This window comes from Bacillus cereus group sp. MYBK79-1 (assembly GCF_051915365.1).
GTDB lineage: Bacteria > Bacillota > Bacilli > Bacillales > Bacillaceae_G > Bacillus_A.
The window spans coordinates 288358-332582 of the sequence record NZ_JBQAEO010000004.1 but is presented as its reverse complement, the minus strand read 5'-3'; the positions used below and the strand labels follow the sequence as shown (position 1 = coordinate 332582).

Genomic DNA, 44225 nt, shown 5'->3' with positions numbered 1-44225 from the left:
CGCGCCCGTGTTACCTTGAACACCTTGAGGTCCAGTCGCGCCCGTGTTACCTTGAACACCTTGAGGTCCAGTCGCGCCCGTGTTACCTTGAACACCTTGAGGTCCAGTCGCGCCCGTGTTACCTTGAACACCTTGAGGTCCAGTCGCCCCCGTGTTACCTTGAACGCCCTGAGGTCCAGTCGCGCCAGTCGCCCCCGTGTTACCTTGAACACCCTGAGGTCCGGTAGCGCCGGTAGCACCAGTAGCACCTGTGTTACCTTGAACACCCTGAGGTCCAGTCGCGCCGGTAGCACCAGTAGCACCTGTGTTACCTTGAACACCCTGAGGTCCAGTCGCGCCGGTAGCACCCGTGTTACCTTGAACACCTTGAGGTCCAGTAGGTCCAGTAGGGCCACCAGAAGGTCCAGTAGGTCCGGTAACTCCTATACCGGTAGCGCCCGTGTTACCCTGAGGTCCTTGAGCGCCGGTAGCACCAGTCGCGCCCGTGTTACCTTGAACGCCTTGAGGTCCAGTAGCACCCGTGTTACCTTGAGCACCCTGAGGTCCAGTAGCGCCCGTGTTACCTTGAACGCCCTGAGGTCCAGTAGCACCCGTGTTACCTTGAGGTCCTTGAGCACCGGTAGCGCCAGTCGCGCCCGTGTTACCTTGAGGTCCTTGAGCGCCGGTAGCACCAGTCGCGCCCGTGTTACCTTGAGGTCCTTGAGCACCTTGAGGTCCAGTAGCGCCCGTGTTACCTTGAGCACCTTGAGGTCCAGTAGCGCCCGTGTTACCTTGAGCACCTTGAGGTCCAGTAGCACCAGTAGCACCTGCTGGCCCAGTAGGTCCAGTAGGTCCTTGGATAAATGAAGCAGAATTAACTAGAGCGGTTTGTAATGCTGCTATTAATTTAAGAAGCTCTTGAAGTGTGCAAGGGTCGATTCGGAATAATTTTGTAATGTATAGTAAATAATTAATTAGATTTTGAAGCTCGATAAATACAGCGCTTGCTACAAAAGTTGGATTTTTTAATATAGTTATTAAGTTTTTAATAATGGCTAACCCTTGTGCTTTCAGGGAGGAAGTAGCGTCTAGTGAGCAAATAAATTTAATTAGTAGGTTCAATGTATCGATTAGATCTTCAATATTTTGGGGAGATGGATTTGCGAAAAGTTTTGGGATTATTTTTGTTAAATCAATAATGATTGCGCGGAATGTTCTAAGTTGTACCTTAGTAACTGGGATTGATGGAGTATTTGGGATTCGTCCAGCGCTACTTGGAAAGCATGGTTTGGAGAATTTGTTCTGACTGTCGTTATAATGAGACATTAAATCTCTCCTTTCTAATGAGGATATGAACGAAACTCATCATAGTAGATGCAAAAATTAGTTAAATGGTCATAGTAAAATCGTTTGTTTAAAGAAAAAATAGAAAAAACGCCTTATGATAAGGCGTTTTTTCTATTTTCTGCGTATTGATAATATCGTTTTAGTGAAATTTTTGATTTAAACCCAGCTAGTTTTATAATTTCTGACTCTGGAGTTTCTTTTTTTATTAAGTTTAAAATATAGGTGTTACGAAAGTGTTGTCCTGAGATTCCTTTGCGTAAATTAGCTCTAGATACTTCAAGGCGAATCATTTTTTGGATAGCGATTTCTGTTAATCTTTTTGGTGCATCATTTTCGTAAACCCATCTGTATGTTCCGCGATTAAAATCAAACGCAATAAATAATGGATCGTTACTATGGTATTTTGGGCGAACGGGTTCAGGGATGCTTTTGTAATAAGTATAAAGTTGTTTTTTGTCATCGTTAGTTAATATAATTGTTCTTTCTACGCCTGCGGTTGCTGGTATAGATAATGTGTTCGTTTCAAAGTGGACGTGATGCATAGTTAATGCTGTAAGTTCCTGTAAGGATAATCCATAGTCGATTAGTAAATTTATAATAGCGATATTACGATCCATCAATAAAGGGCGTACAGGACGTTGCTTTTCTGAAAGTCCTTCTAATGAAGTGACTATATGCTTTAATCTTTTTTCTTCATCAGATGAAATGAAATCTTCATTGCGAAGTGTACGGTCTGGTTGAATAGAAATTTCCATGTTCTTTAATGGATTAGGGATGTTTAGAAAGTGATGCATTCTATTTAATACAATAAATACACGGTGCATCGTTTTCTCTGAGTAATGTCGATTCTTTTTTAAGTCAGAAAAGTAATCTTCGTAGTCTTTTGTACAAAGTGTAGCCCATATATTACTGGAAGGGAGCTTTTTGTTTTTTTCTAACCAATGTCCGAAATCTTCAATATCATAAACATAACGTTTAATGGTTGAAGGTTTTCGGCCTTTATTCAATAAAAAAATAGAAAAGGCTTGTATTGTATCATGGAATTCCGTTGTCTCCATAGTCCCACCACCTTCATTATTTCTTATATTATAGCAAACTTTTCTGAAAATAGTCATTTGCAAGGGAGGCAAGAATAATAATATTTGGTGAGTGGATAAAATGAGGTGATTGTATGGAACAATCGATGCGAAAGAAAAATAATAATCAAATTAACATTGTTTTAAATCATCGAAAGAAAATTTCTTTACCGGCCGCAGAAAATAAAACAGTAATTTCAAGTGAAACTACTACGAAACATGAGATGTTGCAAAGAATTGAAGAAGAGATGGGAAAGCTCGTTGGAATGGATGATATAAAAAAGATAATAAAAGAAATATATGCTTGGATTTATGTGAATAAAAAAAGACAAGAAATAGGGTTGAAGTCTGAGAAGCAAGTACTCCATATGTTGTTTAAAGGGAATCCGGGTACAGGGAAGACAACTGTTGCTAGAATGATAGGGAAATTGTTATTTGAGATGAATATTCTATCAAAAGGGCACTTGGTTGAAGCTGAACGTGCGGATCTTGTAGGAGAGTACATCGGTCATACAGCTCAAAAGACAAGAGATTTAATAAAAAAAGCAATGGGGGGAATTTTGTTTATTGATGAGGCTTATTCATTAGCCCGAGGGGGAGAAAAAGATTTTGGAAAAGAAGCAATTGATACGCTTGTAAAACATATGGAAGATAAACAACACGGTTTTGTATTGATTTTAGCTGGCTATTCAAGAGAGATGAATCACTTTCTTTCATTAAATCCAGGTCTGCAATCCCGTTTTCCATTTATAATTGAGTTTGCGGATTACTCAGTAAATCAGCTGTTAGAAATAGGGAAGAGGATGTATGAAGAACGTGAATACCAGTTATCGAAAGAGGCTGAATGGAAATTTAGAGATCATTTACATGCTGTAAAGTACTCGTCGCAAATTACATCGTTTAGTAATGGCAGATATGTACGGAATGTTGTTGAAAAATCAATTCGTACACAGGCTATGCGGCTGTTGCAAGAGGATACGTATGATAAATATGATTTAATTGGGATATCAAGTAGTGATTTGATGCTTGAAGAGGAGACGCACAGTACGTAAACTGTGCGTCTGTTTTTTTTGTATAAGTGCTGTTACTCTTTTTTTGCTTTTTCTTGATAAGATTTATGGAATCGTTCCATTTTAGCGCTTTTTTCGTGTGCAGAATTAGGATCGTGTCCAATTTGACCTACTGAGCTTTTTTGAGCCCCTTTATTAACATGGTTTGTCATTTGTATTCACCTCGCTTTGAGGATTAGTATAAACATTATGTAAAGAAAAACTCGTTAGAAAAGAAAAACCTCTTTACGATTTGCAAAGAGGTTGGATTGCTATTTATGCATTGAACGTTCGTTTGTGTCGATGCGTCTATGCGGTAAATGCCATTTGTAATGAATAGAAATCATGCGGAAGCAAACAATTAAAATGAATAAGGTGTATAAAGCCCAATCGCTAACAATAATTTGAGCACCGATTAAGAAACCTGCTAGAATCGTCCAAAAAGCATATACATCAGCTCGAAGAACAAGAGGTTTTCTACGGGCTAAAAGATCGCGGATAATACCGCCGCCAATGCCAGTTAAAACGGCTGCTACGATTGTAGCACTAATTGGTAAATTTAATTTCTGAGCGTACAATGCCCCTTGTACGGCAAATGCTGATAAGCCGATAGCATCAGTGATGTTTTCCCACCTTTTCCAGTGTCTAATTAATTTATTTGGAAAAAGAAAAATGATCGTCATTGATAAAAGTGCGATTTGGAATAACATGTCTTGTTGCCAAAACGCGACAATCGGATAACCGATTAATAAATTACGAAGGGCACCTCCCCCAAATGCGGTTGCCATTCCTAAAATATACACCCCGAAAATATCATAATCCTCTTCCATTGCAACAATGGCTCCGCTTAGTGCGAAAGCAATTGTGCCTATGATGCTAAAAATCTCCCATGCCATGAATTTTCTCCCCCGCTAACTAGATGAAATGTGCTTCCTCTGCTATTATATTAGAAGGTTTAAATTTCGAAAAGGATGAGTGAACATATTTGATGGAAGAAAAAGAAAAAGTCATATTAGTGGGCTGTCAATTGCCGCAAGAAGATGATGAAAAGTTTATGCATTCCATGAAAGAGCTTGCATCGCTAGCGAAGACTGCACGTGCAGAATTGTTAGTGTCTACAACGCAAAAACGACCGAAGTTTCATCCGGCGACTTATATAGGTAAAGGTAAATTAGAAGAGCTTGCAATGTTAGCTGAAGAATTAGAACCGGATGTTATCGTATTTAATAACGAATTAACGCCGAGTCAAATTCGGAATTTATCCTCAGTATTAGATGCGAGGGTAATTGATCGAACGCAACTAATATTAGATATTTTTGCGCAACGTGCGAAGTCGAGGGAAGGTAAGCTTCAAGTAGAATTAGCTCAGTTGCAATATACAATGCCGCGTCTTATGGGGCAAGGATTGTCTTTATCACGTCTTGGTGGTGGTATTGGAACGAGAGGGCCGGGTGAGACGAAACTTGAGACGGATCGTCGTCATATTCGATCGCGGATTGATGAAATAAAGAAACAACTTGCAGTTGTTGTGGAACACCGAAAAAGATATCGCGAGAGAAGAAAAGGTAATAAAGTATTTCAAGTTGCATTAATAGGATATACGAATGCGGGGAAATCAACACTGTTTAATAGATTAACGGAAGCTGATACGTTTGAAGAAAACTTGTTGTTTGCAACGCTAGACCCAACGACAAGGAAGATGCCGTTACCTACTGGTTATACAGTATTACTAACTGATACGGTTGGTTTTATACAAGATTTACCGACGTCATTAATTGCTGCTTTTCGTTCGACATTAGAAGAAGCTGGTGAAGCGGATGTTATTTTACATGTAGTTGATTCGGCAGATCCTAATTATGTAGGGCATGAGAAAACAGTCAAACAATTATTGTCAGAACTTGAAATTAATCATATTCCTATTATTACGTTATATAATAAAAAAGATGAATTACATCAAAACTTTATTCCGTTTCCGAAAAGTGACTTCTTAATGACTAGTGCTTTTGAACAAAGTGATTTATTACATATAAAAGAAGCGATAGAAACGAAAATGAAGGAAGAAATGAATCGTTATCAAGTGGAAATTCCACCGAGTGAAGGTAAGTTGTTAACGCTATTAAAGACGGAAACGCTATTAACAAAGATGGAGTTTTTGGAAGGTAAATTTGTATATGATTGCGTAGGGTATATTTTTGCTCATTCATCGCTTAATGTGCTATTAAAGAGATTTTTAGTGGAAGAAGGAGAAAATAAAAATGTTTGATCGTTTGAAAAATGGAGAAAAAATTGCTCCAATCGTAAAAGAAGTAGAGAGTCAGATTACAGAAGTACATAAACGTGCGGATGAAGTAATTGAAAGTAATCAGTTTCGTGTATTAGAAAGTTTTCGGAAACATAAAATTAGCGATTCGCATTTTATTCCGACGACAGGTTACGGTTATGATGATATTGGCCGTGATACGTTAGAAAAAGTGTACGCGGATGTATTTGGAGCGGAAGCTGGTCTTGTTCGTCCGCAAATTATTTCAGGTACTCATGCTATTTCTACAGCGTTATTCGGTATTTTACGTCCAGGAGATGAGTTATTGTACATCACTGGCAAGCCGTATGATACGTTAGAAGAAATCGTTGGTGTACGCGGAAAAGGTGTAGGTTCATTTAAAGAATATAATATTGGTTATACTGCAGTTCCGCTTACTGAAGAGGGGCTTGTTGATTTTGGAGCTGTTGCGGCTGCAATTCATAGTAATACGAAGATGATTGGGATTCAGCGCTCAAAAGGTTATGCTACTCGTCCGTCGTTTACTATTTCTCAAATTAAAGAGATGATAGCATTCGTTAAAGAAATTAAACCGGATGTTGTTGTGTTTGTAGATAACTGTTACGGTGAGTTTATTGAAGAGCAAGAGCCATGTCATGTTGGTGCAGATTTAATGGCAGGTTCGCTTATTAAGAACCCTGGCGGTGGAATTGTTAAAACTGGTGGTTACATTGTTGGTAAAGAACAGTATGTTGAAGCGTGTGCATATCGTTTAACATCTCCGGGAATCGGTGCGGAAGCAGGGGCATCTTTATACAGTCTGCAAGAAATGTATCAAGGTTTCTTCTTAGCGCCGCATGTAGCGGGACAAGCGCTAAAAGGTGCGATTTTTACAGCTGCATTTTTAGAGAAGTTAGGAATGAATACATCACCAGCATGGAATGCACCAAGAACAGATTTAATTCAGTCTGTTCAATTTGATGATAAAGATCGTATGATTGCATTCTGCCAAGCAATTCAATATGCATCTCCGATTAATTCTCACTTCACTCCATATGCCAACTATATGCCGGGATATGAAGATGATGTAATTATGGCTGCGGGAACGTTTATTCAAGGTGCAAGTATTGAATTGTCAGCTGATGGTCCAATTCGTCCGCCTTATGTTGCTTACGTGCAAGGTGGGTTAACTTATTCACATGTGAAGATTGCGATTTGTTCTGCAATTGATGCGTTAATTGAAAAAGAATTATTAACAATTTCTTAAGGAGAAGCTGTCGATTTCGACAGCTTTTTTCGTGTGAAAGTAATGATTTATTTCATTAGAAAAAAGAATGAAAAAATTTATAAAAAATCATGTAAGAAAAGCTAACATCTATTGACACTAAACATAACATAGTATAAAATGAGAAGCAGTTAAGGCGAAGGAGGAACTGAAACAATGAAAGAAGATAGACGTTCTGCCCCGCTGTTTCCTATTGGTATTGTTATGGATTTAACACAATTATCTGCACGTCAAATTCGCTACTATGAAGAGCATAATCTTGTTTCTCCAACCCGTACAAAGGGGAATCGTAGATTATTTTCATTTAACGATGTAGATAAGTTGTTAGAGATTAAAGATTTATTAGATCAAGGCTTGAATATGGCTGGTATTAAACAAGTGTTACTAATGAAAGTAAATCAAACAGAAACAGTGAAAGTAAAAGAAGAAACGAAAGAAATTTCAAAAACTGAGCTTCGCAAAATACTTCGAGATGAACTACAACATACAGGTAGATTTAATCGAACTTCATTGCGACAAGGTGACATTTCAAGGTTTTTTCACTAAAGATAACTGATTCTGAAGGTGTTTAGAGGGACTAAGGAGGAATTTATAATGGCTAGGTACACAAGAGAAGATATTTTCCGTTTGGCGAAAGAAGAGAATGTAAAGTATATCCGCTTACAATTTACGGACCTTTTAGGAGTAATTAAAAACGTAGAAATTCCAGTGAGCCAATTAACAAAAGCTCTTGATAACAAAATGATGTTTGATGGATCTTCTATTGAAGGTTTCGTACGTATTGAAGAATCTGATATGTACTTATTTCCGGATTTAGATACTTGGGTAATTTTCCCTTGGACAGCTGAAAAAGGCAAAGTAGCTCGATTAATCTGTGATATTTACAATGCAGATGGCACTCCATTTGATGGCGATCCACGTAACAACTTGAAGCGTGTATTAAAAGAAATGGAAGCATTAGGATTCTCAGATTTCAATCTTGGACCAGAGCCAGAATTCTTCCTATTTAAAGTAGATGAAAAAGGAAATCCAACATTAGAATTAAACGATAACGGTGGATACTTCGACCTTGCGCCGATGGATCTAGGGGAAAACTGTCGTCGTGATATCGTTCTTGAACTTGAAGAAATGGGCTTTGAAATTGAAGCGTCTCACCATGAGGTTGCTCCAGGGCAACACGAAATTGACTTTAAATATGCAAATGCAATTCGCTCATGTGATGACATTCAAACATTCAAACTTGTTGTAAAAACAATTGCTCGTAAACACGGTTTACACGCAACATTTATGCCAAAACCATTATACGGTGTGAACGGTTCAGGTATGCACTGTAACTTATCACTATTCAAAAATGGTGAGAACGTATTCTTCGATCAAAACGGTGATTTACAATTAAGTGATGATGCTCGTCACTTCATCGCAGGTATTTTAAAACATGCACCAGCATTTACAGCGGTAGCAAATCCAACTGTAAACTCTTACAAGCGTTTAGTACCTGGATACGAAGCACCTTGTTACGTAGCATGGTCTGCACAAAACCGTAGCCCATTAGTACGTATCCCTGCATCTCGTGGTATTAGTACACGCGTAGAAGTACGTAGTGTTGACCCAGCTGCAAACCCATATTTAGTAATGGCTACATTATTAGCAGCAGGTCTTGATGGAATTAAAAACAAATTAACTCCACCAGCTGCAGTAGACCGTAACATCTATGTAATGACAAAAGAAGAGCGCGAAGAAGCAGGCATCGTTGACTTACCAGCAACATTAGCGCAAGCATTAATTACATTGCAATCGAATGAAGTAGTATGTGGTGCACTAGGTGACCATTTACTTGAGCATTTCATCGAAGCGAAAGAGATTGAGTGGGACATCTTCCGCACGCAAGTTCACCAATGGGAACGCGATCAATATATGTCTCTATACTAAGAGGCTTGAACCCTTGACACACAACGTGTTGAGGGTTTTTTATTTATCGGGTATTTTTATAGGAGGAATATAAAGAGACAAACAAATCCAAAAATGTACTTGCTAATACTTATGCGAAATAAATATCATTTGAAAAAGTGAGTTATTTAATAAATACGACCTATTTAAACGGAGTAAAAAGCCTTGTTGAAATACGTTTAAATACAAAGAAAAACCCCTTGATACTGCAGTAATAGGGGAGGTTCGTCATTTATCTACAGTGAATTATGAAGAATATTGTCGTAATTTTTGAGCTGAAATTAAGAAGTGATTAAACAAAAATAAATTGTATTGACTCGTTCTATATAAAGAACTAAAATGACAGTAATTAGGGAATTTTGTATATTCGAAAAATAAAAATAATAACCTTGTTTTTGTTTTTTATGGAATATTCAACTGAAATCTCATTGGTATTAGAATGAGGGGGAGAAGTAATGAATAAGGAAATAAATTTAAAAAATCTATTCACTGTAATATGGAAACGGGTGTGGATACTACTATTGTTTACGACTCTCACAACGGTAGGAGGAGCCATGTATAGTATGTATATGAAAACACCTTTGTATGCTTCTTCCGCAAGGATAATTGTTCAAGCTAATGCTGAAACGATGAATACATTGAAAGCAATGGTAAATGAGCCTGTAATATTAGAAAAAGTAGCTGCTGAATTGAATATAAACAGATCAGCAGGTGCATTAAGTGGACAAATAAGTACGGAAAGTGTACAAGGCTCTCAGATTATGAGGATAAATGTAGTGGATATGGATCCTGTACTTGCACATAAAATTGCAAATACTACAGCTGCTGTTTATAAGCAGGAAGTAGCGAATATACTGAATTTTAATAATGTGAGCATATTACCAGAGGATCCAGTTCAAAAATATTCTATGCCTATAAATATAAATCACTTTAAGACGATACTAATTGCATTCACGTTAGGTATGGTGCTCAGTATCGGTTTTATTTTTTTATTGGATTCACTGGATGACAGAATCAAATCAGAACGACGAATTGAACAATTGTTAGATATCCCTGTTTTGGGGGGGATTTCTAAAATGAATAAAAAGAATATGAGAGATAAATTTAGTGGGAAAAATACAGTGTCATTGGGGGAGGGAACGGAGTGGCATACAAAAATAGACGAAAAACAAATGAAGTTAAAGGAAAAAGTATAATTGCGTATACCGCTCCAAGATCGAAAATTTCGGAGCAGTATCGTTCGGTTCGAACAAACATTCAATTATCTTCGTCTATTCATAAAATCAGAACGATAGTGATTACTTCTCCGAGGTACGGTGAAGGGAAATCAACGATTACAGTAAATTTAGCAGTCTCAATAGCGCAAAAAGGTGAAAAAGTATTGGTAATAGATGCGAATTTACGAACACCAACGATTCATGAAATGTTAGGAGTAGAAAATACAATTGGTTTAACTGATATATTGAACGGAAAAACAAATTTGTTGGGTGCTGTAAAAAAAACAGAGATGGAAAGTCTGGACGTATTAACTAGCGGTCCAGTGCCATTCAATCCGTCAGAAGTACTTAGTTCAGAGGCAATGGATACGTTGATTCAAAAGGCGATGGAACGGTATGACATCATATTATTTGACTCTTCCCCTGTATTAGAAGTAACAGATACGAGCGTATTAGCTGATAAGTGTGAAGGCGTACTTTTGGTGATCCGGTATAATCGCACTGTGAACGAAGATGCACTTGAAACAAAAAGAGCACTAAGTTTTACGAAAAGTAGAATATTGGGTGCGATTTTGAATGGGAAAGTATAAAGGTTATTTTTAAATTAAACTTTTGTATGTGGAATTGTTCGTTATAAAGAAAAAACAATGGAATTGTGATGTGGTGATGTCTCCTGACCGTTATCAATGGAGGCACTCGATTATGCTGTGGGTTGTGAAAACAACCTTAGATGCCAGTCGTCAAAAGTGTAATGTGAGGGAGGGTTAGATGCCCATGTTTTATTAAAGGTTCTAACTATGTGTTTTTAATAAAGAGAATATAGTTAGAAACTTTAAGTTTGAAAGAGTTAAGTAAGGAATTGATTAAAGGAGGAAGTTATATGACGTATCGCCGGAGGATATCGTTATTGCTTTTAATGGATTCACTGATAGTATTAACTGCTATTTTTTTTAGTTATTTTTTTGTAAATGCTAGCATCAGTGTTATCACTTTATCATCAGTTATTAGCTCGATCACTTTATTAGTTAGCCATCATTTGTTTGCTTTTATTTATAAGTTGTATAAAAAGGCTTTGGAATATGCAAGTATAGGAGAAATGCTAATTATATGCAAGGTTGTTACATTTTCTATATTTACTACAGCGGCTGTGCAGCAACTAATCATGGGGAAAATGTATTTTCGATTGTTAGTTGTTACTTGGATGATTCATATTTTATTAATAGGTGGTTCTCGCTTTATTTGGAGAATGTACAGAGATATTTATTATGTAAAAAAAGGCGATAAGAAAAGAACGTTAATTGTTGGTGCTGGATCCGCTGGGACAATGGTTGCGAGACAGTTGTTGAAGAATAGTGCTACGGAATTAATGCCAGTCGCGTTTATTGATGATAATGTCAAAAAACATAATCTTGATATTTGGGGGATTCCCGTAATTGGTGGTATGGACCAAATTGATTACGTTATTAAAAAACTGAATATTGAAATGATAATTTTAGCGATTCCTTCGTTAAACAAAAAAGATAGAAATATTATTTTAAAAGATTGTTTAAAAACAAATGTGAAAACGCAAATTCTTCCAATGTTAGAAGACTTAGTAACAGGTAAAGTTTCAGTGAATGAATTCAGGGATGTTCAAGTAGAAGATTTATTAGGGCGTGATCCTGTAGAGCTAGATGTGGATATCATTTCAGATTATATAACTGATAAAGTTATTTTAGTTACTGGTGCAGGTGGATCGATAGGCTCAGAAATTTGTAGACAAGTTGCGAAATTTAAGCCGGAAAAATTAATTTTATTAGGGCATGGAGAAAACAGTATATATTCAATAGAAATGGAATTAAATGAAAAACATAATGATAGGAAAGGTGTTTTCATTCCAGAAATCGCAGATATTCAAGATGAAAAGAAGATGCATGTAATCATGAATAAACATCTTCCTCATGTTGTGTATCATGCTGCTGCACATAAACATGTACCATTGATGGAAAATAATCCTGAAGAGGCAGTTAAAAATAATTTGATTGGGACTATGAATATAGCAGAGGCGGCAAGAACACATGGAGTAGGAACGTTTGTTATGATTTCGTCGGATAAAGCAGTGAATCCAACGAGTGTTATGGGAGCGACAAAGAAATTAGCTGAGATGGTAATACAACATAAAGATAAAATAAGTCATACAAAGTTTGTTACTGTACGATTTGGGAATGTCTTAGGAAGTAGAGGTAGTGTTATCCCGTTATTTAAGAAGCAGATTCAAAAAGGGGGACCAGTTACAGTTACTCACCCAGATATGGTTCGTTATTTTATGACTATTCCAGAGGCATCAAGACTTGTAGTGCAAGCTGGTGCGTTAGCAAAAGGTGGAGAAATTTTTGTGCTCGATATGGGAGAACCAGTAAAAATAGTGGATCTTGCTAAAAACCTCATTCGATTATCAGGAAACTCCGTGGATGAAATAGGAATAGAATTTACGGGTATACGCCCAGGAGAAAAACTATTTGAAGAATTACTAAAAGAAGATGAAATGAATGAGAAACAAGTCCACCCGAGAATTTATGTAGGGCAAGAAATGAATGTTCGTATAGAAGAGATAGAAAAACTTATTTCGGAATATTCAGTACTAAATGAATTAGAATTAAGAAAGAAATTGTTACATTTAGTGAATCAGCGTAAAACTTTAAAACTATTAATACCAGTATCAGGTTAAAGGGAAAAATTTATAATAAGACGGGTGTGCGTGGGATGGTGTCTAAAAAAGTTCTGTTTTGTGCAACTGTGGATTATCATTTTAAAGCTTTTCATTTACCGTATTTGAAATGGTTTGCAGACCAAGGTTGGGAAGTACATGTTGCAGCGAATGGGAATATAGATCTTCCGTACGTAACTCAAAAATATAATATTCCTATTCAAAGATCACCTCTTAGCATACAAAACCTTCATGCATATAAAAAACTAAAATCAATTATTCATCAAAATAAATATAAAATCATTCATTGTCATACGCCGATGGGAGGCGTAATTGCTCGAATAGCTGCCCGGAAAGTACGAAGGGAAGGGACAAAGGTAATATATACGGCGCATGGATTTCACTTTTGTAAAGGATCGCCGTTTATAAATTGGCTTTTATACTATCCAATTGAAAAGAGTTTAGCTACTACTACAGATTGTCTTATAACAATTAATGAAGAAGATTACAATTTAGCAGTTAAACATCGTTTTCAAGCTAAAGATATTAAACTCGTTCATGGTGTAGGGGTAGATATAGAACGATATATTCCTGTTACTGAAAGAGAAAAGGAGAACCTAAGACATAAAAATGGTTATAAGTCTAAAGATTTTTTAATGTTTTATGCAGCTGAATTTAACAAGAACAAAAATCAAAGCTACTTAATTCGATTATTGGAAAAGTTGAAAAATGAAATCCCACATGCGAAGCTACTATTGGCTGGCGAGGGACCTTTAATGCAGGAGTGCAAAAAAATAGCGACTCAACTAGGTGTGAGTAGTATGGTGCATTTTCTTGGTTATAGAAATGATATAGCCCATTTGCTACCGATGTGTGATCTAGCTGTTGCATCGAGTTATAGGGAAGGATTACCAGTTAATATTATGGAAGCTATGGCCTGTGGGCTTCCGGTTATCGCTACAAGTAACAGAGGGCATAGGGAGTTAATTATTAATAATAAAAATGGTTGGACTATAGATCAAGATGACATAAAGGCGATGGCTGAAAGAATACAGTCTATTGCTAAAAATACTAAATTACAAGCACAGCTTGGGCAGTATGGACGTACTATTATTATGAGTGAATATTCAGTTAATGAAGTGTTGAAAGAGAAACAAGAAATTTATACAACATATATGGATGAAATGGAGGATTTAAATTGGGCACTCCATTAAGAGTATTACATGTAGTCGTAAATATGAATAGAGGCGGAGCCGAAACTTTAATTATGAATTTGTATCGTAATATAGACCGCTCAAAAGTACAATTTGATTTTTTAACTTGTAAAGAGGGGGTATTTAATGAAGAGATAGTAAAGTTAGGCGGGAAAGTTCATAGAATTCCATACGTTACAGATGTTGGTCATAGAGGTTACATAAAGGCACTAGATACTTTCTTTAGCACTCATCCGCAGTATAAAATCGTTCATTCACATATGGATAAAATGAGCGGTTTTGTACTTCGTTCAGCTAAAAAAGCAAGAGTGCCAGTTAGGATTGCGCATAGTCATAGTACAAGCAGTGAGGGTGGCGCTATAGCAAATATATATAAAAGGTATGCAGGAGCATTTATTATGTCGTGTGCTACACATTTTTTAGCATGTTCAGTAGCTGCAGCGCAATGGTTGTTTGCCAATAGAGAAAGTACAACAAAAATATTAAAAAATGGAATTGAATGTGATGAATTTACATTTAATCCAGACATTAGAGAGCAGGTAAGAAAAGAACTCAAACTTAACGGGGATGTTTTTGTGATTGGACATGTGGGAAGATTTGCATATCCAAAAAATCATACTTTTTTAATTGATATTTTTGCTCAATTAATAGAATATAGGCCGAACTCTATTCTTCTATTAGTTGGGGATGGACCGCTTCGATTAGAAATGGAGAAAAAAGTAGAGAAACTGAATCTAACAGATAAAGTAAAATTTTTAGGAATACGTAGTGATATTAATCGTTTATTACAAGCATTTGATGCATTTGTATTTCCATCTATTTATGAAGGTTTGCCAGTTACTCTTATTGAAGCACAAGGGGCGGGTTTGCCATGTATTATATCGGACACTATTACACAAGATGTGGATTTGGGGTTGAATTTAGTTGAACAGTGTTCTTTGTTAGATAAAAGAAATTGGTTAGGTCCATTACAAATTATTGCGGACAAGCAAGTATCGCGAAGTGTGGCGCAATATGTATTAGCTGAAAAAGGATACGATATAAAAAATATTACTGGGGTTACCCAAAAATTTTATGTAGAAGTATCGAGGTGAGCATATTGAAAAAGCTAACGATTTTTACCCCTACATATAATCGAGCATATTGTCTTCAGGGGTGTTATGAAAGTTTGAAGCGGCAAACGTGTAAAGATTTTATATGGTTAATTATAGATGATGGGTCTGATGATTATACAAAGGAGTTAGTGCATTCGTGGATTTCTGAAGATTGCATAAGTATAAGGTATTATTGGCAAGTAAATCAAGGGATGCATGGTGCTCATAACACAGCTTACGAGATGATTGATACTGAACTTAATGTGTGCATTGATTCAGATGACTCAATGCCTAGCGATGCCGTAGAGAAAATCATTTCGTTTTGGGATGAAAATGGAAGTGACCAAGTAAGTGGAATCATTGCTCTTGATTTATATAAAGATGGGACAGTAATTGGTTCAAAGCTACCATTAAATCTTAACCGTTCCACACTGTTTAATCTTTACAATAAACACGGTGTAACTGGAGATAAGAAATTGGTATATCGTACAGAACTAACTAGGAAGTATCCTTATCCGGTTTTTAAAAATGAAAAGTATGTAGGTTTGGCATATAAATACTATATGCTGGATCAGAAATATGAGATGTTACTCATGAACGAAGCACTTTGTTATGTTGAATATATGCCTGATGGTTCTTCGATGAATATGTTAAGTCAGTATCGTAAAAATCCAAAAGGTTTTGCTTTTTATCGTAAGGAACTGATGAAGCTACCATTTGCAAATAGGCTATTTAAATATAGACAAGCTGTACATTATGTCTCAAGTAGCTTTATAGCGAAAAATAAAAAATTTATAAAAGAGTCACCATGCAAAGTGCTTACCCTTTGCGCAGTGCCATTTGGGGTTATTCTATATAGTTACATTACATTGAAAACAAGAATAAAAGTAAATATATAGGGATTTACTTAGGATTGATAAGAGGGAAGAATAATGACTATACTTTGGATGAATTTCTTTATAGTGTTCATACTAGCGTTTTTTGCACGGTATTTTGCTATGCCAGTAACTTCAGAAATGGTGATGTTAAAACCGAATCGACTATTGATTTTAATGGCCACGACATCTCTTGTACTAGTATCTGGTTTTAGAAATAATATTGGTGACACGTATTTTTATATGCATGCTTTTACAGTTACTGATTTTAATTGGGATTATATTCAAAGTAGTAAGGATGTTGGATTTAGTATTTTGCAAATGATTTTAAAGGCATATACGAATGATCCGCAAGTTTTGATTTTGATAACAGCTCTAATAACAAATATATTAATAGTAGCAGTTCTATATAAATATTCAAGAATGATTGAACTAAGTTTATATGTGTATATCGCATCCGGCATGTATTTAGTGTCAATGAATGGAGTAAGACAGTATTTAACTGCAGCGATTATTTTTACTGCTACAAAATATATTTTAGATGGGAATTGGAAGAGATATTTTTTGATCGTACTATTTGCTTCTACTTTTCATCAAAGCGCCCTTGTATTAATTCCTATTTATTTTGTAGTCCGAAGAAAAGCATGGTCGACAATAACATTTATGCTACTCTTTATTGCGGTACTTATAGTAATAGGGTTTAATCAGTTTGCAGAAATTTTCTTTGCAACTATAGGGGATACACAATATGGTCACTATAAGGATTTTCAAGAAGGAGGAGCTAATATTCTTCGGGTTGCTGTGGATGCAATACCGCTCATTCTCGCTTATGTTGGAAGACATAAATTAAGAGAGATCTTTCCGGAAAGTGATTATATCGTAAATATGGCATTGTTAGGTCTAGTATTTATGATTATTTCAACTCAAAATTGGATTTTTGCAAGATTCTCCATATATTTTGGATTATATCACTTGATATTGATATCGTGGGTTATAAAGTTATTTATAGAAAAGGATCAAAAGTTAATTTACTATGCAGTAATATTATGTTATTTTGTTTACTTTGTATATGAACATATTATTACTTTAGGAATAGTTTATAAGAGTAGTTTCTGGGGATAAAATATATATTTGAAAATCGTTCTTAGATGGGAGTAATTTTCAATGTTTAAACAAGAACGACCAAAAAGAGTGCTACATATCGTTAGTGCGATGGACCGAGGTGGCGCTGAGGCCTTATTAATGAATGTATATAGGAATATAGATAGAGAAATGGTGCAATTTGATTTTGTTTCTCATAAAAGTGAAGAAAGTGATTATGATAAGGAAATCATTGCGTTAGGTGGGAAAATACACCGAATATCTAGCTTAGGACAGCTAGGCCCTCTCTCATACATTAAAGAGCTTGTTAAGGTAATGTATGATAATCAATATGTGGCGGCCCATGCACATACTGATTATCAGGGGGGGATTGTGGCTATTGCTGCTAAAATAGCTGGTATAAAAATAAGGATTTGTCATTCACATAGTAATAATTGGCCGATGGGATCGGGGATAAAAGGGAAAGTTTTATTGAGTTTTTTACGAACAGTTATTACTTATGCGGGAACAAATTATTGTGCGTGCAGTGTAGAATCTGCACGTTTTTTATTTCAAAAAAACATTGATAATTCAAAGGTAAAGATAATGAAAAATGCAATAGATATTAATCAATTTGTTAATGTAAATATACAGGGTGATAATACAGTAAGGAATGAATTCAATATACCAGTTGAACAGAAAGTTATTGGTCATATTGGGCGTTTTTCTGAATCTAAAAATCATATATTTATATTGAAAGTTTTCAATGAGGTATTAAAATATGATCCTAATTTTATGCTTGTTTTAGTAGGAGATGGCCCCTTAAAGAAATCTATTGAGCTAGAATCCGAAAGACTAGGTATCTATGAAAAAGTTAGATTTTTAGGAGTAAGAAAAGACATCCCAAGAATTATAAGGATGTTTGATGTTTTTCTTTTTCCGTCACTTTTTGAAGGGTTTGGAATTGTTGCATTAGAAGCACAGTGTGCAGGTGTTCCGTGTGTAGTGGCAAATACAATAACTAAAAATGTTGATATGGGATTAGGGATAATATCATTTGTTAGCTTAGATGAAAATCTTAAAATATGGTCTGAAGAAATTCAAAAGGTTTTGGAAAAAGAAAAATTAAATACAGAAATTATAGCTAATACAATCTCGAATCTTGGTTTTGATATAAAGAGTAATATTCCAGAGTGGTTATTATTATATGGATTAGAGTATAGGGAGTCATAGTTAAATGTAATTACTTTCATAAGAATAAAACTAGTAAAATAAATCGGATGAGGGAGTAAGAAATGAAAAAGAAAAAAATTCTCATTACATCATTTGATATGGCAATTGGAGGAGTAGAAAGAAGTTTAATTGGTTTATTGAATACAATCGACTATAGCAAATATGATGTAGATTTAATGTTATTTAAACATGAGGGAGAGTTTCTTTTTTTATTACCTAAACTGCCTAATTTGTTAAAGGAAGTAAAACAATATACTACTTTTAGAAAATCAATTAAACAAATATTGCAAGAAGGGCAAATTACAATTGGAATGGCAAGGACTTTAGGGAAAATTTTGGGAGATGTGCATGGGAGATATGTGAAAAGTGCAGAGGTGGGATATTTCGTTATTCAGTATGGATGGAGAATAACTTTACCATTTATACCGAAGCTGGAAGAGGAGTATGATGTAGCAATTAGTTTTTTATGGCCCCATTATTTTGTTGGAGATAAAGTTCGAGCGAAACGAAAGATTGGTTGGATTCATACAGATTATTCAAATATAAATCTTAATGCAAACATGGAGTATAAAATGTGGAGCAAAATGGATAACATCGTAGCAGTTTCAGAAGGATGTCGAGATTCATTTCTTAGTGTTTTACCAAATGTAAATAAAAATGTTGAAATTATAGAAAATATATTATCTCCTGAATTTGTACGTGAGCAAGCACACAGGGGAGATGTTATGAAAGAACTACAGATGAAATCAGGAAAAATAAAGCTTGTTACTGTAGGGCGGTTATCATATGCAAAAGGAATAGACGTTGCTATGCATGCCTTAAGAAAGTTGTTAGATGAGGGATATGATATTGAATGGTATGTAGTTGGGTATGGAGCACAAGAAGTGGAACTTAGAAAGTTATTAGTTGAACTTAATCTGGAAAAACAATTTTTTTTATTGGGTAAAAAGACAAATCCCTATCCATATATAAAAGCATGTGATATATATGTGCAGCCATCAAGATATGAGGGGAAAGCTGTAACAGTTCGTGAAGCGCAAATCATCGGGAAGCCAGTACTTATTACTAATTTTTCAACTGCTAAAAGTCAGGTGCAGGATGGAATTGATGGATTAATAACTGAGATGGGGATAAACGGGTTAGTTAATGGGATTAAGAGACTTATTAAAGATAAAGAGTTAAGGGAAGCACTGGTAGAAAATACTCTTAAAGGTGAGTATGGAAATCGTAATGAAATTAATAAATTATATGCATTACTTTCGTAAAGGGAAATTTAGTAAATGATTTTTAATATTTTGAGCTCAATAAAAACACTTTAGGGTAGTGATAGTTATGAAGAAAAAAATTTTATTCGTTATAGATTCGCTACAAAGTGGAGGAGCTGAAAAAAGTTTGGTTTCTTTACTTTCTTTATTTGATTATACAAAATATGAAGTCGATTTGTTAATGTTTTCTGCTAGTGGATTGTATTTACCATTACTTCCAAAACAGGTAAACGTTTTAGAAGTACCGACAATTATTAAAAGGCAGGCTGAGAAATTTAATTATTTAATTAAACATAAATACTTTAAAGAGTTATTTCTTAGAGTTGGGGCTTCTGTATCTCTTAGAAATCCATACATAAATAAAAAGTTACATGCAGCTCAAGTAGTTTGGAGATGGGTATCTAAAGGGATGGTTAGTTTAAAGATGGAATATGATGTTGCCATAGCTTATAGTCAAGGAATGCCAACATATTTTGTGGCAAATAAGGTTTACGCGTGCAAAAAAATCGCTTGGGTGAATACGGATTATAGGTTAGCTGCATATAATAAAGATTTTGATTTGAACTATTATGAGGAATTTAATGAAATAGTAGCTGTGTCCGACGTTTGTAAGGAAGTATTGATTCAAGAAATTCCTAAAATAGAGTCCAAAATTCAAGTTGTCTATGATATTATATCGCCGACGTTAATTAAATCGATGGCAAATGAGAGTAAAGGATTTATTGATCAGTTTGAGGGATTACGAATATTAACGGTTGGTAGGTTAGTGTATGAAAAAGGGTATGAATTGGCCATAGAAGCTTGTTATAAATTAAAGCAAAAAGGGTATAGATTTAAGTGGTATGTGATTGGAGAAGGAAATCTTCAAAGTGAAATCGAGGATAGGATAAGTAAATATAATTTACACGATACTTTTATATTATTAGGTACTTACAAGAATCCCTATCCCTTTATAAAACAAAGTGATATATATGTACAACCTTCTAGATATGAAGGATATGGCTTGGCGATAGCAGAGGCTAGAATATTTCAAAAGCCTATAGTGGTAACCGATTTCGTTACAGTTCATAATCAAATCAAACATAGAGAGAATGGTTTAATAGTGAAGATGGATTCGGAAGCAATATATGAAGGAGTGAAAGAAATTATAGAAAACGGTTTGCTAAAAAAACGGTTATGTGAAAATTTAAAGAAAGAAAGGGTTGGAACAGAAGAGGAAATTGAGAAGATATATGCTTCTTTCAATTGAAGTATTTTATAAAGAGAAAGAATTGGGGGAACTATGAAAAAGAAAATACTTTTTATGGTTATAAATATGAATATAGGTGGTACGGAGAAGGCTTTATTAAATATGGTAACAGAAATCCCAAAAGACAAATATGAAGTGACAATTTTAATGTTAGAGAAAAAAGGAGATTTTTTAAATTTTATTCCAAAGGGGGTTCGTATTGAGTATGTAAAGGATTACGAGGAAATGCAATATATATTAAATAAACCATCACAATTAGTTATAGCGGATCTTATAAAACAACGAAAAATTGTAAAAGCGCTGCAACTGGCAGTGTTGTATGTAATCTCTAAGATTATGAAAGAACGGAGTGTTATTTTAAAATATTGTTTACAAAATTATGAAGACGTTTATAGAAATTATGATATTGCTATAGCTTATACTGGGCCAATGGATTTTATTAGTTACTTTGTGGCAAATAAAATAGAGGCTAGACAAAAGGTTCAATGGATCCATTTCGATATTGAAAAGATATATTTTAATAAACATTTTGTTAACAAAGTATATAAAAAGTTTCAACATGTTTTTGTAGTTTCAGATTTAGGAAAGATGAAACTTACTCAAACTGTCCCAGAATTGATAAATAAGACAGAAACTTTTTTAAATATTATTTCACCTGAAATGATATGTAAGATGGCAAATGAAGGAATTGGGTTTGCGGATGATTTTGAGGGAGTAAGAATCCTTACTGTTGGTAGATTGAGTATAGAGAAGGGACAGGATTTAACAATATCTGTGTTAGCTAAGCTTAAAGAAGCTGGCTACAATGTTAAATGGTATTGTATAGGAGATGGAAAGGAAAGAGGAATGTATGAAAAACTTGTGAAAAATTACGATGTTCAAGGTGATTATATATTTTTAGGAGCAGTTTCGAATCCCTATCCATTTATGAAACAATGTGATATATATGTACAACCGTCTCGACATGAGGGATACTGCATAACACTTGCAGAAGCTAGATGTTTTAATAACCCAATTATTAGTACAGACTTTACAGGAGCAAGTGAGCAGATAATCCATAACCACAATGGATTAATCGTTCAATTTGATGAGCAGCAAATGTATGATTCTATTGTACAAATAGTAAGTGATAAATCGCTGGAAGGAAGGTTGAGAAAAAATATAGAAAAGGAAGTGGTAGATACGAGAGAAGAGTTGAAAAAATTATATAAAATAGCAAATTCTAATGTGTAACTTGTTTGAGAAGGTATTATTATCGTATTACAGAAATATGGACAGTTCGCTATTATAAATTATGTTTTTTGTGAAAGCATCTTTGAGAGGATGTTTTTTTATTTTGTTATAAAACTTTTAGGTGGTAGAAGGAGATAGTTATGAAGAGAGTGCTATTTATGGTAAGTAGTATGAATATAGGTGGTGTAGAAAAATCACTTCTTTCTTTGTTATCTGTAATACCAAAAGAAAAGTATGATGTCACAGTATTGATGCTGGAGAAGCGAGGGGGATTTTTAAAACAATTACCAAGTTGGGTAAAGATAGAAGAAGTTGCTTGGTTTGAAAATATAAAACCTAAAATTATGCAACCACCAAAGAAAACGATTAAAGAGTACTTTGAAAATACAAGATATATTAAGGGGTTAAACTTTTTACTCACTTATGTAGTATCAAAAAAATTAAAGGATAGATATGTTTTCTATAAAGAGATTTTTAAAGACATTCCGTATAACAAGAATAAATATGATATTGCAATAGCATATCAAGGGCCTACTGACATAATTGATTATTATATAGTTAATAGAGTAACTTCAGAAAAGAAAATTTCTTGGATACATTTTGATGTTTTTCAACATCAAATTAATACAAAATTATATGAGAAATTATATGATCAAATGGATAATATATATGTAGTTTCTCAAGAAGCACAAAAACATTTAATAGAGAAGTTTCCTCAAGTAGAAAGTAAGACAAGTGTCTTTTTAAATATTGTACTTCCAGATTTAATAAATGAAATGGCAAAAGAAAAAGTAGAATTTGACAATGGATATAAAGGTATAAAGATAGTAACAGTAGGTAGACTTTCAAAAGAAAAAGGTCAAGACCTTGCAATTAAAGTTTTATCAATGCTACGTAAAGAGGGATACGAAGTACGATGGTACTGTATTGGGGAAGGCGAGAATAGAGAGTATTATGAGACATTAATATGCAAGTATAATTTGAAACAGGATTTTCTATTATTAGGATCGGCAATTAATCCGTATCCATATGTAAATCAATCAGATATATATGTTCAAACCTCTAGGCATGAAGGGTATTGTCTTACGTTAGCTGAGGCAAAATGCTTAAAAAAGCCTATTGTTACGACTAATTTTACAGGCGCAAATGAGCAAATAAAAGATGGATATAATGGTTTTGTTGCTGAATGTAATGAGGAAAGTCTATATAACAAGATTAAATATCTTTTGGATCAACAAAGAGTGCGCGAAGAGGTAACGACTAATTTGTTAAAAGAGGCATTTAACAAATTAGAAAAGGTAAATAGTTTTCTAAGTTAATTGCAAAGGAAAGGGTGCAATTATGAATCCTAAAATTAGTATTATTGTTCCCATTTATAAAGTTGAGCAGTATATACATAAATGTATTGATTCTATATTAAAACAAACGTTCAAAGAGTTTGAGCTGATACTTGTTAATGATGGATCTCCTGATAGTTGTGGTGAGATTTGTGATAGATATGTGAATCAAGATAGCCGAATTAAAGTAATCCATAAGGAAAATGGTGGATTATCTTCTGCAAGAAATGCTGGATTAGACATAGCGCAGGGAGATTATATAGGATTTGTTGATAGTGACGATTGGATAGAAGCGGATATGTATGAATTGTTGTATGGCATGTGCGTAGAACAGGATTGTGATATAGCTATTTGTAGTAGTGAAATTCATTACAATGATAAAACGGTAATTTCAAGCAGCCATCCGTTTGTAATTCATGATAGATATAGCGCGATGAAAGCGATGCTAGAAGGGAATTTGTATGATGAAGTTGTTTGGACTAAACTTTTCAAAAGACAGTTATTAGAGGATATTAAATTTCCGATAGGTATGTCATATGAAGATACAGCATTTACGTATAAAGTTATTCATAAGTGTAACAAAGTATGTTTCATAGGAGAACCTAAATATCATTATATAAAGCGTGATAATAGTATGATGGATCAGGCTATAAAAGAGATTAAAATTGATTCAGTCTTAATTTATGATGAAATGTGTAAATTTATGGAGCGATATTATAAGGAGTTATATAACCTAGTTATATTAAAACTAGGAAATTGTTCGATGGTAGTTTTAAATTTAATATCACTGAGTGGAAGACTTAATGAGCATAAGAGTAAATATTATAAGGTTATTGGTATATTGAATCGTTATTTTTATAAAACAATGCGTTTAAAAGAGTATGGGAAAAGTGTAAAGTTTTTATTATTGGCGACCAAGCTACATCCATTATTGTATAAATTTTTAATTAATAATTTTGCAAAAAGGGGATAGATATGAAGAAGTCTTTGTTGAAATTATATTATTTATATATTGGGACGAGGAATGAAGTGACTATTCAATATAATAGGGTGATTACTATGAATAGGAAGCCGCCAATAGTGAAAAGTGTTGATGAAACACTTGACTATATTATAGATAATAATTGTTCAGTAAGTAGATTTGGTGATGGGGAATTTGCTCTTATAAATGGAGAAAATTTAATTTTTCAGCCGTATTCAAAAGAATTAAAGGATAGACTGGATGAAGTTATTAAGAGTAATAAGATGGGCCATTTAGTTTGTATTCCGAATGTTTTTGAAGATTTAAATTGGTGCACGGACAAATCAAGAGGGTATTGGGAAAAATATTTAGAGTTAAATCGTAGCAGAATTTATAAGAGTATACGTATGAATAAAGAATATTACGATGCCTTAGTTACAAGGTTATATATAGATCATCAAGATAAGAGTATGGTTGGAATTCGCTTTGATAAAATGAAAGATATTTGGAATGGGAGAGAAATAATCATTATTGAAGGGGCACAAAGTAGACTAGGGGTAGGAAACGATCTTTTTAAAAATGTTAAAACAATTGATAGAATAATATGTCCATCGAAAAATGCTTTTGCGAAGTATAGGGAAATTTTAGAGCTAGCAAAGAAGCAAAAAAAATCGAAATTAATATTAATTGCACTAGGCCCAACAGCTACGGTATTAGCGTATGATTTATCTTCTGTTGGATATCAAACGCTAGATATTGGTCATATTGATATAGAGTATGAATGGTTTTTGAAGAAAGCGACAGAAAAACAACCTATAAAAAATAAGTATGTTGGTGAAGTAAATGCTGGAACTAATGTGAATGCAATTAGTGACTTAAATTATGAGGGCGAAATTATTGCCAGGATAATATAACTTTATTGTTATGAGGATTCTTTCTACTTAGAAATGATCTAGTTAATGAAGGGGATTAATCATGCGAACGATGCATTCAATCAAGAATATATCAATAAGTATATTTTCTCAAATGGTTATTGTTATTCTAGGGTTTATATCTAGGAAAGTTTTTTTAGATAGTTTAGGAATAGAGTATTTAGGGATAGATGGTTTGTTAATTAATGTTTTATCCATGTTAGTGTTAATTGAGGCTGGTATAGGAGCAAGTATAGTATACAATTTGTATAAACCATTGGCAGAAAATAATCAGTATAAAATTATAGCTCTAGTTCAATTATATAAAAAAATTTATCAGATTTTAGCAATCATTATTCTAGTAATAAGTGCTATGATATATCCTTTTTTAAGTTATTTAATGAAAGATGGGGAGTCTATATCGAATGTTGCGATAATCTATTCGATATTCGTGGTGAAAAATGTAGTTACCTACTTAAATGCTCATAAGAGGTCTTTAATACAAGCAGATCAAAGAGGATACATATTGGCTAGGGTAGATCTCTTATTCCAAGTGCTAACTACAATATTCAAAATATTTATATTAATGTACACGAAAAATTATATTTTGTATTTAATTATAGAGTTGAGTATATATGTAATTCAAAATGTCGTAAACGGTAGGATTGTGAATAAGAACTATCCTTATATAAAGACAAAAAAGAAGTATTATATAGATAATGATACGAAAGAAAAATTAATTATAAATGTAAAGGCAATGTTTTTGCATAATATTGGAGGATACATTGTATTTGGAACGGATAATATACTGATTTCATCTTTTGTAGGTCTTGCTATGGTCGGGATATATTCGAACTATACAATGATAATAAATCAATTAGCAGCCGTAGTAAATCCTATATTAAATGGTATTGAGGCAAGTGTAGGAAATCTAATCGCAACTGAGAATAATGAAAAAAATTATGAAATATTTAAAGTGACTTATTTAGTGAATTTTTGGATCTTTTCTTTTTGTACCATATTTTTATTTAATCTGTTAGAGCCATTTATAGGGTGGTGGCTTGATAAGAAGTATTTATTAAATAACATGGTTTTTGTAGTGATACTCATAAACTTTTATTTAACAGGGATGCGAACCGCGATAGCTATTTTTAAAAATAAAGCGGGATTATTTGTACAAGATAAGTATATTCCGTTAGTTGAAGCGATAATCAATTTAAGTTTATCTATTCTATTAGCCAAAATGTTTGGATTGGTAGGTATATTCATAGGAACGGCGATTAGTACAATTGCTACTGTACTTTGGATTCAGCCTTATATTGTATATAAAAATCTTTTTAAGAAATCGGTTTGGAAGTATTTTATAACATATGTATTTTATATATTTTTAACTGTTGTAACAGGTTTCATTACTACAAGTATATGTAATTATTTCATAGAAGGTAGTACCTTTATTTCGTTAGTCGGAAAAGGTGTGATTTGCTTATTAGTACCAAATGTAATATACATTTTAATTTTTTATAAAAGCACAGAATTTCAATATATAAGGAATATCTTTAGTATGATGTTTTTACAAATTAAAAAGAAACAAAACGTTATTTAGCTATAAAAAGTATAGATATTATACCGATTTGAATTATTAAGGAAGTATAGTGTTGTTGAAGCATGTTAGTATGAAACGAAACTTGATTTTAATTAGAAAACATGAAGTAATAGCCCTAACATCGTATTTATATAATGCATAGTATTCTATTAAAGGGATACGTATGTAAGCGGAATATAAAATATTTATCCCAATCTACTGATGTGAGTTTGAATTTTCTATCGGAATTCAACTTCTATCTTAGTTGGAGGTTATATATAAATCATGGCAAAATTTCAGGTGACATGTGTTTTGAAAAGTAATCTTCCTGTGTTAAGCGAGGGAGAATTTTGTTTTTGTATAGATACTAATGAGTTATTTATTGGGACAAAAAAAGGGAACGTAAAAGTATCAACGGAGAATACAGTTGAGAGGTTAGTAAGTAAACTTAAAAGCAAGACATTTGGAAGTTCTAAGTCTAGAAAATCACTGATTGGAGAAACAGAATCTGCTAATGTGATTTCGGGCACATATTTTCTTGAGTTAGAGAGATGGAATGTTAAAAATGATGGAACGGACGCGGATAATACTTCTAAAGGGATTAATAATGCATTATTATGGGCATCTCAACAAGGATTTATAGAAGTTGTTTTACCTATGGGGACATATTTAATTGATGAAAATACACCAATTGAGCCACAAAGCTTTATGACTTTAAATTTAGGTGGATCAACTTTAAAAATAAGAAGTAATGGATTAGTTAAATATGCAATCGTACGATATCAAAGAAATCAAAAATTTTCTCGGGTTACGAATGGAAGGGTTCAAGGGGATAAAGATACACACGATTATACAACGATTCCTCATACTCATGAATGGGGATATGGGATTGAAGTAGGAAATACGACTCCTGCTGAGGGGAGTAATATGAACTACATTTCAATAGATAATATGGAAATCTTAAATTGTACTGGCGATGGTATAGCAATGGAAAGTACATGGGGACAAATTGGAGAATATGATTTTGCTGGTACATTTGAAGTAGGGGGGATTAGTGATATAAATGGTTCCCTAATAGTAGATGGTAATAAAATTAGATCGAATTTAAAAATAGATTTACATCATAGTAGCATTATAAAATGGGGATATTTCGGTTTGTATGGAGATGGCTATGGTGGAACTGGTTCAGAAATATATACAGAATTATATGATGTGTTATTTTATAAGGCTGATAATACTTTTGTAACGGCTGCGAAGAGAGTAAAGTTTTTTGAAGAAGTGAGTGTTCCAAAAGAAGCAGATTATGCGAAGATAGTTCTTCACCAAAGTGAAATACCTACGGAAAACGGTTGTAAAATCACTGTTAGAATTCCGGAATTTTCTCGAAATGTATTTATTGAGAAATGTAAAATACATGATTGTAGAAGGCTTGGGATAAGCGTATCTGGAGCGAAACAAATTTATATTAGAGATTGTGAAATTTACAAAATGAAAGGTACAGCGCCTCAGGGAGGAATAGATATTGAAGATGGATATCGATTAAATCAATATATAAACATTGAACGTAATAACATATATGATAATCAGGGATATAACGTTGTTGTAGTCGGTGGTAGGTATATTAATATCATTCAAAATAAATTAGTTAATAATTCATTAGTAGTAGGCGAAAATGTAGAGAAAGTAATTGTAAGCAATAATCACTTAAGGGAAGTAAGTTGTGTTTTAAGCGGAGAAGTAACTTTTACGAATAATCAAATGTATGCTACTCGAGTCACGATAGATCAAGGGGATAAAGAAGCACTTATTGGTAACTGTATTTTTCATAATAGCGCATTGTTAATGGGAAGAGATAAAGCATATTGTATTCAAGTCAACCAATGTGAATTTTTTAGTGATCGAGATTTATTTCATTCATTTTCACAGTTAGGTTCAATAATTGGTTTCTCAGCAGAACCACAAACTATATCAGATTGTGTTATTAAAGGAGGGGCTGTAGAGGGTACAAGTTTGACAGGCGTATCACCTGGTATGAAAAATGGATGGAGATTAAATAATATTTCTTTTATAGATACGAAACACCCGCAAGGAATCATTACGAATTTACCGCCAGGAGTATATACGGGATGTAAATTTGAGAACAGCGGTACAATATCATTTGTTACAAAAACTCCTCAAGCAGAATATGAATTTAATGGATGTTCATTTAGTTGGGATGCTTATAATCTTTTTACTGTTGAGTCTTCTCAAAGGATAGCGATGCTAAAAGTGAAAAATAGTAATTTTAGAGGGGGAAAATGGGGATCGGCATTTTTTTTATGGGACATTGGTGGGAGAATAGAATTTAATAATAATGCATTTGAATATCTTAATTCGGAATCGACAGACAGTATAATTAATTTTTGGAATGAAACATTTACGAGTGAGTTTATGTTAATAGAAAATAATATATTTAGGTCAAACAAAAGTATGATAGGCGTGAATGCAAATCAAATTTCATCCTCAATCGCTTTAATTTTTAAAGATAATATTGTGGAAACAGTAATTATCAAATTAAGGGATGAACATATAAAAAAGGATAATTATATTAATGGCGTGTACGTGTAAAGTTATAATGAATGGAGTAACAGATTCTTTGCAAATAAGTAGTGATATCGTATGGAAATATTCACTTAGGCTAGCTATTTTTAAACTGTTTGATGAAATAAAACTAATGAAAGGTGACGTAATTAAACAAAACAAGGGGCAACTAACTGTAGTTGCCCCTTGTTTTGTTTAATTACATATAAAGTTCTAAATGGTCTTTCGTGTTAGGAATATGAAACGTAATTAAGTAAGGAGGATAGTACATGAAAAGAATTTTTGATGTATGTATTTCTTTATTGTTATTATTTGTATGCTTGCTTCCTATTCTTATTGTTGCAATTTTAGTTAGGATGAAATTAGGAGCACCTGTACTGTTTAAACAACAGCGTCCAGGACTGCATGGAAAACCGTTTAATGTTTATAAGTTTAGAACTATGCTAGATAAGAAAGATAGTGATGGGGAATTACTTCCAGATAAAAATAGACTGACTACTTTTGGAGCAATTCTTAGAAAATATAGTTTAGATGAATTACCCCAACTTATAAATGTTGTAAGGGGTGATTTAAGTTTAGTAGGTCCACGACCATTATTGATGGAATACTTGCCCTTATATTCTAGTAAACAGGCTAAAAGGCATAATGTAAAACCAGGAATTACGGGATGGGCACAAATAAATGGTAGGAATTTGATTACCTGGGAAGAAAAATTTGAATTGGATGTATGGTATGTGGAGAATCATTCATTTTTATTAGATTTGAAAATAATTGTACTTACAATATTAAAAGTATTTAAAACAGAGGGAATTAATCATGTAGGGCATGTGACAATGGAGCGATTTACTGGAGGGGAAATAGAAATAAAGGGGGAGGGAAAATGAAAATTTTAATAATAGGATGTGGTGGGCATAGTAAGGTTGTGAGGGATATAATCTTATCAAATGAAGGATATGAAATAGTCGGTTATTTAGATGATTTGTATACAGGTATAATTATTGTTAATAATCTTTATTTTGGAGCAATTGCAGATGCAAGGGAAATTATCAATAATTTTAATGATGTAAAGCTCGTTATTGCTATAGGAAATAATAAAGTAAGAAGAGAAATTGCAAAAATATTAAATCAACAAAGTAGCATATATGCTACTTTAATTCATAAAACAGCTATTATAAGTTCAAATGCTTATATAGGAAACGGAACGGTAATTATGCCAAATGTCGTTGTTAATGCTGATACTTTCATCGGTAACCATACTATAATAAATACGGGCTCAATAATAGAACATGATAATATAATTGATGATTTTGTTCATATTTCACCACATGCTACACTTACAGGTTCTGTCACTATAGCAGAGGGGGCACATATAGGAGCATCAGCTACTATAATTCCAGGTGTTCAAATTGGTAAGTGGTCAATTGTTGGAGCTGGTTCTGTTGTCATAAATGATTTTCCATCTAATTGTACTGCTGCTGGTATTCCAGCCAAAGTTATTAATGTAGTAAATTGAGAGGAGATGAAGAATGATGATAAAAAATAAGGAGAAAATCTATCTTTCCTCTCCGCATATGAGCGGAAATGAACAAAAATATATTAAAGATGCCTTTGACTCAAACTGGATTGCACCTCTTGGTCCAAATGTAGATGAATTTGAAAGAGAACTTGCATCTTTTGTAGGAGTTAAAGGCGGGGCTGCGGTTAGTTCAGGTACCGCGGCTATTCATTTAGCTTTACGATTATTAAACGTTCAAGAGGGCGATACAGTATTTTGTTCAAGTTTCACTTTTGTAGCGAGTGCGAATCCGATTGTTTATTTGGGAGCTGAACCGGTATTTATTGACTCAGAACCGGAAACATGGAATATGTCACCACAAGCTCTAGCACTTGCGTTGCATGATGCTAATAAAGCAGGAAAATTACCTAAGGCTGTCATTCTTGTTCATTTATATGGTCAGAGTGCGAAATTAGATGAAATTCTTTCGCTTTGTAATCACTATGATGTTCCCATAATTGAGGATGCAGCAGAATCCCTAGGTTCTACATATAAAGGAAAAGCAAGTGGTACATTCGGGAGGTTTGGGGTTTATTCATTTAATGGAAATAAAATTATTACAACTTCGGGCGGTGGCATGCTAGTTTCTGATGATGTGGAAGCGTTAGAAAGAGCGAGGTTTTTAGCAACACAAGCAAAGGATCCAGCACCACATTATGAGCATAGTAAGGTAGGGTATAATTATCGAATGAGTAATATATTGGCTGGTATTGGAAGAGGACAATTAGAAGTGTTAGAAGACAGGGTGAGAGCTAGAAGATCTGTATATAAACGGTATTACGAAGAGTTATCTCTCATACCAGGATTTTATTTTATGCCTGAATTAGAAAATACTCGCTCGAATCGTTGGCTTACTACACTGACAATTGATGAAAAGGAATCCGGGATCTCTGTTGGAAAAGTGTTGAGCACTTTAGCAGAAGAGAATATTGAAGCACGTCCTATGTGGAAGCCGCTTCATATACAGTCGCTCTTTAAAAGGAAGAAGTATTATCCGCATAGCCAAAATGAAGATGTGTCGCAGCATTTATTTCAAAGTGGAATTTGTTTGCCTTCAGGATCTAATATGCTAGTTGAAGATCAAAAAAGGGTCATTCAAGGTGTTTTAAAAGCTATAGAATGGAAGAAGTAAAAAGTAAGTAAAAGTGGAATTAGATTTGTGTACGTATGACTATCAGTTCTTTATAATGAATTTTTTGTGAAAATTCTTTGAGAATATCTAGTTTAAATTGACAGTAAAAGAACATAGTGCTAGGTTTTAAATATCTAAACCCTAATCCACAAGTGAATTAAAGTAATTGAGAAGGTAATAAAATAAGTAATTTTGTTCTTTAAAAAGAATGGTAAAGAGGTATGTTTAACGAATTTAATATATAAATAGTATTTGTAGTAACTTTTCATATATTAGGAGGGTAAAAATGAGCGCTATAACTGGCATTATTCACTTTAATAATGAACCTGTATCAATTGAACATGGCACACGATTAATGAGTGATTTACAAAATTACCCTGCTAATGATATTCAAATATGGCATAAAGAAAACGTTTTCCTGGGATGTCACGCACAATGGATTACACCAGAGTCAGTTGGTGAACGATTACCCTTCTATAATTATGAAGAACAACTGGCAATTACAGCAGATGCTATTATTGATAATCGTTATGAGTTGTTTGAAAAATTACAAGTAGATTATGCGGATAGAAAAAACATGAAAGATAGTGAGTTGATTTTACTCTCTTATCAGAAATGGGGAGAATCAGCACCGAAATATTTGGTGGGCGATTTTTCTTTTATGATTTGGGATGAGAAAAAACAAATACTGTTTGGAGCTAGAGATTTTTCTGGGAGCCGAACACTTTATTTTTATCGTAGTGAGAACAAATTTTCTTTTTGTACTAGTATAAAGCCGTTATTTACTCTACCGTATGTTGAGAAAAAATTGAATGAGCAGTGGCTTGCTGAATTTTTAGCTATACCTGTGAATTTTGAATCAGTAGACCCTTCTTCAACGGTATATAAAACTGTTGAACAAATTCCACCTTCCTATTCTGTTACTGTGAAAAATGGAAAGGTGAAATTATCGAGATACAATACGCTAATCGCTGGAGAAAGGCTTCAACTCAAATCAAACGAAGAGTATGAAGAAGCGTTTTTGGAAGTGTATCAAAATGCGATAAGATCACGTTTACGTACCCATCATCAAGTAGGGGCTCATTTGAGTGGAGGACTTGATTCGGGTTCTGTAGTTAGCTTTGCTGCACGAGATTTAAGTGCAGCAAATAAACGTCTACATACATATAGTTATGTCCCAGTAAAGGGGTTTGTAGATTGGACGCATAGAAGTAGAATAGCTGATGAACGACCTTTTATTCAATCAACTGTACAGCATGTAGGAAATATTAAGGAACATTATTTAGATTTTGAAGGAAGAAGTCCTCTATCAGAAATAGATGATTGGCTTGAAATTCTAGAGATGCCATACAAATTCTTCGAGAATACTTTTTGGCTTAGGGGAATCTATGAGGAGGCCCGGTTACAGGGGGTTGGAGTACTCTTAAACGGACAGAGAGGAAACTGGACAGTGTCATGGGGCTCGGCTGTGGACTATCAAGCTATGCTTTTGAAAAAGATGAATTTGCGTCGCTTTTTGCAAGAATTATATTCGTATAGTAAAAGTATTGGTGTAAAGAAATCGCGAGTATTTTCAGTAGTGAAAAAAAAGGCATTTCCATTTTTGAATCGAATATCTTCATCAAAAAATCAAATCGTTTTCCCAAGATTTATTAATCCAGAATTTGCAAATAGAATGAATGTGTTCGATAAGCTTCTAGAGCATGATGTTGATATAACAGGAACCTCTATAACAGATATATATGAAATAAAAAAAAGGCAATTTGAACATTTATATTATTGGAATATAACTGGTACATACGGATCTAAATTATCTTTGCGCTATTCTTTATGGGATCGAGATCCAACGAATGATTTACGGGTTGTTCAATTTTGTTTAGCTGTTCCAGAAGAACAATACGTTCAAAATGGTGTAGATCGGGCACTAATTCGAAGAGCAACCAAAAATTATTTGCCTGATAAAGTAAGATTAAATCAACTTACTCGAGGTGTTCAAGGTTCTGATGGTGTTTATCGTATGAAGCATCAATGGAGTGGATTTATTGAAGAGCTTGAGCAGCTTAGTAAGGATCCTGTAATTTCAGAATTCTTGGATATAGAGGTTATTAGAACTGCGATTTCTAAGATTAAAGAAGAACCCCATCCAGAATATGCATTTGATTTAGATTTTCGAATTTTAATGCGTAGTTTAATAGTATATCGATTTATGAAGAAAATTATTTGAAGGGAGGTGACATCATGAAAAAAGATTGGACAATTCCTACACTGGAAGTACTTGATATTAATATGACAATGGCTGGACCGGGACTTAAAACGCCGGATGCTGTTCAACCAGATATTGATGAAGTAGTGCACTATAGTTAATTCATCGCGTAGTAATTAGATCTTATGTTTCCTATCCCCTTATACATTAGAAGTATAAGGGGTATTTGTAAAACAACGCTGATAATTATTTGGAGTGAGAGAGTTGATTAAAACTACAAAAAAAAATATGTATAAAGTTTTTGGGCTAAGGGTGTTGAGTGAAATTCAATTGCCAGAATTACCTAGAATTAATGAACAAGAAGAAACGATAGAAGTAATAATACGAACTGCTGATTTATTTCAGAAATGGAGTGAATTTACTAACACAGAACAAAATTTTGTAGTTGATAAAAACGTAGTTATGATTCGTATTCCTGATACAGCTATATTTTCTATACAAGAAGGAAAGCAAATAGTTGTTTCACCAATGAAGGAAGCTTGTGAAGATAAGATTCGTCTTTATATACTTGGAACTTGTATGGGCGCCTTGCTAATTCAAAGAGGGATTTTGCCACTACATGGTAGTGCAATAAATATTGATGGGAAAGTTTATGCCTTTGTAGGTGATTCAGGAGCAGGTAAATCAACTCTTGCATCGGCTTTTTTAAGTAAAGGATACAAAATTTTGAGTGACGATGTAATTGCTGTGACAGTTTCGTCAGATAAGACTCCAATTGTGATCCCATCTTATCCGCAACAAAAATTATGGGCGGAAAGTTTGAATGCTTTTGGAATGGGAACGGCAAGTTATAATCCATTGTTTGAGCGAGAAACAAAGTATGCTGTGCCTGTACAATCTCATTTTTTCTCTGAACCATTACCTCTTGCTGGTGTTATTGAGTTAACGAAAACAGAGGATGAGAGTGTTGAGTTGATTCGAATTGAAGGACTTGAACGATTGCGTACATTGTTCCTTCACACATTTCGTAAGTTTTTAATTACGCATTTAAAATTGACAGAGTGGCATTTCACTACTTCTACAAGTGTGATAAACAAGGTAGATATGTTTCATTTGAAACGTCCAAATAATAGGTTTACAGCGCATGAACTTGTATCAATTATATTAAAAACTATACACGAAGGAGGAGTAATAGATGATGTATACAGAGAGAATTTCTCTAGAGTGTCAGATTGTGCAAAGTGAAGAGAATATTGTGAGTGATATGGATGGGGAAAAAGTAATGCTAAATGTTCAAAAAGGGAAATATTATAATTTGGGAGAAACAGGGGGAGAAATTTGGGAACTAATAAAAACTCCAATTATGGTTACTGAACTCGTCAGTACATTGTTGTCAAAGTACAACATTGAACGGGGCGATTGTGAAGAGCAAGTTCTTTCCTTTTTAGAGTCTTTATCTCAAGAAGGTTTAATTCAAATAAAAGATTAATCTAATAGATAAATTCGTAATTTCAAGAGAACTGTTAGGAAGGGATTAATGAATATTGTGAAAAGGTTAAGGGTATTTTTATCGCTGAACATGGAAACAAAGCTTTTATTTTTAGAGACTTTTATTTTTTTAGGGTGGGCGCGTGTACTAAAAAGTATTACCTTTTCCAAAGTTGCACCTTCTTTAGGGGATTACATGAACGAAACATCAGTTGCCCAAATTGAGCCACACGGGGATACACTAAAGAAGGTGTCTGAAGCTATTTCTATTATAAGTCGTTATACTTTTTGGGAAAGTCAGTGCCTTGTTAAAGCTATAGCTGGGATGAAAATGCTCGAAAAACGTCACATTGAGAGTACTCTTTATTTAGGAACTGCTAAGGATAGTCATGGGGAATTAATTGCGCATGCATGGTTACGGAGTGGTTCTTTTTATGTTACTGGATCAGAAGGAATGGAGAAATTTACTGTCGTTGGATCATTTGCAAAGAGGCTAAGTGAGGACACTATTAAAGGAGAATAAAATGGAGAAAGATTTTGGTCTGAATGTAGAGTTCATGTCTAAGGAATTGAAACTTCTTTTTGCAATTTTGAAGTTACAAGATGACGAAACAGTACAAACTTACAGTAATGAATGGTTTTCGGATATTGATTGGGAGGTATTTCTTGAGCAAGCTGTGCATCATCGCGTTTATCCGGTGATATATCAAAAACTTAAACAGGTGGATGAGGAACTAATTCCTTCACATATTGTACAAACCTTGAATAGAAAATATAAAAAAAATACATTTCACATGCTTTATTTAAGTGCTGAAATGGAACGAATAAATAAACTATGTAATGAAAATGAGATTCGTATGATTTTTCTAAAAGGACCTGTACTATCTCAGGACTTATATGGGGATATTTCTTTACGAACATCCTGTGATTTGGACGTTCTAATTCCGATGCAAAATTTAGAAAAAGTAGAAATGCTGCTTTTAGAGCAGGGGTATGTAAAAGATGATTATATTCAAACGATATTAAATGATTGGAAATGGAGGCATCATCATATAACCTTTTTTCATCCAACAAAGCAGATTAAGCTCGAGATTCATTGGAGGTTAAATCCCGGACCTGGTAAGGAACCTGGGTTTGAAGAACTTTGGAAGCGAAAGAGAAAAAGTACCCTTACGAGTAATTCTGTATATATGTTAGGGGAGGAAGATTTATTTTTATTTCTTGTATCCCATGGTGCTAGACATGGTTGGTCCAGATTACGCTGGTTAGTGGATATAAAAAAAATTGTCAATCAAAATCTTAACTGGAGTGAGATTCATAAATTAATGAGAAAATATCAAGTGCTTCATTTAGGAGGACAAGCATTAATTTTAGCAGCTCAATTGCTAGGTGTACGACTAGATGAAAGGATGATGGAATTAGTAGCGAAAAAACGTTCAAAGCAGTTAGCTCAAGAGGCACTGTTTTATTTCAAACAAATGATAAACTTGCATACCGATCCTGTCCCTGAAGAAGTATTTATCTATCATAGTCGACACTTATTTTCACTAATGTCTAATCAACAAAAAATTTTATATATTATGAGCCAACTATATCCTTATCCAATTGATGCAAAAACATTACCGTTACCTAAATTTCTTCATTTTTTATATTTTCCTTTACGTCCGTTTTTATGTCTTTGGAGGAAAACAAAGAAGTTGGCTTTGTTATAGGGGGAACATCGGTGAATCATATTATATATTTTATGAAGAAACTATACTCTTCGGCGGGAAACATACTGTATGTGAATTTATTTGGTATGGTTTTAATAAGTTTACTTGAAGGGATAGGTATTATTTTATTAATTCCTATGATAAGTATGACTGGAATAATTAATATAGGCGAGGAGACTACTTTTATCGCACCTGTCTCTAGGTTTTTGCAGGATTTTCCTAAAACAGCAAGTCTAATTTCTATTTTAGGTATATATATACTAATAGTGTTAGGTCAAAATTTACTACAAAGAAATATAACGCTAAGGGATGCGAGAACACAACAAGCTTTTGTGCGAAAATTAAGAATGGAAACATATAGTATGATTTTAAAAGCAAAGTGGAGTTTTTTTTTAGAGAAAAGGAAAACAAATCTAATAACTATATTAACTACAGAATTAGCTCGTGTAAGTTATGGGGTTAATTTAATTTTACAATTGTTAGCTGCTATTCTGTTTACATTTATACAGGTGGGGATTGCGTTTTTACTATCTCCCCAAATAACTATATTTGTTTTGGTCTTTGGCTTATTATTCTTGGTAGCTTCTCGTGTTTTTATAAAAAAAGCACGAATACTAGGCGGTAAGACCTCAGAATTGGCAAAAGACTATCTTTCTGGTATAACAGATCATTTTAATGGAATTAAAGATATAAAGAGTAATACTTTGGAAGTATCACGTTTAGACTGGTTACAATCTTTAACAAAAAAGATGAGTAATGAGCAAATGGAGTATATGAGAATAAGATCGAACTCTCAATTGTTTTATAAAGTTTCAATGGCTATATTAATTGCATTTTTTTTATTATTATCAGTAAGTATGTTTCAAGCGCAACCGGCCCAATTACTATTAATCGTACTCATCTTTTCGAGACTATGGCCGCGCTTTATGACGATTCAGTCAAATTTAGAACAGCTTGCTGCAAGCATTCCTGCTTTTAAGTCATTATGGGAATTACAAGGGGAATGTATTGAAGCGATTGAAATACAGGATATACACCAGCAAAAAAATATAAAGCCGATTTGTATAGAACAGGGTATTGAATGTAAAGATATTTATTTTCGGTATAATAGGAAGGAGCATTTGTATGCACTTCAAAATATTAATGTGCAAATACCAATCAATAGTATGACGGCTATTGTGGGGCATTCGGGAGCCGGGAAGAGTACATTAATCGATGTTTTAATGGGATTGATTCAACCAGAGAAAGGTCAAGTATTAATAGATGGAACTCCTCTTACAAGTGAAAATTTACTGTCATTGAGACGGGCTATTAGTTATGTGCCACAAGATCATTTTTTATTTAATGCAAGCATAAGAGAAAATTTATTGATGATTGAGCCGAATGTGAGTGAAGAACAAATTTGGACTGCATTAGATTTTGCGGCGGCAGCTGAATTTGTACGAATACTGCCAAAAGGGCTTGATACTCTCATTGGAGATCGTGGAGTAAGACTTTCAGGTGGTGAACGTCAACGACTTGTACTAGCTCGAGCTATTTTAAGACAACCGTCCATTTTAGTATTAGATGAAGCTACGAGTGCATTAGATGCTGAAAATGAGGTGAAGATCCAATCAGCAATAGAAAGATTGAAAGGAAAGATGACTATTGTTGTTATTGCGCATCGGTTATCTACGATCCGCAATGCAGATCAAGTTATTGTTTTAGGAAAAGGTGAAATTGTTCAAAAAGGTGAATTTAATCAATTGGCTAAAGAGAGAAAAGGTGTATTTCGAAATTTATTAGGGTCACAAATGGAAGTTGGTTCTTAGAGGGGAAAGAGTGAATGGATTTTTGTATTCATACAGTTCGAATCGAATAAAAGCCTGAGTGATGGCCGGTTATAACAGGACATTATTCAGGCTTTTATTTGTACGTTTTCTACATTTAGGGGGTAAATATAAATGAGTACCTTGCAATGAATAATACTAAGTGGTATATTATGGATATAACAGGTACCGTGTATTGAATAGTACTGGAATGAGAAAGGGGGATTGGCCTTGAACGTTCAGTTTAAAAAAGGCGTGTTAGAACTGTGTGTTTTAGCACTTGTGAAACGTAAGGATTGTTACGGTTATGAACTTGTTCAGCAAATCTCAAATAAATTTTTAATATCGGAAGGGTCAGTGTATCCTTTATTACGTCGTTTAACGAAAGAAGGATATTTTCAAACGTATTTGAAAGAATCTACGGAGGGGCCGCCTCGTAAATATTATCAACTAACGGAGCAAGGGGAAACGCAACTGAATTTGTTAGTAACAGAGTGGCGTGATTTTGCAAAAGGCGTACAAGAAATTATTGAAGGGGTGGAATGGGATGAGTAAAGAACAGTTTCTTAAAGAATTATCAAGTCATCTTAGAAAGTTACCGGAAGAAGAGAGGAAAGATATTTTATTTGATTATGAAGAGCATTTTCAGTTTGGGAAAGAAGAAGGAAAAACTGAATCGGAAATAATAAAGGGTCTTGGCTCGCCGAAAGTAATTGCGAAAGATTTACTTGCTTTGTATCGCTTTGATGAAATGAAAAAGGACCCATCTACTTCGAATATAACAAGGGCTGTTATGGCAGCGGTTGGACTTAGTTTGTTTAATTTCATTATTGTATTGGGCCCGTTAGTTGCAATTATCGCTTTTATATTTTCTTTTTGGGTCGGTGGGATTGCTAGTGTAGTGACACCATTTTTCGTTATTGCAAAAGTATTTATGGGTACTTTTATATGGTTGGATGTATTCGTTAGTATAACGTTTGTTGGAGTAGGTTTGTTGTTATGTATTATCGCTTATTATAGTACGAAGTGGTTTAAAAAGTTATGCGTACGTTATGTAATATGGAACTTCAAAATGATAAAAGGGGAGTAGATGATGAAAAAAATATTGTTAGTAGCAATCGCTTGTATCATTATTGGAGTAATTGGGATTTCACAAACATATGAAAAAGCAGTGCAAACTGCAGAAGAAGGAAATAAAGAAGATGTAATTAAAAATGAAATACTAAAAAATATAGAAGTTAAGTTAGATGCTGGGGATATTGTTGTCCAAAAATCTCCCGATTCTTCTTTTTATGTAAAGCAATCAGGAGATGTACGTAAACAAGAAATCCGTATTGCTGAAGATGGTGACACATTAAAAATTATTGGGGAAAGAGAAAAAGGTGCTTCATTTGATTTTTCTTTTTACAATTTCAAGTTTCAAACGTCTGCAGTGACTATATTTGTACCAGAACGTTCTTACCAGGAGATAAAAATAAATTCATCAGCTGGACAAATAGAAATAAGTGATGTGAAAAGTGATCGTGTAAGTGTTGGGACACTTGCTGGAGAAGTAGATTTGAAGCATGTCACAGCTAAGAGTGTGGAGGGGTCTACAAAAGCTGGTGAGGTGAATTTAAAAAAGGTAATAGGGAAAGTAACAGCGAAAACGGCTAGCGGGGATGTATATGTTGTGGATCATGATCCTAAGTATGATGTAGAGGCAAGTTCAACTGCTGGGGATGTAGATATTACTTTATTAGAAAAACCACAAGATGCAGTAATAACTGGGCAAAGCGCTGCTGGCGACGTAATGATTTTTAATGAAGAAAATAAAAATATAACTATTGGAAATGGTAGTAAAAAGATTAGCGGTAAAACAGCTGCTGGCGATGTGACGATTGAAACTCGTTCGTAAGTAATAGAATGTATGAAAATCTATCAAAATACAAAAAAGAAGATAATTACCGTATATAAATAAGGTAATTATCTTCTTTTATTATTTTTAATGTAAATCACGATATACGCCAATTACTTTGCCGATAACTGACACTTGTTTTAAAATGATAGGCTCTAATGAAGAGTTTTCCGGTTGTAGACGGAAATGGTCTTTTTCCTTATAGAAACGTTTAACAGTTGCTTCGTTATCTTCTGTTAAAGCGACTACAATTTCACCATTATATGCAGACTGTTGTTGGCGAACAACAACTAAATCTCCATCGAAAATACCAGCTTCAATCATACTATCTCCAGAAATACGTAACATAAACACTTGGTCTGCTCCAGCAACAATGCTAGCTGGAAGTGGGAAGTGATCTTCTACACTTTCAACTGCTGTAATCGGTAATCCAGCAGTAACTTTTCCGACAATTGGAACTTGAATAACAGATTGTGTTTCTGTATCCATTCGGTTGTCACCTAAAATTTCAATTGCTCGTGGTTTTGTTGGATCGCGTCGAATATATCCTTTTTCTTCTAGTCGTGATAAATGTCCGTGCACTGTAGAACTAGAAGCGAGGCCGACTGCTTGACCGATTTCGCGTACGGAAGGTGGATATCCTTTTTCTTGTACTTTTAGCTTAATAAAGTCGAGAATGTCTTGCTGGCGTTTCGTTAACTTTTCCATGTTTTCTAACACCTCGTTTTCTTTCATTTTTCTTATTAATAAGTATAACATGCGAAAAAACATTCTACAAACATAAGTTCGAACGAAAGGCGAATTTATGATACACTATAAGGAAAATATAGTGAGAAAGAAGGGTTCAAAATGAATGCAATTATTTATGCACGTGTGAGCACAACAAAAGAAGAACAGGAAACATCATTATTGCGTCAAAAAGATGAATTATTGCATTTAGCTGAGCGCTATCAAATGAATGTTGCAAAGGTGATTGAGGAGCAGGCTAGCGGTTATACAATTGAACGTGATGGCATATTAGAAGTGCTAGATACAATTCGCGATGAACAAATTGATGTACTTCTCATACAAGATGAAACGCGCCTTGGTAGAGGGAATGCGAAAATTGCATTAATGCACTGTTTACATAAAGAGGGAATAAAAGTATATACGCATACGCATAATGGAGAATTAGAACTCTCTGACTCTGATTCGATGGTGCTAGATATAATTGGGATTGTTGAAGAGTATCAAAGAAAGATCCACAATTTGAAAATTAAACGTGGCATGCAAAGAGCGGTAGAGAAAGGATTTCGTCCGGAGAATAATTTGAAAAATCGTCATTTAAGTATAGGGCGTGAGAAAAAAGAAGTGCCAATTGAGGAAATTGTACGTTTACGCCGGAATGAATTAACTTTTGAAGAAATTGCAGCGACGCTTCGCGGCTTTGGGCATAACGTTTCAAAAGCGACGGTACATCGTAGATATGTAGAGTATACAAAGCAATTGCTTGATAAAGAGGACTAACTATTGTATGATAATAATCAGTTTTGAGTAAAAGGGGGATTCGAGATGCAAAGTCACGAACTCATTGAACGCATTAACTTCTTAGCGAAAAAAGCAAAAGCTGAAGGCTTAACTGAAGAAGAACAACGTGAGCGCCAATCGCTACGTGAACAATATTTAAAAGGATTTCGTCAAAATATGTTAAACGAACTTAAAGGAATTAAAGTTGTTAACGAAGAAGGTACTGATGTTACACCGGCGAAATTAAAAGCTTTAAAAAAGCAAGATAATGCAAAATTAAACTAAAAGATGGGCAAAGCCCATCTTTTTTATTTATTATATACGTTATTTAATAACTTTCCAGTTGTTATTGACTGTTGCTTCTATCTTTTTGTGTTTCAAAATATAATTAGCAATCAGTTCAGACATATCTGTTGGTATGTCTTTTATTACGGGCTTATTTTGGAACATAAAGAAGTTTCCTCCGCCGCTAGCGCGATAATTATTCATAACGACTTCATATTCTTCATCCATATTAAGAGGAATACCTTTGCATTGTAAAGATTCTACTCTCTCGCCAATAGGTTTGGAAATGTTTAATACGTACGAAATCCCTTCCCACATATCGTAATTATAGTGTTGCGGCTTTGGTTCTATGAAGGTAGGGTTTACGATAATATCTCCATCTGCATTTAATGTGAAATAAGAAGCAGAGAGTTCAAGGGCATCTTTTATATCTGCTCCAGTTATTCTAATTACTTGTAATGTATTTGGATAAATATAATTAGAAACGATGTCACGCATTGTTACATGATCAGGGAAACCTGGAGATGTATTATGAAATAAGCTTGTACAAGAAATAGAAACATTAGCTATATCCATCTGTATGTTATTTATAAATTCAATAAAAGGATGGTCTTGCAAACGAGTTTGCATAGCGTCTGAAATTTGCATGTCTCCATAGATTAGTCCAATAGGTTGATCGAGCCAATTTTGTGTTTTCTCTTCATAATCGGCAACTAAGGAAAAGATATGTTGGTCCGCCGCAATTCCTTGCACAGGCAATAATTGTGAATAACTCTCTTTTTTTATCCATTTTTTTTCTGTTTTTTTGAATGTTACTGTTATTTTTCCAATGGAGTGTCCATTGCATCCAGTTTGTAAAATTGTTACACCATTTATTACGGTGTGAGCGATTTCCCGGTGTTGGTGGCCTGTTAGTAAAATATCTATTCCTTCAATTTCATGACACATTGCATATCCTTGGTTTTCACCTGTTAAAACTTCAGTCGGTACCCCGGTTTGTAGATCGCGTTCAAATCCTCCGTGATACGCTACGACTAATAAATCTGGTTTCTCGTGTTCGTGAATGTAAGAAACCCACTTTTTTGTTGTTTCTAATGCATCTTCAAATTGTAAATCTTGAATGTGATGAGGTTGTTCCCAATTAGGAATGTAATGTGTTGTCACCCCTAAAATAGCAAT

43 protein-coding genes (1 of these 43 running past the window's edge) are annotated in these 44225 nt (G+C 34.1%); 37 read left to right on the top strand and 6 right to left on the bottom strand.

Annotated features, from left to right (window positions below; translation table 11 throughout):
- Nucleotides 1-1305, bottom strand: a 1305-nt coding sequence (locus ACTFOB_RS10390) for a collagen-like repeat preface domain-containing protein (protein ID WP_440025436.1), incomplete at its 3' end; no start/stop codon positions are given.
- Between the two features lie 113 nt (nt 1306-1418).
- Nucleotides 1419-2384, bottom strand: coding sequence for a tyrosine-type recombinase/integrase (locus ACTFOB_RS10385; RefSeq protein ID WP_440025438.1), 966 nt, complete (start codon nt 2382-2384; stop codon nt 1419-1421).
- Nucleotides 2385-2497: 113 nt separating this feature from the next.
- Between ACTFOB_RS10385 and spoVK the strand changes: the two genes are divergently transcribed.
- Nucleotides 2498-3454 (top strand): stage V sporulation protein K, encoded by a 957-nt coding sequence (spoVK, locus tag ACTFOB_RS10380; protein WP_440025440.1) that lies wholly within the window; start codon nt 2498-2500, stop codon nt 3452-3454.
- A 32-nt stretch (nt 3455-3486) separates the two neighbouring features.
- Here the strand turns inward: spoVK and ACTFOB_RS10375 are convergent, their stop codons facing one another.
- Entirely contained in the window at nt 3487-3624 is a 138-nt protein-coding gene (locus ACTFOB_RS10375) for a hypothetical protein (protein WP_016086714.1), read from the bottom strand.
- Nucleotides 3625-3723: 99 nt separating this feature from the next.
- Nucleotides 3724-4347 carry a trimeric intracellular cation channel family protein gene (locus ACTFOB_RS10370; protein WP_440025442.1) on the bottom strand — a complete coding sequence of 208 codons (624 nt, stop codon included), beginning with the start codon at nt 4345-4347 and terminating at the stop codon, nt 3724-3726.
- A gap of 92 nt (nt 4348-4439) precedes the next feature.
- Here ACTFOB_RS10370 and hflX point away from each other — a divergent pair, with 92 nt between their 5' ends.
- The 34 genes from hflX to ACTFOB_RS10200 all read left to right on the top strand — a co-directional run bounded on the left by hflX (nt 4440) and on the right by ACTFOB_RS10200 (nt 41255).
- Nucleotides 4440-5714: a GTPase HflX gene (gene hflX / locus ACTFOB_RS10365; protein ID WP_440025444.1), complete on the top strand. Its 1275-nt coding sequence runs from the start codon at nt 4440-4442 to the stop codon at nt 5712-5714.
- Nucleotides 5707-6978, top strand: a complete 1272-nt coding sequence (locus ACTFOB_RS10360) for an aminotransferase class I/II-fold pyridoxal phosphate-dependent enzyme (RefSeq protein WP_440025446.1) — start codon at nt 5707-5709, stop codon at nt 6976-6978. The genes hflX and ACTFOB_RS10360 overlap by 8 nt, the downstream gene beginning before the upstream one ends.
- A gap of 174 nt (nt 6979-7152) precedes the next feature.
- On the top strand, nt 7153-7542 hold the full coding sequence (gene glnR, locus ACTFOB_RS10355; protein ID WP_000656785.1) for a transcriptional repressor GlnR: 390 nt from the start codon (nt 7153-7155) through the stop codon (nt 7540-7542).
- 48 nt (nt 7543-7590) lie between these two features.
- Entirely contained in the window at nt 7591-8925 is a 1335-nt protein-coding gene (gene glnA, locus ACTFOB_RS10350; RefSeq protein WP_000135336.1) for a type I glutamate--ammonia ligase, read from the top strand.
- Between the two features lie 473 nt (nt 8926-9398).
- On the top strand, nt 9399-10139 hold the full coding sequence (locus ACTFOB_RS10345) for a YveK family protein (RefSeq protein ID WP_440025448.1): 741 nt from the start codon (nt 9399-9401) through the stop codon (nt 10137-10139).
- Nucleotides 10088-10750, top strand: a complete 663-nt coding sequence (locus ACTFOB_RS10340) for a CpsD/CapB family tyrosine-protein kinase (protein ID WP_151634010.1) — start codon at nt 10088-10090, stop codon at nt 10748-10750. Before ACTFOB_RS10345 ends, ACTFOB_RS10340 begins: the two co-directional genes overlap by 52 nt.
- A gap of 290 nt (nt 10751-11040) precedes the next feature.
- Nucleotides 11041-12867: a polysaccharide biosynthesis protein gene (locus ACTFOB_RS10335; protein ID WP_440025451.1), complete on the top strand. Its 1827-nt coding sequence runs from the start codon at nt 11041-11043 to the stop codon at nt 12865-12867.
- Between the two features lie 35 nt (nt 12868-12902).
- Nucleotides 12903-14060, top strand: coding sequence for a glycosyltransferase family 4 protein (locus ACTFOB_RS10330; protein WP_440025453.1), 1158 nt, complete (start codon nt 12903-12905; stop codon nt 14058-14060).
- Nucleotides 14045-15154 carry a glycosyltransferase family 1 protein gene (locus ACTFOB_RS10325; RefSeq protein ID WP_440025455.1) on the top strand — a complete coding sequence of 370 codons (1110 nt, stop codon included), beginning with the start codon at nt 14045-14047 and terminating at the stop codon, nt 15152-15154. The genes ACTFOB_RS10330 and ACTFOB_RS10325 overlap by 16 nt, the downstream gene beginning before the upstream one ends.
- Before the next feature lie 5 nt (nt 15155-15159).
- Nucleotides 15160-16053 (top strand): glycosyltransferase family 2 protein, encoded by an 894-nt coding sequence (locus tag ACTFOB_RS10320; protein ID WP_151634018.1) that lies wholly within the window; start codon nt 15160-15162, stop codon nt 16051-16053.
- Between the two features lie 33 nt (nt 16054-16086).
- Nucleotides 16087-17151 carry an EpsG family protein gene (locus ACTFOB_RS10315; RefSeq protein ID WP_440025458.1) on the top strand — a complete coding sequence of 355 codons (1065 nt, stop codon included), beginning with the start codon at nt 16087-16089 and terminating at the stop codon, nt 17149-17151.
- A 42-nt stretch (nt 17152-17193) separates the two neighbouring features.
- Nucleotides 17194-18342 (top strand): glycosyltransferase family 1 protein, encoded by a 1149-nt coding sequence (locus ACTFOB_RS10310; RefSeq protein WP_440025460.1) that lies wholly within the window; start codon nt 17194-17196, stop codon nt 18340-18342.
- A 62-nt stretch (nt 18343-18404) separates the two neighbouring features.
- Nucleotides 18405-19607, top strand: a complete 1203-nt coding sequence (locus tag ACTFOB_RS10305) for a glycosyltransferase (RefSeq protein WP_440025462.1) — start codon at nt 18405-18407, stop codon at nt 19605-19607.
- 67 nt (nt 19608-19674) lie between these two features.
- On the top strand, nt 19675-20856 hold the full coding sequence (locus ACTFOB_RS10300; RefSeq protein ID WP_440025464.1) for a glycosyltransferase: 1182 nt from the start codon (nt 19675-19677) through the stop codon (nt 20854-20856).
- A gap of 33 nt (nt 20857-20889) precedes the next feature.
- Nucleotides 20890-22089: a glycosyltransferase gene (locus ACTFOB_RS10295; protein ID WP_440025466.1), complete on the top strand. Its 1200-nt coding sequence runs from the start codon at nt 20890-20892 to the stop codon at nt 22087-22089.
- Nucleotides 22090-22229: 140 nt separating this feature from the next.
- Nucleotides 22230-23408: a glycosyltransferase gene (locus ACTFOB_RS10290; protein ID WP_440025467.1), complete on the top strand. Its 1179-nt coding sequence runs from the start codon at nt 22230-22232 to the stop codon at nt 23406-23408.
- Between the two features lie 22 nt (nt 23409-23430).
- The gene (locus tag ACTFOB_RS10285; RefSeq protein WP_440025469.1) at nt 23431-24399 is read left to right on the top strand and encodes a glycosyltransferase; all 969 of its coding nucleotides are present in this window, start codon (nt 23431-23433) and stop codon (nt 24397-24399) included.
- A gap of 107 nt (nt 24400-24506) precedes the next feature.
- Entirely contained in the window at nt 24507-25301 is a 795-nt protein-coding gene (locus ACTFOB_RS10280) for an SP_1767 family glycosyltransferase (RefSeq protein ID WP_440025470.1), read from the top strand.
- 61 nt (nt 25302-25362) lie between these two features.
- A complete protein-coding gene (locus ACTFOB_RS10275) occupies nt 25363-26901 on the top strand; it encodes a lipopolysaccharide biosynthesis protein (protein WP_440025472.1) in 1539 nt (512 codons plus the stop codon).
- Between the two features lie 264 nt (nt 26902-27165).
- Nucleotides 27166-29487 (top strand): right-handed parallel beta-helix repeat-containing protein, encoded by a 2322-nt coding sequence (locus tag ACTFOB_RS10270; RefSeq protein ID WP_440025473.1) that lies wholly within the window; start codon nt 27166-27168, stop codon nt 29485-29487.
- A gap of 7 nt (nt 29488-29494) precedes the next feature.
- Nucleotides 29495-29659 carry a hypothetical protein gene (locus ACTFOB_RS10265; RefSeq protein ID WP_440025474.1) on the top strand — a complete coding sequence of 55 codons (165 nt, stop codon included), beginning with the start codon at nt 29495-29497 and terminating at the stop codon, nt 29657-29659.
- A 70-nt stretch (nt 29660-29729) separates the two neighbouring features.
- The gene (locus ACTFOB_RS10260) at nt 29730-30344 is read left to right on the top strand and encodes a sugar transferase (RefSeq protein ID WP_151634041.1); all 615 of its coding nucleotides are present in this window, start codon (nt 29730-29732) and stop codon (nt 30342-30344) included.
- The gene (locus tag ACTFOB_RS10255; protein WP_151634043.1) at nt 30341-30973 is read left to right on the top strand and encodes an acetyltransferase; all 633 of its coding nucleotides are present in this window, start codon (nt 30341-30343) and stop codon (nt 30971-30973) included. The genes ACTFOB_RS10260 and ACTFOB_RS10255 overlap by 4 nt, the downstream gene beginning before the upstream one ends.
- A gap of 16 nt (nt 30974-30989) precedes the next feature.
- Nucleotides 30990-32147, top strand: a complete 1158-nt coding sequence (locus tag ACTFOB_RS10250) for an aminotransferase class I/II-fold pyridoxal phosphate-dependent enzyme (RefSeq protein ID WP_151635388.1) — start codon at nt 30990-30992, stop codon at nt 32145-32147.
- Between the two features lie 286 nt (nt 32148-32433).
- Nucleotides 32434-34371 carry a lasso peptide isopeptide bond-forming cyclase gene (locus ACTFOB_RS10245; RefSeq protein WP_440025477.1) on the top strand — a complete coding sequence of 646 codons (1938 nt, stop codon included), beginning with the start codon at nt 32434-32436 and terminating at the stop codon, nt 34369-34371.
- A 14-nt stretch (nt 34372-34385) separates the two neighbouring features.
- Entirely contained in the window at nt 34386-34511 is a 126-nt protein-coding gene (locus tag ACTFOB_RS10240; RefSeq protein WP_000711188.1) for a paeninodin family lasso peptide, read from the top strand.
- A 103-nt stretch (nt 34512-34614) separates the two neighbouring features.
- On the top strand, nt 34615-35595 hold the full coding sequence (locus tag ACTFOB_RS10235) for an aldolase (protein ID WP_440025479.1): 981 nt from the start codon (nt 34615-34617) through the stop codon (nt 35593-35595).
- Nucleotides 35546-35839, top strand: a complete 294-nt coding sequence (locus tag ACTFOB_RS10230) for a lasso peptide biosynthesis PqqD family chaperone (RefSeq protein WP_440025481.1) — start codon at nt 35546-35548, stop codon at nt 35837-35839. The genes ACTFOB_RS10235 and ACTFOB_RS10230 overlap by 50 nt, the downstream gene beginning before the upstream one ends.
- Nucleotides 35840-35887: 48 nt before the next feature.
- Nucleotides 35888-36361 (top strand): lasso peptide biosynthesis B2 protein, encoded by a 474-nt coding sequence (locus ACTFOB_RS10225; RefSeq protein WP_440025483.1) that lies wholly within the window; start codon nt 35888-35890, stop codon nt 36359-36361.
- 1 nt (nt 36362) lies between these two features.
- Nucleotides 36363-37550, top strand: coding sequence for a nucleotidyltransferase domain-containing protein (locus tag ACTFOB_RS10220; RefSeq protein WP_440025485.1), 1188 nt, complete (start codon nt 36363-36365; stop codon nt 37548-37550).
- 11 nt (nt 37551-37561) lie between these two features.
- Entirely contained in the window at nt 37562-39361 is a 1800-nt protein-coding gene (locus ACTFOB_RS10215; protein WP_440025487.1) for an ABC transporter ATP-binding protein, read from the top strand.
- 228 nt (nt 39362-39589) lie between these two features.
- On the top strand, nt 39590-39913 hold the full coding sequence (locus ACTFOB_RS10210) for a PadR family transcriptional regulator (RefSeq protein WP_001102620.1): 324 nt from the start codon (nt 39590-39592) through the stop codon (nt 39911-39913).
- Nucleotides 39906-40448, top strand: a complete 543-nt coding sequence (locus tag ACTFOB_RS10205) for a DUF1700 domain-containing protein (protein ID WP_440025489.1) — start codon at nt 39906-39908, stop codon at nt 40446-40448. Before ACTFOB_RS10210 ends, ACTFOB_RS10205 begins: the two co-directional genes overlap by 8 nt.
- Nucleotides 40449-41255, top strand: a complete 807-nt coding sequence (locus ACTFOB_RS10200; protein ID WP_440025490.1) for a DUF4097 family beta strand repeat-containing protein — start codon at nt 40449-40451, stop codon at nt 41253-41255. It begins immediately after the preceding gene.
- A gap of 87 nt (nt 41256-41342) precedes the next feature.
- Here the strand turns inward: ACTFOB_RS10200 and lexA are convergent, their stop codons facing one another.
- Nucleotides 41343-41963: a transcriptional repressor LexA gene (gene lexA, locus ACTFOB_RS10195; RefSeq protein WP_000413737.1), complete on the bottom strand. Its 621-nt coding sequence runs from the start codon at nt 41961-41963 to the stop codon at nt 41343-41345.
- A gap of 141 nt (nt 41964-42104) precedes the next feature.
- On the opposite strand from lexA, the gene ACTFOB_RS10190 reads away from it, so the two are divergent.
- Together ACTFOB_RS10190 and ACTFOB_RS10185 are read left to right on the top strand one after the other, a co-directional pair.
- On the top strand, nt 42105-42761 hold the full coding sequence (locus ACTFOB_RS10190) for a YneB family resolvase-like protein (protein WP_440025492.1): 657 nt from the start codon (nt 42105-42107) through the stop codon (nt 42759-42761).
- A gap of 45 nt (nt 42762-42806) precedes the next feature.
- Nucleotides 42807-43046: a DUF896 domain-containing protein gene (locus ACTFOB_RS10185; RefSeq protein WP_001190582.1), complete on the top strand. Its 240-nt coding sequence runs from the start codon at nt 42807-42809 to the stop codon at nt 43044-43046.
- Between the two features lie 39 nt (nt 43047-43085).
- Here the strand turns inward: ACTFOB_RS10185 and ACTFOB_RS10180 are convergent, their stop codons facing one another.
- Nucleotides 43086-44225, bottom strand: the 3' portion of a protein-coding gene (locus ACTFOB_RS10180) for a bifunctional metallophosphatase/5'-nucleotidase (RefSeq protein ID WP_440025495.1). Its footprint extends 444 nt past the window's final position; only the last 1140 of its 1584 coding nucleotides appear in the window; its start codon lies beyond the right edge, outside the window; the stop codon is at nt 43086-43088.

What these genes read in the sequence shown, in the direction of transcription:
- ACTFOB_RS10385 (WP_440025438.1), bottom strand. Translation starts at nt 2,384, where the DNA reads ATGGAGACAACGGAATTCCATGATACAATACAAGCCTTTTCTATTTTT.
- spoVK (WP_440025440.1), top strand. Translation starts at nt 2,498, where the DNA reads ATGGAACAATCGATGCGAAAGAAAAATAATAATCAAATTAACATTGTT.
- ACTFOB_RS10375 (WP_016086714.1), bottom strand. Translation starts at nt 3,624, where the DNA reads ATGACAAACCATGTTAATAAAGGGGCTCAAAAAAGCTCAGTAGGTCAA.
- ACTFOB_RS10370 (WP_440025442.1), bottom strand. Translation starts at nt 4,347, where the DNA reads ATGGCATGGGAGATTTTTAGCATCATAGGCACAATTGCTTTCGCACTA.
- hflX (WP_440025444.1), top strand. Translation starts at nt 4,440, where the DNA reads ATGGAAGAAAAAGAAAAAGTCATATTAGTGGGCTGTCAATTGCCGCAA.
- ACTFOB_RS10360 (WP_440025446.1), top strand. Translation starts at nt 5,707, where the DNA reads ATGTTTGATCGTTTGAAAAATGGAGAAAAAATTGCTCCAATCGTAAAA.
- glnR (WP_000656785.1), top strand. Translation starts at nt 7,153, where the DNA reads ATGAAAGAAGATAGACGTTCTGCCCCGCTGTTTCCTATTGGTATTGTT.
- glnA (WP_000135336.1), top strand. Translation starts at nt 7,591, where the DNA reads ATGGCTAGGTACACAAGAGAAGATATTTTCCGTTTGGCGAAAGAAGAG.
- ACTFOB_RS10345 (WP_440025448.1), top strand. Translation starts at nt 9,399, where the DNA reads ATGAATAAGGAAATAAATTTAAAAAATCTATTCACTGTAATATGGAAA.
- ACTFOB_RS10335 (WP_440025451.1), top strand. Translation starts at nt 11,041, where the DNA reads ATGACGTATCGCCGGAGGATATCGTTATTGCTTTTAATGGATTCACTG.
- ACTFOB_RS10330 (WP_440025453.1), top strand. Translation starts at nt 12,903, where the DNA reads ATGGTGTCTAAAAAAGTTCTGTTTTGTGCAACTGTGGATTATCATTTT.
- ACTFOB_RS10315 (WP_440025458.1), top strand. Translation starts at nt 16,087, where the DNA reads ATGACTATACTTTGGATGAATTTCTTTATAGTGTTCATACTAGCGTTT.
- ACTFOB_RS10310 (WP_440025460.1), top strand. Translation starts at nt 17,194, where the DNA reads ATGTTTAAACAAGAACGACCAAAAAGAGTGCTACATATCGTTAGTGCG.
- ACTFOB_RS10305 (WP_440025462.1), top strand. Translation starts at nt 18,405, where the DNA reads ATGAAAAAGAAAAAAATTCTCATTACATCATTTGATATGGCAATTGGA.
- ACTFOB_RS10300 (WP_440025464.1), top strand. Translation starts at nt 19,675, where the DNA reads ATGAAGAAAAAAATTTTATTCGTTATAGATTCGCTACAAAGTGGAGGA.
- ACTFOB_RS10295 (WP_440025466.1), top strand. Translation starts at nt 20,890, where the DNA reads ATGAAAAAGAAAATACTTTTTATGGTTATAAATATGAATATAGGTGGT.
- ACTFOB_RS10290 (WP_440025467.1), top strand. Translation starts at nt 22,230, where the DNA reads ATGAAGAGAGTGCTATTTATGGTAAGTAGTATGAATATAGGTGGTGTA.
- ACTFOB_RS10285 (WP_440025469.1), top strand. Translation starts at nt 23,431, where the DNA reads ATGAATCCTAAAATTAGTATTATTGTTCCCATTTATAAAGTTGAGCAG.
- ACTFOB_RS10275 (WP_440025472.1), top strand. Translation starts at nt 25,363, where the DNA reads ATGCGAACGATGCATTCAATCAAGAATATATCAATAAGTATATTTTCT.
- ACTFOB_RS10270 (WP_440025473.1), top strand. Translation starts at nt 27,166, where the DNA reads ATGGCAAAATTTCAGGTGACATGTGTTTTGAAAAGTAATCTTCCTGTG.
- ACTFOB_RS10265 (WP_440025474.1), top strand. Translation starts at nt 29,495, where the DNA reads ATGAATGGAGTAACAGATTCTTTGCAAATAAGTAGTGATATCGTATGG.
- ACTFOB_RS10260 (WP_151634041.1), top strand. Translation starts at nt 29,730, where the DNA reads ATGAAAAGAATTTTTGATGTATGTATTTCTTTATTGTTATTATTTGTA.
- ACTFOB_RS10255 (WP_151634043.1), top strand. Translation starts at nt 30,341, where the DNA reads ATGAAAATTTTAATAATAGGATGTGGTGGGCATAGTAAGGTTGTGAGG.
- ACTFOB_RS10250 (WP_151635388.1), top strand. Translation starts at nt 30,990, where the DNA reads ATGATAAAAAATAAGGAGAAAATCTATCTTTCCTCTCCGCATATGAGC.
- ACTFOB_RS10245 (WP_440025477.1), top strand. Translation starts at nt 32,434, where the DNA reads ATGAGCGCTATAACTGGCATTATTCACTTTAATAATGAACCTGTATCA.
- ACTFOB_RS10240 (WP_000711188.1), top strand. Translation starts at nt 34,386, where the DNA reads ATGAAAAAAGATTGGACAATTCCTACACTGGAAGTACTTGATATTAAT.
- ACTFOB_RS10230 (WP_440025481.1), top strand. Translation starts at nt 35,546, where the DNA reads ATGATGTATACAGAGAGAATTTCTCTAGAGTGTCAGATTGTGCAAAGT.
- ACTFOB_RS10225 (WP_440025483.1), top strand. Translation starts at nt 35,888, where the DNA reads ATGAATATTGTGAAAAGGTTAAGGGTATTTTTATCGCTGAACATGGAA.
- ACTFOB_RS10220 (WP_440025485.1), top strand. Translation starts at nt 36,363, where the DNA reads ATGGAGAAAGATTTTGGTCTGAATGTAGAGTTCATGTCTAAGGAATTG.
- ACTFOB_RS10205 (WP_440025489.1), top strand. Translation starts at nt 39,906, where the DNA reads ATGAGTAAAGAACAGTTTCTTAAAGAATTATCAAGTCATCTTAGAAAG.
- ACTFOB_RS10200 (WP_440025490.1), top strand. Translation starts at nt 40,449, where the DNA reads ATGATGAAAAAAATATTGTTAGTAGCAATCGCTTGTATCATTATTGGA.
- lexA (WP_000413737.1), bottom strand. Translation starts at nt 41,963, where the DNA reads ATGGAAAAGTTAACGAAACGCCAGCAAGACATTCTCGACTTTATTAAG.
- ACTFOB_RS10190 (WP_440025492.1), top strand. Translation starts at nt 42,105, where the DNA reads ATGAATGCAATTATTTATGCACGTGTGAGCACAACAAAAGAAGAACAG.
- ACTFOB_RS10185 (WP_001190582.1), top strand. Translation starts at nt 42,807, where the DNA reads ATGCAAAGTCACGAACTCATTGAACGCATTAACTTCTTAGCGAAAAAA.